Annotated in this window: 47 protein-coding genes (1 of these 47 running past the window's edge); 17 read left to right on the top strand and 30 right to left on the bottom strand. The window is 43.1% G+C overall.

The features are described from left to right. A protein-coding gene (locus ACEQZT_RS15760) for a T9SS type A sorting domain-containing protein (protein WP_370090427.1) crosses the window boundary here: on the top strand, nt 1–2,945 show its end. The gene continues 7,564 nt to the left of window position 1, outside the view; only the last 2,945 of its 10,509 coding nucleotides appear in the window; the start codon falls outside the window, past its left edge; it ends in the stop codon at nt 2,943–2,945. A 97-nt stretch (nt 2,946–3,042) separates the two neighbouring features. Here ACEQZT_RS15760 and ACEQZT_RS15755 read toward each other — a convergent pair whose 3' ends face one another. Then, nucleotides 3,043–5,985 carry a leucine--tRNA ligase gene (locus ACEQZT_RS15755; protein WP_370090426.1) on the bottom strand — a complete coding sequence of 981 codons (2,943 nt, stop codon included), beginning with the start codon at nt 5,983–5,985 and terminating at the stop codon, nt 3,043–3,045. A 222-nt stretch (nt 5,986–6,207) separates the two neighbouring features. On the opposite strand from ACEQZT_RS15755, the gene ACEQZT_RS15750 reads away from it, so the two are divergent. Next, a complete protein-coding gene (locus ACEQZT_RS15750; protein ID WP_370090425.1) occupies nt 6,208–6,966 on the top strand; it encodes a hypothetical protein in 759 nt (252 codons plus the stop codon). 73 nt (nt 6,967–7,039) lie between these two features. Here ACEQZT_RS15750 and ACEQZT_RS15745 read toward each other — a convergent pair whose 3' ends face one another. Further along, complete coding sequence (locus ACEQZT_RS15745) at nt 7,040–9,538, bottom strand: hypothetical protein (RefSeq protein ID WP_370090424.1); 2,499 nt, start codon at nt 9,536–9,538, stop codon at nt 7,040–7,042. A gap of 262 nt (nt 9,539–9,800) precedes the next feature. On the opposite strand from ACEQZT_RS15745, the gene ACEQZT_RS15740 reads away from it, so the two are divergent. Beyond that, entirely contained in the window at nt 9,801–12,221 is a 2,421-nt protein-coding gene (locus ACEQZT_RS15740) for an ABC transporter permease (RefSeq protein ID WP_370090423.1), read from the top strand. On the opposite strand, the gene ACEQZT_RS15735 is transcribed toward ACEQZT_RS15740, so the two are convergent. Together ACEQZT_RS15735 and ACEQZT_RS15730 are read right to left on the bottom strand one after the other, a co-directional pair. Continuing rightward, nucleotides 12,222–12,668, bottom strand: a complete 447-nt coding sequence (locus ACEQZT_RS15735) for a peroxiredoxin (protein WP_370090422.1) — start codon at nt 12,666–12,668, stop codon at nt 12,222–12,224. Beyond that, nucleotides 12,652–14,853: an RND family transporter gene (locus tag ACEQZT_RS15730; protein WP_370090420.1), complete on the bottom strand. Its 2,202-nt coding sequence runs from the start codon at nt 14,851–14,853 to the stop codon at nt 12,652–12,654. The genes ACEQZT_RS15735 and ACEQZT_RS15730 overlap by 17 nt, the downstream gene beginning before the upstream one ends. A gap of 106 nt (nt 14,854–14,959) precedes the next feature. On the opposite strand from ACEQZT_RS15730, the gene ACEQZT_RS15725 reads away from it, so the two are divergent. Genes ACEQZT_RS15725 through ACEQZT_RS15710 form a run of 4 tightly spaced genes read left to right on the top strand, consistent with a single transcriptional unit; the run spans nt 14,960 to nt 19,216 of the window. Continuing rightward, on the top strand, nt 14,960–15,754 hold the full coding sequence (locus tag ACEQZT_RS15725; RefSeq protein ID WP_370090419.1) for a thymidylate synthase: 795 nt from the start codon (nt 14,960–14,962) through the stop codon (nt 15,752–15,754). A gap of 42 nt (nt 15,755–15,796) precedes the next feature. After that, complete coding sequence (sdaAB, locus tag ACEQZT_RS15720; protein WP_370090418.1) at nt 15,797–16,474, top strand: L-serine ammonia-lyase, iron-sulfur-dependent subunit beta; 678 nt, start codon at nt 15,797–15,799, stop codon at nt 16,472–16,474. Between the two features lies 1 nt (nt 16,475). Further along, complete coding sequence (locus tag ACEQZT_RS15715) at nt 16,476–17,828, top strand: TolC family protein (protein WP_370090417.1); 1,353 nt, start codon at nt 16,476–16,478, stop codon at nt 17,826–17,828. Between the two features lie 32 nt (nt 17,829–17,860). After that, nucleotides 17,861–19,216, top strand: coding sequence for an efflux RND transporter periplasmic adaptor subunit (locus ACEQZT_RS15710; RefSeq protein ID WP_370090416.1), 1,356 nt, complete (start codon nt 17,861–17,863; stop codon nt 19,214–19,216). 53 nt (nt 19,217–19,269) lie between these two features. Here ACEQZT_RS15710 and ACEQZT_RS15705 read toward each other — a convergent pair whose 3' ends face one another. Then, nucleotides 19,270–19,830 (bottom strand): hypothetical protein, encoded by a 561-nt coding sequence (locus ACEQZT_RS15705; RefSeq protein WP_370090415.1) that lies wholly within the window; start codon nt 19,828–19,830, stop codon nt 19,270–19,272. A gap of 101 nt (nt 19,831–19,931) precedes the next feature. Here ACEQZT_RS15705 and ACEQZT_RS15700 point away from each other — a divergent pair, with 101 nt between their 5' ends. Continuing rightward, the gene (locus tag ACEQZT_RS15700) at nt 19,932–21,854 is read left to right on the top strand and encodes an OmpA family protein (protein ID WP_370090414.1); all 1,923 of its coding nucleotides are present in this window, start codon (nt 19,932–19,934) and stop codon (nt 21,852–21,854) included. On the opposite strand, the gene ACEQZT_RS15695 is transcribed toward ACEQZT_RS15700, so the two are convergent. After that, nucleotides 21,851–22,216 (bottom strand): DUF5615 family PIN-like protein, encoded by a 366-nt coding sequence (locus ACEQZT_RS15695; protein ID WP_370090413.1) that lies wholly within the window; start codon nt 22,214–22,216, stop codon nt 21,851–21,853. The genes ACEQZT_RS15700 and ACEQZT_RS15695 overlap by 4 nt on opposite strands. Before the next feature lie 126 nt (nt 22,217–22,342). On the opposite strand from ACEQZT_RS15695, the gene ACEQZT_RS15690 reads away from it, so the two are divergent. Then, complete coding sequence (locus ACEQZT_RS15690) at nt 22,343–23,887, top strand: Ig-like domain-containing protein (RefSeq protein WP_370090412.1); 1,545 nt, start codon at nt 22,343–22,345, stop codon at nt 23,885–23,887. 52 nt (nt 23,888–23,939) lie between these two features. Here the strand turns inward: ACEQZT_RS15690 and ACEQZT_RS15685 are convergent, their stop codons facing one another. From ACEQZT_RS15685 to accC, 3 genes are read right to left on the bottom strand one after another with little or no spacing between them, the layout of a single operon-like run. Beyond that, nucleotides 23,940–24,509 carry a nucleoside triphosphate pyrophosphatase gene (locus ACEQZT_RS15685; RefSeq protein ID WP_370090411.1) on the bottom strand — a complete coding sequence of 190 codons (570 nt, stop codon included), beginning with the start codon at nt 24,507–24,509 and terminating at the stop codon, nt 23,940–23,942. Beyond that, nucleotides 24,493–25,797, bottom strand: a complete 1,305-nt coding sequence (locus ACEQZT_RS15680) for a DUF1015 domain-containing protein (protein WP_370090410.1) — start codon at nt 25,795–25,797, stop codon at nt 24,493–24,495. Before ACEQZT_RS15680 ends, ACEQZT_RS15685 begins: the two co-directional genes overlap by 17 nt. Next, a complete protein-coding gene (gene accC / locus ACEQZT_RS15675) occupies nt 25,797–27,290 on the bottom strand; it encodes an acetyl-CoA carboxylase biotin carboxylase subunit (protein ID WP_370090428.1) in 1,494 nt (497 codons plus the stop codon). Before accC ends, ACEQZT_RS15680 begins: the two co-directional genes overlap by 1 nt. Nucleotides 27,291–27,388: 98 nt before the next feature. On the opposite strand from accC, the gene ACEQZT_RS15670 reads away from it, so the two are divergent. Then, on the top strand, nt 27,389–28,651 hold the full coding sequence (locus ACEQZT_RS15670) for an aminotransferase class I/II-fold pyridoxal phosphate-dependent enzyme (protein WP_370090409.1): 1,263 nt from the start codon (nt 27,389–27,391) through the stop codon (nt 28,649–28,651). An 89-nt stretch (nt 28,652–28,740) separates the two neighbouring features. Beyond that, nucleotides 28,741–28,917: a histone H1 gene (locus ACEQZT_RS15665; RefSeq protein WP_370090408.1), complete on the top strand. Its 177-nt coding sequence runs from the start codon at nt 28,741–28,743 to the stop codon at nt 28,915–28,917. 328 nt (nt 28,918–29,245) lie between these two features. Here ACEQZT_RS15665 and ACEQZT_RS15660 read toward each other — a convergent pair whose 3' ends face one another. From ACEQZT_RS15660 to ACEQZT_RS15635, 6 genes are all read right to left on the bottom strand, one after another. Next, on the bottom strand, nt 29,246–30,613 hold the full coding sequence (locus ACEQZT_RS15660; RefSeq protein ID WP_370090407.1) for a T9SS type A sorting domain-containing protein: 1,368 nt from the start codon (nt 30,611–30,613) through the stop codon (nt 29,246–29,248). Nucleotides 30,614–30,679: 66 nt separating this feature from the next. Beyond that, nucleotides 30,680–31,132, bottom strand: a complete 453-nt coding sequence (locus ACEQZT_RS15655; RefSeq protein WP_370090406.1) for a hypothetical protein — start codon at nt 31,130–31,132, stop codon at nt 30,680–30,682. Further along, on the bottom strand, nt 31,132–31,557 hold the full coding sequence (locus ACEQZT_RS15650) for an ester cyclase (protein WP_370090405.1): 426 nt from the start codon (nt 31,555–31,557) through the stop codon (nt 31,132–31,134). The genes ACEQZT_RS15655 and ACEQZT_RS15650 overlap by 1 nt, the downstream gene beginning before the upstream one ends. A gap of 20 nt (nt 31,558–31,577) precedes the next feature. After that, nucleotides 31,578–32,060 (bottom strand): RidA family protein, encoded by a 483-nt coding sequence (locus tag ACEQZT_RS15645; protein ID WP_370090404.1) that lies wholly within the window; start codon nt 32,058–32,060, stop codon nt 31,578–31,580. After that, the gene (locus ACEQZT_RS15640; RefSeq protein WP_370090403.1) at nt 32,057–32,854 is read right to left on the bottom strand and encodes an MBL fold metallo-hydrolase; all 798 of its coding nucleotides are present in this window, start codon (nt 32,852–32,854) and stop codon (nt 32,057–32,059) included. The genes ACEQZT_RS15645 and ACEQZT_RS15640 overlap by 4 nt, the downstream gene beginning before the upstream one ends. A gap of 62 nt (nt 32,855–32,916) precedes the next feature. Further along, nucleotides 32,917–33,792, bottom strand: coding sequence for a helix-turn-helix transcriptional regulator (locus ACEQZT_RS15635; protein ID WP_370090402.1), 876 nt, complete (start codon nt 33,790–33,792; stop codon nt 32,917–32,919). 500 nt (nt 33,793–34,292) lie between these two features. On the opposite strand from ACEQZT_RS15635, the gene ACEQZT_RS15630 reads away from it, so the two are divergent. Further along, complete coding sequence (locus tag ACEQZT_RS15630; RefSeq protein ID WP_370090401.1) at nt 34,293–35,189, top strand: hypothetical protein; 897 nt, start codon at nt 34,293–34,295, stop codon at nt 35,187–35,189. Nucleotides 35,190–35,270: 81 nt separating this feature from the next. Here ACEQZT_RS15630 and ACEQZT_RS15625 read toward each other — a convergent pair whose 3' ends face one another. The 10 genes from ACEQZT_RS15625 to ACEQZT_RS15580 all read right to left on the bottom strand — a co-directional run bounded on the left by ACEQZT_RS15625 (nt 35,271) and on the right by ACEQZT_RS15580 (nt 47,173). Beyond that, on the bottom strand, nt 35,271–35,912 hold the full coding sequence (locus ACEQZT_RS15625; protein WP_370090400.1) for a hypothetical protein: 642 nt from the start codon (nt 35,910–35,912) through the stop codon (nt 35,271–35,273). A 412-nt stretch (nt 35,913–36,324) separates the two neighbouring features. Further along, nucleotides 36,325–37,182 (bottom strand): hypothetical protein, encoded by an 858-nt coding sequence (locus ACEQZT_RS15620; RefSeq protein WP_370090399.1) that lies wholly within the window; start codon nt 37,180–37,182, stop codon nt 36,325–36,327. A gap of 25 nt (nt 37,183–37,207) precedes the next feature. Next, on the bottom strand, nt 37,208–37,651 hold the full coding sequence (locus tag ACEQZT_RS15615; RefSeq protein ID WP_370090398.1) for a DUF559 domain-containing protein: 444 nt from the start codon (nt 37,649–37,651) through the stop codon (nt 37,208–37,210). 21 nt (nt 37,652–37,672) lie between these two features. Beyond that, nucleotides 37,673–38,584 (bottom strand): HTH domain-containing protein, encoded by a 912-nt coding sequence (locus tag ACEQZT_RS15610; RefSeq protein ID WP_370090397.1) that lies wholly within the window; start codon nt 38,582–38,584, stop codon nt 37,673–37,675. After that, a complete protein-coding gene (locus tag ACEQZT_RS15605; protein WP_370090396.1) occupies nt 38,581–38,823 on the bottom strand; it encodes a hypothetical protein in 243 nt (80 codons plus the stop codon). The genes ACEQZT_RS15610 and ACEQZT_RS15605 overlap by 4 nt, the downstream gene beginning before the upstream one ends. Before the next feature lie 174 nt (nt 38,824–38,997). Continuing rightward, complete coding sequence (locus ACEQZT_RS15600; RefSeq protein ID WP_370090395.1) at nt 38,998–43,236, bottom strand: Eco57I restriction-modification methylase domain-containing protein; 4,239 nt, start codon at nt 43,234–43,236, stop codon at nt 38,998–39,000. A gap of 151 nt (nt 43,237–43,387) precedes the next feature. Next, the gene (locus ACEQZT_RS15595) at nt 43,388–44,380 is read right to left on the bottom strand and encodes an ABC transporter permease (RefSeq protein WP_370090394.1); all 993 of its coding nucleotides are present in this window, start codon (nt 44,378–44,380) and stop codon (nt 43,388–43,390) included. 17 nt (nt 44,381–44,397) lie between these two features. Further along, complete coding sequence (locus ACEQZT_RS15590) at nt 44,398–45,339, bottom strand: ABC transporter ATP-binding protein (RefSeq protein ID WP_370090393.1); 942 nt, start codon at nt 45,337–45,339, stop codon at nt 44,398–44,400. Nucleotides 45,340–45,347: 8 nt separating this feature from the next. Further along, a complete protein-coding gene (locus tag ACEQZT_RS15585; RefSeq protein WP_370090392.1) occupies nt 45,348–46,193 on the bottom strand; it encodes an NEW3 domain-containing protein in 846 nt (281 codons plus the stop codon). A 206-nt stretch (nt 46,194–46,399) separates the two neighbouring features. After that, nucleotides 46,400–47,173 (bottom strand): LuxR C-terminal-related transcriptional regulator, encoded by a 774-nt coding sequence (locus ACEQZT_RS15580; protein WP_370090391.1) that lies wholly within the window; start codon nt 47,171–47,173, stop codon nt 46,400–46,402. A 136-nt stretch (nt 47,174–47,309) separates the two neighbouring features. Here ACEQZT_RS15580 and ACEQZT_RS15575 point away from each other — a divergent pair, with 136 nt between their 5' ends. Beyond that, complete coding sequence (locus tag ACEQZT_RS15575) at nt 47,310–48,095, top strand: FISUMP domain-containing protein (RefSeq protein ID WP_370090390.1); 786 nt, start codon at nt 47,310–47,312, stop codon at nt 48,093–48,095. Nucleotides 48,096–48,128: 33 nt separating this feature from the next. Here ACEQZT_RS15575 and dapA read toward each other — a convergent pair whose 3' ends face one another. From dapA to ligA, 3 genes are all read right to left on the bottom strand, one after another. After that, nucleotides 48,129–49,001, bottom strand: a complete 873-nt coding sequence (gene dapA / locus ACEQZT_RS15570) for a 4-hydroxy-tetrahydrodipicolinate synthase (RefSeq protein WP_370090389.1) — start codon at nt 48,999–49,001, stop codon at nt 48,129–48,131. 1,014 nt (nt 49,002–50,015) lie between these two features. Then, nucleotides 50,016–50,495, bottom strand: coding sequence for a hypothetical protein (locus tag ACEQZT_RS15565; protein WP_370090387.1), 480 nt, complete (start codon nt 50,493–50,495; stop codon nt 50,016–50,018). Continuing rightward, nucleotides 50,488–52,569: an NAD-dependent DNA ligase LigA gene (gene ligA, locus ACEQZT_RS15560; RefSeq protein ID WP_370090386.1), complete on the bottom strand. Its 2,082-nt coding sequence runs from the start codon at nt 52,567–52,569 to the stop codon at nt 50,488–50,490. Before ligA ends, ACEQZT_RS15565 begins: the two co-directional genes overlap by 8 nt. A 52-nt stretch (nt 52,570–52,621) precedes the next feature. Here ligA and ACEQZT_RS15555 point away from each other — a divergent pair, with 52 nt between their 5' ends. The 3 genes from ACEQZT_RS15555 to ACEQZT_RS15545 are packed head-to-tail and all read left to right on the top strand — an operon-like array spanning nt 52,622 to nt 55,529. After that, the gene (locus ACEQZT_RS15555) at nt 52,622–53,305 is read left to right on the top strand and encodes a TetR/AcrR family transcriptional regulator (RefSeq protein WP_370090385.1); all 684 of its coding nucleotides are present in this window, start codon (nt 52,622–52,624) and stop codon (nt 53,303–53,305) included. A gap of 20 nt (nt 53,306–53,325) precedes the next feature. Then, nucleotides 53,326–54,777 (top strand): CCA tRNA nucleotidyltransferase, encoded by a 1,452-nt coding sequence (locus ACEQZT_RS15550; protein ID WP_370090384.1) that lies wholly within the window; start codon nt 53,326–53,328, stop codon nt 54,775–54,777. 32 nt (nt 54,778–54,809) lie between these two features. Continuing rightward, complete coding sequence (locus ACEQZT_RS15545) at nt 54,810–55,529, top strand: tetratricopeptide repeat protein (RefSeq protein WP_370090383.1); 720 nt, start codon at nt 54,810–54,812, stop codon at nt 55,527–55,529. Here the strand turns inward: ACEQZT_RS15545 and ACEQZT_RS15540 are convergent. Beyond that, a complete protein-coding gene (locus ACEQZT_RS15540; protein ID WP_370090382.1) occupies nt 55,526–55,984 on the bottom strand; it encodes an SRPBCC family protein in 459 nt (152 codons plus the stop codon). The two genes, ACEQZT_RS15545 and ACEQZT_RS15540, sit on opposite strands and share 4 nt — an antisense overlap. Before the next feature lie 30 nt (nt 55,985–56,014). Then, the gene (locus ACEQZT_RS15535; protein ID WP_370090381.1) at nt 56,015–57,235 is read right to left on the bottom strand and encodes a cation:proton antiporter; all 1,221 of its coding nucleotides are present in this window, start codon (nt 57,233–57,235) and stop codon (nt 56,015–56,017) included. A 105-nt stretch (nt 57,236–57,340) separates the two neighbouring features. On the opposite strand from ACEQZT_RS15535, the gene msrA reads away from it, so the two are divergent. Continuing rightward, nucleotides 57,341–57,671 (top strand): peptide-methionine (S)-S-oxide reductase MsrA (msrA, locus tag ACEQZT_RS15530; RefSeq protein WP_370090380.1); only part of this gene is annotated, 331 nt, incomplete at its 3' end.

Here is a 57,671-nt window from a genome sequence, read left to right as displayed (position 1 = left end):
ATCATTTAGGAAATACATTAAGTGACTTATTCTGTCGCGATGATGATCCTTTGGGAGATATGTCTGGCAATTTAACCATCGAGTTGGAAGTTAATAGCGTCACTGCCAATACTAGTAGAATAAGTTCATTCACTATTGATTCATACACAGAGACAAATTTTTTAATCAATGGTCCAATTGATGGTACAATTTCAGGTTCGAATAGTTTTCCAACAGTAAACCTAATCACATTGCACGATGGGGTAACAGGTTCGCAAGCAGTTGGAGGAGATCCTACAGTTCATGTTGTCTCCTTTACTTACTCGGATGAGTCTACTCTTTGTGAATCTATTGTAAGTAAAGCTTTTTATATCTACCCTGATCCGGATATCTCTATTACATTCAATGGAACAAATGCTGATATGCTGGAATTCTGTTATGATGATCCGGATATAGTAACAACAGGAGTAAGATATGATGATGACATAATTCAATATGTTGCTTCAAACTCAGGTACTTTTCAACTTAATGGAAATCCGCTATCATCTAGTAATGGAGTAGCAGCTATTGACCCTTCAGATCCAGCAGTCCATGGAAGTGATCCATTTGCAACTCAGTCAAGTCATATTATAAGCTACACTTATACAGATGCATTTGGGTGTATCAATACAGTCGACAGAACTATTTTAATAAATCCATTACCACAAATTGCGGATAATGAAATAAAGTCTGCCAGTACATGTGCTGAAACAGATATTAAGCTTTTTGTTGAAATGATCCCAAATAGTTTAGGGCAAGGAAAAGATGCATATAATTTCATTTGGAGAGTTGGAACAACAGAAGTTCAAAACCTTGACGGAACTGCAGGTGGAGATACATTGGTCTATAATTTAGGAACGCTAAATTCTGCCCAGTTCAGTGTTGATGTGACATACATTGGAGACGGTAATCCTAATGATTATGCTACCATGTGTCAATCATCTATAATTGGCCAAACAATAACAGTAGGTGAAGCACCTTCTCCATCAATCGTTTGGGTTGGTACAACTGCCAATAATCCTGATGGTACTGACTTCAGAATTACTGAGGATAATGCGGGCTTGCCTGACGGGGACGTGAACTATGTAGAGTTCTTTGTGAATGGTGTTTCTCAATTTGTAACTACTACTCCAACATTTCCATTAAATTATAACTACAATCCAGGTTCTCCTGGTTACAGCTTTAATACTGCAGGTAGCTACCCTGTGAGAGTAATAATGAGAACTACTGCTGGATGTGAGGTGGATACTGAAGTAGAATACGGAATCAGAAATATTGAAATCATCGATCACCTCGCTGGTTTGACCTCATATACTGAGAGTTTTGAATCAGGTGCTGGCGGTTGGACGGTAGAAACGCTTTCGCTGGATGGAAAGGATAATAGTCTTTTGACCTCATGGGAAATAGGCAGCAGTGTTCCTGGTTCGGCAAACTTTGATGGTTCTAATGCAGTCTATACAAATGGATATCAGCCATCAGAGCAGTCCTTTGTCTACTCTCCATCGTTTGATTTGTCGGCATTTAGTGCACCAACTATTAGCTTCCTGAGATATGAGGATTTCGAAACATTCCGAGATGGAGTGGTATTACAAATGTCCACAGATGATGGTAGAACATGGGTGAATGTTGGCAGCTTTGATGACAGCCAACCGGAAGGATTAAAGTCAACTCCAAACTGGTATAACAGAGAGGCAATTACAAGTGCGCCGGGAACTGTTTCCCCAGGTCCATTATCTACGGCTAATAACGGTCAGGGAATTGGGTGGGCATTAAATAACGATTGGGACGAAGCGATTGCGCCATTAGCAATACCAGTTGGTGAGGAACAGTACGTGAGATTTAGATTTGCGCTCGCAGCTCAGGCTACACCTAAGACAACTAATGGATTTGCGTTTGATTTAGTGCAGATTTATGATCGGGAGCAGGTTGTTCTCTTGGAGCAATTCTCTTCTACACTTGACGCGTCTAGTAAGACGATAAATAACATAATTGATAATGCCCCAATTTTCAATGGCAATGATGTGGTACGAATAAATTATTTCACTGATTTTGCTAATAGTGGCGCCAATAGGGATCAACTAAATCAACGAAACACTTCAGCTCCAGGAGCTAAAAGTTCGTTCTACGGAATTGAGGATATTCCTAGTATGGCCATCGCTGGTGAGGCAGAGCGAATAACTAATGCTTCTCAGCTGAGTGGAAGTATATCAGCACAGTTGACAAATGCGAAGCTTGTTAATCCTGGTTTTGATATAGCAATAAATGCTTCCATAGATGCTGAGAACAATCTGACGGTTGGGGCGGACTTTACAGCAATTTCTGAGATTGCTAATACCAATACCAAATTGGGATTGTTCATTGCTATACTTGAGCCTCAGATAATAGTCGATGGCGTTGATGTTCAACCTATTGGATTGTATCAGGTGAATGATACCATTACCAATGTGCTTCGCAAAATGTTGCCAAGTGCTGCCGGACAATTTGAGCAAGGTGCGATTGCGGTCAATGATGTCTTGAGTATTGCGAATATCACATGGCCAGTGTCTAACATGTATGTAATGGATACGTTGACTGTGGTTGCATACGTGCAAAACCTGACAACCAAGCAAGTACTGCAGTCTGATGTGATGGGTCTTAGTAATCCAAATACGGAGTTAGCTCTGGGTGTGGATGAACTGGCAGACTTCTCCCTATATCCAAACCCAGCAGACAAGCAAGTTACTGTGGAGTTTGTGGATGGTATCACCCAAGATACCGAATGGGTGATTTATGATCAGGCTGGTAGGGAAGTGCTGAAAGGTGATATTGCGAAGGGTACACGAACCATGACGGTACGAACTGCTGAGATGCCTTCCGGTATGTACTTCATCCATCTGTATGCGGAGGATCGTAAGCGACAAGCTAAACGAATCATGATTGTCCACTAGGACAACTATAGAATAGAAAAAGAAAAGCCCCTGATGATTTCATCAGGGGCTTTTTTGTGATTTAGGATGTCGTCTTCGACAGGATCAGACTGACATGTTAAACGACAATATTTACTATCTTCTTGGGCACCACGATCACTTTGCGAGGGTCTTTGCCATCCATCCATTTTTGAATGGTTTCGTTGGCTAAGGCGCCTGCCTCTACTTCTTCTTTGCTGGCATCAGCAGGGAAGCTGATCTTTGCTCGCATTTTTCCATTGACGGAAACAGGATACTCGATGGAATCTTCTACCAGGTACTGCTCTTCGAATTTCGGATAGGAGGCATCTACTACGGAAGTTTGGTTTCCTAGTTTGTGCCAAAGTTCCTCAGCAATGTGTGGCGCAAAAGGAGAGAGAATTACTGTCATTGGTTCCAAAATCGCCCGCTTATTGCACTTTAAAGAAGAAAGCTCATTTACGGCGATCATGAATGTACTGACAGAAGTATTCAATGAAAGTCGATCAACATCTTCAGAGACTTTCTTGATTGTGCCGTGAAGTACCTTCAGTTCATCTTTTGTAGGTTGCTCATCAGAAACTTTGAAAGTATCTTCTTCGTGAAAAAGCGACCAGAATTTTCGTAAGAACTTATAGACACCTTCAATGCCATTGGTATTCCATGGCTTGCTTTGCTCGATAGGTCCAAGGAACATTTCATACATACGCAGGGTGTCCGCACCATACTTCGATACCAGGTCATCCGGGTTCACCACATTAAACTTGGACTTGGACATTTTTTCTACTTCCCATCCGCATTTGTATGAATCAGAGAGTACAAATTTTACAATCGAGTCTTTTTTTCCTCTAGTAAACTCACTAATTATCAACTCATCATCCTTAACAATACTTACATCAACGTGCAGTTTTTGAACTAAATATTCTCTGTTGAGGTCAACAGGTGCAATTCGTATTCCAATATCCTTTAATTCTTTAGTGACTCTATTAATTTGATTAATGAATTCTGCTTTCAAAGAGTTACCTGCTTTGAAAATACCATTATCATCAAATGCGTCATAAAACTCTTTGCTGATGTAAATTTCTACTACTTTTTCAGGTTTCTCTTTATTACCCCATTCACTTGGATAGCTTATAGCGTCTGGAATGAATCGATAAACGAAATTTGACCTTCCCTGAATCATCCCCTGATTAATCAGCTTCTTAGCAAACTCATCTACCTCGATGATTCCTAAATCGTACAAGAACTTCGTCCAGAAGCGGGAGTAGAGTAGGTGACCGGTTGCATGCTCACTTCCACCCATGTAGAAGTCTACATCCTTCCAGTAATCTCTGGCTTTCTTGCTGCAGAACTCGCCATCGTTGTGTGCATCCATGTAGCGAAAGAAATACCAGCTGCTGCCAGCCCAGCCGGGCATAGTAGATAGCTCGTATGGCTGTCCATTGTGGCTCCAATCTTTGGCTCTGCCCAGTGGCGGGTCACCATCTTCGGTAGGGAGATACTCATCAACCTTTGGAAGATTTAATGGCAATTCTTCATCTGGTACCAGCTTAGGAATCTCATCTTCATAGTAGACCGGGATTGGTTCTCCCCAATACCTTTGACGACCAAAAATGGCATCTCTTAGCTTGTAATTCACTTTTCTCACCCCAATTCCACGCTTCTCTACTTCCTGAATTCCCCGTTCTATCGCATTGGCAGGAGAAAGTCCGTTGAGAAAATCGGAGTTGATGATCTTTCCCTCTTTGGTTGGATCTGCCTCTGTTTCTGTCAGTACCTGAGCATCATTGATGATTGGGATAGGTAGATCAAATTTCTTTGCAAAATCAAAGTCTCGTTGATCACCACTTGGTACCGCCATCACAGCTCCGGTACCGTATCCGGCCAGTACATAGTCAGCGATATATACTGGAATCTTATCACCCGAAAACGGGTGAATGGCGTAGCTTCCGGTAAATACGCCGGTGACGTTTTTCGCATCGCTCATGCGTTCACGCTCCGAACGATTCTTCGCGACTTCTACGTATTCTACCACAGCTTGCTTTTGCTCATCGGTAGTGATAGTAGGAACTAATTCACTTTCAGGAGCAAGAACCATAAACGACACTCCAAAAATGGTGTCTATACGTGTGGTAAACACCCTGATTTTTTCATCATGTCCATCAATGTCAAAGTCAATTTCTGCCCCGTAGGATTTCCCAATCCAGTTTCGTTGCATCTCTTTGATAGGTTCCGGCCAGTCAATTTTATCCAGTCCGGAAAGTAACCGATCTGCATAGGCAGTGATTCGCATGCTCCACTGCGGCATTTTCTTTTTGATAACCGGATGACCACCTCTCTCTGAAAATCCATCCTTCACCTCATCGTTAGACAATACAGTTCCTAAAGCTGGGCACCAGTTTACAGTGGTTTCCGCTTGATACGTTAGCCTGTATTTTAAAAGAAAGAGCTGCTGTTCCTTTTCTGAATAGCCATTCCATTCGTCTGCGGAAATGATTGGAGTGTCAGCGTCGCACGCTGCATTAATGTTTTTATTTCCTTCTTTCTCCAGCTTAGCAACTAGCGTATCTATATGCTCAGCTTTATCCGTATCATTGTTATACCAGCTGTTGTAGATTAGTTTAAAAATCCACTGTGTCCACTTGTAAAATTTAGGATCACTTGTACGCAATTCGCGAGACCAGTCATACGAAAAGCCAAGTGCCATCAGCTGCTCTTTGTATCTGGCAATGTTTTCATCTGTAGTGATGGCAGGATGCTGCCCGGTCTGAATCGCATATTGCTCTGCCGGAAGACCAAAGCTGTCAAATCCCATAGGGTGAAGGACATTGAACCCATTGAGGCGCTTAAATCTCGAAACAATATCCGAGGCAATATATCCCAGCGGATGGCCTACATGCAAGCCTGCACCGGATGGGTAGGGAAACATGTCTAAGACATAATATTTTGGTTTATCGGATTCATTTGGCACCTCATATACTTTCTGATCTCTCCAGTATTGCTGCCATTTTTTTTCGATCTCCTGAAAATTGTAATCCGCCATTCGTTTGTGAAATTTTAAAGCTGGCAAAGGTAAAAGATGCAAAGAAGAAATGAGCATAAATATGCTAGGTCGAATATATACCTTGTAATGTGTAGGACTATATTTATGCGAATTCCATTTGTCCTATTGAAAATTAACTACACACATGAAATAGGTTTACAAATGAGGAAACCATTGAATGAATATGCTGTCTTTATCTCAAACACACTCAAATAAGAAGGAATGAAGAATATTTTGACTTTAGCTATTGTTTTGTTTGCTGTTCAAGCTTCATATGGACAGGAAAGTGATACTACCAAAACTGAGCAAAAACCTGTAAAAACGGACACAGTACCATCACCAACTCCACAGCCAGCAGTAAAAACGGATGACACACCAAAGATTATATATTATCAAAGTACAGAGCCCGAGAAAAGGAGGGAAAGACGGCAGGATATAAAAACCTTAAGTGGCTCGATGAGTCATAGTGGTGGATTTGGAGCGCTTTCATTTAGAAGCACCAAGTTTAGAGATGAGTCTTTAGTGATGGGAGGATTGCGTGGTGGCTGGATTATAAATCGTACCCTCGGAATTGGAATTGAAGGACATGGCATCATCCCAACTGCAAAGTTTGATGATATAGAAGCCGGACAAGAAGTAAACATCCTGGGAGGTTATGGAGGAATGTTTCTGGAGCTGATTTTCTTCTCCAATGAGGTAGTGCATATCACATTTCCCGTTTCAGGAGGAGCGGGGTGGCTTGGCTATCATTTGACCAATGTAGATAATACCATGCCAGGTCCAATAGATAATGAGGTGGATAGTGATGTGTTTTGGTATGTTGAGCCGGGAGCGGACTTGGAGTTTAATATCAGCCGAAACTTCCGGTTGGCCATGGGAGTGAGTAAGCGTTTTACACAGGATCTGGAGCTTGTCAATACCGAGGCAGATGCTTTCGACAAGTTGAATTACTTCATCACGCTCAAGATAGGTGGATTCTAAAACACAATAGTCTGATACTAAAAAAAGCCCCTTCCGTTTCAGGTTGGGGCTTTTTAGTGGCAATTAAGCAAATTTAATTGCGGTTGATTCGCTTAAGAGGCGCAAGTTTTTGCTCATAGGTCATAGCGTTCCATTGTGACTTGTAATCAGCAGATGAACTTCGTCCTCTTACTCCTGTTTTTACTTTTAAATAAAGCATAGGTCGATAGGACTCATCCTTACTATTTTTTGAACTTACAATATCCAACTCATACTGTGTGGCATCATCTGCCATCAAAAGAACTAGTCCTTTATTGCTGTCTTTGCTGGTAGCCCACTGCTTAATTTCATTGCGATTTAAAAGGAGCGGAATATAACCATCGAAGGTAATGTTGTAAGGAAGCCTGAACATGTCCGAATATGCATTTGCATCAGCGTCTGTAGAGTTATCCGTTACACCGGGAAGCTGCCAGTTTTGAGTTGCATTCGCAGCTGTCCAGGAAACACGTGTGACATCAAACAGTGGGGCCTCTGGTGTTAAAGTTTTTACACCAATATAATTGTCTCTACTTTCACCATCAATTCGGCTAGAGCGGCCTCTTAGATAAAGAATTGCTTCTACTATTTCAAATTCAGCTCCTACTGCCTCGGTAACTCTTGCATCAACTTCCGGGAAGTAAATAAGACCATGAAAATCTCCTTCAGGTTTTCTATCCACACTAAAGGTTTCTGTTGATTCTGTACCCTGCTTGTCAGAAATAGCTACATCAACTACTCCGCTATATCCGTCAAAACCTTCCTGGAAATAAAACTCGTAGATATTGTCTGAGTTTCCGTCTGCTCCATCCGAGCCGTTGCAAACATGAACAGTTGCAAGAATCACATCTACACCATCCACGATATCTCCATCATTGTTCATGTCGTACCCAAATCTTAATCTTCTTCCACCCGCAGTTCCGCAACTTGTGGATGCTGTGTTCTCTACGAATACACTCTGCCCGTCACTACCATCACTACCATCTGCACCATTACATACATAGTAGGTTCCTACCTCTTCTCCCGTATCGATTGAATTATTACCGTTTACGTCTAGCCCTACCTGAAAGGCCAAACCACCATTTGCGCAGTTGGCACCTGGGTTTTCAGTGGAAGTAACTATGATTGTATTCGAGCCATTCGAGCCATCACTTCCATCAGCCCCATTAAGACCATTGCAAACACTATAGCTTGTTAGGATTTGATCACCACCATCAGCAAGGTCACCATCATTGTTATTGTCATAGCCAAAGGTGAGGGTAGTTCCTCCATTTGCACAGGCTGCTCCAGCTGGAGATGAAGTAACTATTACACTTTTGCCATCAGCACCATCAGCACCGTTTGATCCATTTTGACCATTGCATACATAAATTGGACTCCCTATGATTTCACCTGCGTCGAGGTTGCCATTTCTATTGGTGTCCAGACCAATGTCTATTCTTATTCCACCATTTGAGCAATTTGCACCAGCGCTCTCATTAGTTGTTCTGATTAGTGAGTTGAGACCATCACTGCCATCGGCACCATCGTTTCCGTCTGCTCCATCAGCTCCATCAGCTCCGTTACATACGTAATAGGTGTAATCAACTTCATCGTTTTGTAGAGTGCCATCAGTAGTCACATCATCCATTCCGATTTCAATCTTCAGCCCACCAGATATACAATTGTCACCTGGATCTTCAGTTGTGACTCTAGTGATGCTTGAAATACCATTTGTGCCATCAGATCCGTCTGAGCCATTGTTTCCGTCAGCACCATTACACACATAGTTTTCGGAAACCACCTCTTCATTATCCAACGTTCCATTCCGGTTGGTATCTAAACCTAATTCTACTTTTAATCCACCGTTGGAACAATTTGGTCCGGGACTTTCAGTGGTCACATTTGAAAGGGTGTTGAATCCATTCGATCCATTGGTACCATTCGATCCATCCGTTCCATTGCATATAGAATAGGTGGATTGTACTTCTCCTGCATCAAGACTGCCGTTGGAATTAGTGTCAAGCCCAACTTCTATTAGGATGCCGCCATTTGGGCAGGAATCATCTGGAGTAACACGGATCAAGCTGGTGAGCCCGTCAGAACCAGATCCTGCCCCGTCATTTCCATCTAATCCATTGCAAACAAAGAAAGAGGTTTGAACTTCGTTATTATCTAGTGTGTTGTTGCCGTTTTGGTCAGCACCAATCTCCACAAGGGTGCCACCAGTTTCACAATTTTCTCCTGGTTCCTCAGGTGATGTGCGTGCAACCAAAGTAGGAGCACCAACTCCGTCAGTACCGCTTGCTCCGTTACAAATAAAACTGGTTGATGAAATTTCTTCTTCATCAAGAATGCCATTTTCGTTGGCGTCTTGTCCTACGGATATTTTAACTCCGCCCGTGGAGCAATTTTCTCCGGCTGCTTCATTTTGGATGTCAACCAAAGCGTTGAATCCATTGACTCCATCTACACCATTGGTAGGTTCTGTAGGATCCTCTGAACAGCTTATAAAAATCAAAAGGGATAGCATCAAGAACGTACTTGTCCTCAATGATTTCAGGGTGATTGAATACATAGTGGTAGTGCTAATTTTTAAAAGAATAGTGCAATTTAGTGAAATGTAATATTATTACGATTTAATAGAATTATTTAATGTTCTGTAATGTTTTCGATGAACACTCATTTGTTCACTACTGAACGATTGATAATTATTGGCATCCAATTAAGTTGTTGATTTATAAACGTTTAAATACTTTGGCATCTTTTGTGGAGCATAGACATCCGAAAACCTGATATCCATAACGATGCTAACACCTATTAAACTCTTTATTCGTTCTTTGAAACGAAATAAGCTCTTCTCTCTAATCAATATCCTGGGGCTAACGGTGGGATTTTTCTCATCCATACTTATTTACCTCTACGTTCAGGACGAGCTTAATTACGACACCTTTCATGAGAACGGTGATCAAATCTATCGGATCAATCAAACGTTTATCTGGGGCGAAGATAACCCCAACCTGTTTTCGAGTACCGGGCCTGGAGTAGGATACGCCATCGCTGAGGATATTCCAGATGCCAAGCATGTGGTGCGTGTACATACGCCCAACATGATGCCGGTTCGTTTCAAGGTAGGCGAGGAAGAGCGTTTTTTCAATGATGAATATGTGCTTGCGGTGGATTCTAATTTTTTTGAGGTCTTTTCCTACCCTTTAATTAAGGGAGATATTCACACAGCATTGGAGCGTCCAAACACCATGGTCCTTACGGAAGAGATTGCTAAGAAATACTTTGGGAACGATGATCCGATCGGCAAATTTATTGATTTAAGTGGTGGTCCTGCTAAGCAGACGTTTGAGGTTACAGGAGTTGTCAATCGTTCATCTTTCAAATCCTATATTGATTTCGATATGCTCATATCGCTTAACAGCATAGATCGCATTAAGCGAAGCAATTGGAATTGGATGTGGACCATGTTTGAGACGTTTATCCTTTTGGAGGAAACATCAGATCCTGATCAGGTTCAGGCAAAACTGAACCAACTGCCACGTAAACATGCGGTGAAGACACTTGAAGTAATGGGATATACATATGATGAATACATTGAGGCTGGCAAAGAATGGAATTTGTATTTGCAACCCTTCACGGATATCTATCTGCACTCTGATGGTATATACAATCGATTGAGTAGCGTTGGGGATATCAAAATTGTGATCGCTCTTATGGGGTCAGCAATTTTCCTGGTCATACTTTCATGTATCAATTTTATCAATTTAAGTACAGCTCAGTTTACCTCAAAAGCACAGGACGTGGCGTTGAGGAAGGTTCTGGGTGGGACAAAGCTCTCATTTATACAACGCTATTTTGGGGAATCGTTCGTTTATTGCCTGCTCGCAGCGGGAGTAGCCATTGGTACGCTTAGTTATGCGATACCACTGATCAATCAATCCATAGGAACTTCCCTGTCTTTTGCTTCAGCTAATCAACCCATGCTGATCCTTTTCATTCTCTTCATGGTCGTATCCGTAAGCGTGCTTTCAGGTATTTATCCGTTTGTTTTCTTCAATTCATTTCAACCGATTTCTGCTATGAAGGGAGAAATGCGTTCAGGTATTAAAGGCTTGAAAATCAGGAATGGCATGTTGGTAACACAATATGTACTTTCATTCCTTTTGATAATCAGTACTATAACCATCTACAAACAACTGGATCATTTCATGAATGCTGATCTGGGTTTTGAAAAGGATAATCTATTAGTCATAGAAAATGCTCATTGGACAGGTGCGGCGGAAGAATTCGCGAATGAACTCTCCAAGCTTGAGGGTGTAGCAGGGACAGCCCTCTGCGATGCAGTTCCACTTCTGATTTCGAATGGTGATCAATTTGTGCCGGACGAACCTAATGCAGGATCAGTTCCTTTGAATTACGCCTTAGGAGATGAGAATTATACCGACCTGCTAGAAGTTGAATTTCTTGTTGGTCGAAGTTTTGATCCTGGTTTCTCCGATGATGTAAACGGCATTATTTTGAATGAGACCGCAGCAGCCACCATTGGCTGGGAGGTAAATGAAAGTATTCTCAATAAAAAAATCACCAACTGGAGTGGTACCTATCATGTCATAGGTGTTACTAAAGATTTTAATTTCTGGACGTTGCATGCACCCATCGAACCATTTGCAATCTTTCATTCTGAATCAAACGCTCAAGGAGAGAGGCCACTGACTCGTGTGATGTTAAAGTCTCGAGCTACGGTTGCAGATTTTGAAAAGTTGAAGGTGGATATACAAAGTAAATGGACAGAATTTGCACCCGGTAGGCCCTTTGAGCATACTGTACTCAGTGATTATTTTGAAAGCTCGTACCAAACAGAACAACGATTTGGTAGTGTACTATCTTTTTTCTCCTTACTTACAATCATCATTGCTTCGCTTGGGCTATTTGGAATTGTTGTATTTTCAGTGGAGCAAAAGCTAAAAGAAATTGGCGTGAGAAAGGTCCTAGGAGCCTCCATAGCCAGTATCGTATTGCTATTCTCTAAAAGCTATGTGAAGTTACTCTTAATTGCATTTTGTATAGCAGCACCCATTGGTTACTACTTTATGAATATCTGGCTCTCAGATTTTGAGTATCGGATCAACATGGGTATTGATATTTATCTTATAGCTCTGGCAGGGTTGCTTTTTATTTCACTTTCCATTTCTGTATTTCAAACTGCAAAGGCTTCATTGTTGAATCCTGCTGATGTATTGAAAGATGAGTGATTAAAGTGACTGAACTACTTTCAGAGCTTCTTCTATGTGTTTGCTAGCATTGAAGTCGGCTCTGAAAGTATGCTTAATGATGCCTTCTTTGTCTACAATGAACGTCACCCGCCCTGGTAGAAGACCAAGGATACTCGGCAGACCAAATGCTTTGCGGGCTTCTTTTTTAGCATCACTCAATAAGATGAAGGGTAAGTTTCGCTTATCAGCAACCTTCTTATGTGAATCAGTGCTGTCAGCACTGATGCCTATTATTTCTGCATTTAAATCGAGGAAGGCTTCATAATTATCCCTGAACCCACAGGCTTGGGCCGTACAAACGCGGGTATTGTTTTTTGGATAAAAGTAGATAACCAGGGGCTTACCTATAAATGAATGTAAAGTCACAGTTTTGCCATCCTGATCTTCTAGTGAAATGTCTGGTAGTTTATCACCTTTTTTGAGCATCTTTTTTAAATGTGATTAGTAGTAGGGGGAGTAAACTCAAGTCAATAATGAGGGCTATCAATAGCGAAAGACTTACGAAAAGTCCAAGGTAAAAGGTTGCTCCAAAATTGGAAAAGAGATAAAGTGAGAAACCAGTCGACATAATTATTGAGGTGATCAGCATGGCGCTACCTGCATGCTTAAAGGTCTGTTTTATTCGTTCGATTGGATCTGCATTTTCGTTTTTAAGGTAATAGCTCATCATATGAATCGTGTCATCCACGGCAATTCCGAAGGCAATAGTGAAGATGATGGAGGTGGTCATCTTTAATGAAATACCAAGCCAGCCCAGAATGCCTGCAACCATGAGCAATGGAATTAAGTTTGGGATGAGACTTATGACAAGTAGCTTCCAGGATTTGAAATAAAGGCCAAGAATAACTCCAATAATTCCGATTGCTGTAAGTAGCCCTTTCATCAGGTTGTAGGAGAGTAGCTCATGACTTTTATCGATCAGATAGGTGGTGCCGGTTATCCGATAGGATATGATTTCTTTGTTGATTATCGTATCTAAACTCATGAGCATTTTCTTATTTCGAATGTCTGTTTCATACGAGCCAAGTTCAGGAAAGAATCCGATCAGACGCCCCACTTTGCCATCCTCTGTCACTAGCTTATCCAATCGTTTCGGGTCGATCCGGTTTTTTAACCTCAACACCTGGGCATATCGTCGTTCACTTTCAGGGTATTTGAAGTTTTCGTTGAGGCCGCCATTGTTGACCATGTTCAGGTACTTGATAATGGTAGCAGGTGACTGCACTTTTGCAATGGGGTAATCTTGCAATAAATAATCCTCAATCTTCACGATCTCATCCATTACTTCCTTTTCCCATATGGAGCGAGAAGTGTCAATTACTTCTACACGCACTTCATAGGGCTTTGAGCCGCCCAACTGATTGTCGGCATACTCAAAATCTTGTCTGACCTGAGAATCCTTTGGTAAGTCATCGAGTAGAAAGGAGTTGATTTTTAGTTTGCCGATACCTGGAATTGAAATCAATAAGATTAGCACGGAACTTATAATGACAAACCTTTTGTGCCCAATCAACCACCCCAGCCAGCCTTTTGGAACTTCTAGAATTCGCTGATCTGCAGAATACTTAGTGACCGAAGCAACCAGCAAGCCAAACGTGAAGGTGATGACGAAGGCAATCAAGATTCCAAGCGCTGCAAATAAGCCGAGCAATTGAACTGGTTCTGTATTGATCCATAGCAAGCTTAGAAATCCGATGGCCGTTGTTACAGAAGTTAATAAAGTTGGAATCCAAACAATTTTGAGTGCCTCTTTAATTCTCTCCTTGGGATTGTGTCCTCCTGATTTTTTTAATGCATTCATCAGATGCACAGCATCAGACATGGACACAAAGAATAGAATCGGAGGGAGCAGTGAGCTTAGTAAATTGATTTTCAGTCCAAGCATACCCATTGTCCCGAAGAGCCAGACAATGGAGAGCAAGCTGATCAAAAAGGGAAGTAGAGCAGATTTTAGATTTCTAAAAATTAAAAGCAGCAGACCAAAGCTGAGAACAAGAGAACCCAACAGAAACTTTCCAAAATCATTTTGGATGTAAGAAATAAAAACACCCGCTGCGCTTAGTTTCCCTACCAGGCGCATATTCTCGATTCCATATTTGTCTGCCTTTGCCTGTATTGCGGTGATCAGTCGCTCACTTCTTGGCTGATCTCCAAAGTGAGCATGATTCAGGTAGATGCTCAATGCCTTGCCATTTTTGCTGAAGGCCGCTCGGTAAAATGGATTACCAAAAATTCTGGCACTATCCTGAGCTAATTGATATGGTGAAGTCTCCTCGCTGTGTATGAGAGGAAAGATGACTAGACCCGTTGGGCTTTTGATTACGTGCTGAAGGGAAAGTGGTGAGTACACATGGTCAACGTCTTCAATTCCTGACAAAGACTTTTCGAAATCACTCGCTCTTTTCAGGAAGTCCGAATCAAACAGCCCCGAAGGCTTTTCGATGATAATATGCAGGTAGTCATTGTCGTAACCAAACTGTTCGGTGTGCTCAGCATACGCTCTGCTATCTGGGTGATTGTTGGGGAAAAACTTCTCGAATTCAAAGTCAAAAGCGAGATATTGAAGATTCCAGCCCAGTATAGCCGTGATGGCTACCAGTAAGCAGGTCATTATCACCTTTCCCTTTAGGGTAATCAACCGCTCGACATATTTATCTAATCGTGGGTTCAGGGTTTCTTCGTTTAAAAGTTAATTTTGTTACCAAACTACGAACAGAATGCAACAATACCTGAACCTAATGCAACATATCCTCGACAATGGGTCGGAGAAGGGTGACCGTACAGGTACTGGAACAAAAAGTGTGTTTGGGTATCAGATGCGGTTCGATTTGAGTCAAGGATTTCCTTGCGTCACTACTAAAAAACTACACCTCAGATCGATCATCCACGAGTTGCTTTGGTTTCTTCAGGGAGATCAAAATATTAAATATTTAAAGGAGAATGGTGTTTCCATATGGGACGAGTGGGCTGATGAGGATGGAAATCTTGGCCCTGTGTATGGCGTGCAATGGAGAAGCTGGGAAACACCTGATGGGAGAAAGATCGATCAGATCAAAAAACTAATTGACGGTATCAAGAATAATCCTGATAGCAGGAGGCACATTGTGAGTGCCTGGAATGTTGCCGATGTGGATGATATGGCTTTACCTCCATGTCATACCTTGTTTCAGTTTTATGTGGCAGATGGTAAGCTAAGCTGTCAATTGTATCAACGCAGTGCGGATGTCTTTTTGGGCGTTCCTTTCAACATTGCATCATACGCTTTGTTTACTATGATGGTGGCTCAGGTATGTGATCTGGAGCCGGGCGATTTTGTACATACGTTTGGAGATGCTCATTTGTATTCCAATCACATCGAGCAAGCTCACTTGCAGCTCTCAAGAGAGCCGCGTGAGCTTCCTACAATGAAAATCAACCCGGAGGTTAAGGATATCTTCAAATTCAAGTTTGAAGACTTTGAGTTAGTAAATTATGATCCGCACCCGCACATTAAAGGCGCTGTTGCGGTGTAACATTTTGAAGGTGGTAATAGTCAACTAATCAGTTAGTCAAACATGGCAGAAAGCAGCGGAATATTTGATATGATTGGCCCGGTTATGATTGGCCCATCCAGCTCGCATACAGCAGGTGTTGTTCGCATAGGTCGTGTGACTAATAAGATATTGGGAGGGGTACCTGATCACGCAGATATTATCTTTTATAACTCATTTGCCAGAACATACGAGGGGCATGGTAGCAATAGGGCGATTCTGGCGGGACTCATGGATTACCGAACGGATGATAAGCGGATTAAGGATGCACTTGCATTGACAGAAGAGGCTGGGTTAGAATATAAGTTTAGATCCATAGGGAGTGCGTCTACCTTTCATCCAAACTCTGTAAGAGTAAATGCAAGAAAGGATGATAAGAGTGTCGAAATTCTGGGAGAAAGTAGGGGAGGTGGAGTTATCAGAATCAAGGAGGTCAATGGATTTGACGCAAACTTTACTGCGAGTCTTCACACCCTGATCATAGAGGCAGATGACGTAAAGGGCAGTATTGCATTCTTTACTGAAGTATTGTCGCAAGACGAATGCAACATTGCCACGATGACCGTATCTCGAAAAGGACGAAATGATTTAGCATGTCTTATTCTGGAAATGGACTCAGGAATAGACGATATAACATTAGAATATTTAAAGAAGAGGAAGTGGGTGCATAAGGTCATCTACATACCGGACATTGATAAGTAAAATGAAAAAACTAGGACTAATCACCACACTGATTTTATTGGGTTTTGCTTCAATCGGTCAGGAAAAGCGTGCGCTTTCACTGGAAGAATGTATCGAAATAGCCGTTAAGAACAACTTGAACGTAAAGAGAAGCGAACTGAACATGCAGAGCGCTCAGGTAAATTTGGAGCAATCCAAAGCTAGTAGATACCCTTCCCTGAACGCAAGTGGAAACTATGGCTTTAACTGGGGTAGAGGAATTGACCCTACCACCAACCAATTTATTGATCAGCGAATAAACTTTAACAGCATTGGCGCTTCTTCGAGTTTGCCTTTGATTCAAGGACTTCAAATTACCAATGGAATAAAGCAGGATAAGCTAAGCATGGAGGCCTCACGAAAGGATCTCGAAAAGGCTGAAAACGATATCTCGTTAAATACAGCCCAGTTCTACCTGAATGTAATATTTAATAAGGAGTTGCTTGATAATGCTACATTCCAATTAGAATCTAGCAGACAGCAACTCGATCGTACAAGTAAACTGGTAGAATCTGGTGCGCTTCCTTTGGCTAATAAGTTGCAATTGGAAAGTCAGGTAGCCACGAATGAGGTAAACCTTATTAATGCACAAAACAATTTGGATTTAGCATTGCTTGCCTTGAAACAGGCATTGCTGTTACCTCCGGGTCAAGAGATAGATGTAATCATTCCTGATGTCACTATCGATCAGGCAGAAATTGAAAATACGAGTATCACAGAACTTTATAATGAGGCATTGGCAAATATGCCAGAGATCCAGAGTTCGGCTTTGAGAGTAGAAAGTGCAGATGTTGGGGTAGATGTGGCAAAAGGAGGAATGTACCCTACGATAACACTGTCAGGAAGCTTGGATACGAGATATTCGGATGCAGCTCAGCAGTTTGATCCTGTGTCTGGTGAATTTGAAACTATTCCTCTTTCTACGCAATATGACAACAACCTAAGTAGAGGATTATCTGCCAACCTTAGAATTCCAATTTTCAACGGCTTTAGTACCAGGAGCAATATCCAACGATCAAAAATTGCTTTGCAGCAGGCAGAAATTAATGAGAAAGAGCAGCAAAACTTACTTTATCAAACCATAGAGTCATCATACAGAAATGCTGTTGCTGCTGCTAAAACATTCACTGCATCTCAAAAGCAGGTAGCCTCACTGGAGGAAACACTGAGAGCGGTAGAAAATCAGTACAACAACGGAGCAGCAAACTTTACGGACTACCAGGTAGCTTCCAATAACTTATTTCAGGCTCGCACTGATCTGTCTCGTGCTAAGTACGATTTCATTTTCAAACAAAAAGTACTTGAATTCTATCAGGGCAAACCATTAACATTCTAAACCGATCACCAATTATATATATCTAAAAAATCATGGCTAAGAAGAAAAAATCAAACAATAAAATCCTTTACATCCTCGGGGGAGTGGTTGTAGTACTTATACTTTTTGCGGTTATCGGTAAGTCTCAGGGATGGGTAGGACAGAAGAAAAAGATCGAAGTAGAGGTGGCGAAAGCTGAGAAGAGCACGATCATCGAAAAGGTAAGTGCATCCGGTCAGGTGCAGCCAGTAGTAGAGGTTCAGTTAAGCCCTGAAGTTTCCGGTGAGATCATCGAGTTGAGAATAGAAGAGGGTGACTCTGTTAGCAAAGGTGATTTCCTGCTAAGAATTCGTCCGGACAACTTTGAGTCTGCCTTAGATAGGGCAGAAGCTGGGCTCAATCAACAGGAAGCAAATCTGGCTCAAGCCAAATCTGCACAAGCTAGATCTCTGGCCAGCTTTGAGCGAGCAAAGCAAGATTTCAACAGACAGAAGACGCTGTATGAGCAAAAGGTAATCTCTGAAGCAGATTATCAGCAGGCAGAGGCCAATTTCAAAATAGCAGAGCAGGATTACGAGTCTGCCAAGCAGAGTGTAATTGCTGCTGAATTCATTCTAAAAAGTTCCAGAGCTAACGTGGCGGATGCAAAGGAAAATCTTAGACTGACAACTCTAAGAGCCCCAATGAGCGGAATTGTCTCCAAACTTCCAGTTGAGCTTGGAGAGACCGTTCTTGGTACATCGCAATTTCAGGGAACAGAGGTAATGAGAATAGCTGATCTTTCGAAAATGGAAGTGCAGGTAGATGTGAATGAGAATGACATTATTCGAATTTCGGTAGGTGATACTGCCATCATCGATGTGGATTCATATTCTTATATGGATAAAACATTCAAGGGGGTTGTAACGCATATTGCTAATACGGCCAATGATAAAATATCTGCCGATGCTGTGACTGAATTCGGTGTGCGCATTCAAATCTTAAATAAGTCTTATGAGGATTTGGTAAAGGAGAAAGGAATCAAGTATCCTTTCAGACCGGGTATGACTGCTAGTGTGGATATCATCACTGAGGTAAAGAAAGATATTTTGACCGTACCATTGGCAGCTGTCACCACCAGATCAGAAACGGATAAAAAAGAAGGTGAAGAAGATTCGTCTGCGTCTGATCAACTGGCTGATGAAGATGTGAAGGAAGTTGTCTTTGTGGTGAAGGATGGTAAAGCTGTAAAAACTGAGGTACAGACTGGAATAAGTGACTTTGACCGAATTGAAATTTTGTCAGGAGTCGAAGAAGGAACCGAGGTTATTTCCGGACCATTCCTTGCTGTTTCTAAGCGTTTGAAAGATGGAGATGATGTAGAGGCGAAAGGCAAGACTGGTGAAAAGAAGAAAACCGAAGAAGAATAGATCTTAAGCAGGTTATAATATCAAAGCCCACCTTTCGGTGGGCTTTTTGTTTTCTATTCCATCTCCATAGCGCTTTCCACCGCATCAGTGATTTCCTGCATTTTTTGCTTTGTATACCTACCCTCGGTAGCATAGACTATTTTCCCTTCTGGATTAAGTACATAAAAATATGGTAGATCCTTGCCGTCAAAATTCAATGCTTCTTTATACTCCTTAAGTGTGCCTTTATAGAAAAGCACATTTGGCTGTAAGCGCTTATCTATGGTTTTTTTCAGTTTGTTCATCACCTTTTGATAGGCAGGACGCTTTGCGCCCGTAAACATTGGCACAAAATACGTATTGACATCAAATGAAAAATCAAAAGGGCCCGGATTGGGATTTTTATAAATGAATTGATTGTATACAGGTTCAAACCAACCTTTAAGGTAGTCTTCCGCTTGTTTTGAATAAGCTAATCCAACAAGGCTATATTTCCCCTGGATGTCTTGAGGAAGATTCACAAACTCATTGGTCAAGGTCTCGGCTTCCATATCTGGAAACTGACTTCCAACTTGTGCCTGACAAAGTGCACAGGATAAAATCAAAGAAATTGTAAGTACTATTGTCTTCTTCATAGGGTTACTTTTAATGTCATTAAAATACTTATGGTAAACGAAAGAAACTGTTTTCTGTCATTATTTTTCTAATTTCATCCTTGTATCAACCAAAAAGAACCATGCAATTACGTAAAATCAGCTACTCACTTTTTTTAGTTCTCATCACTTTTGTGGCCTTAGGACAAGCACATCGAGATGCCTACAATCAAGGCATGCAAGCTATAAAGTTTGGCAAGTATGACCTGGCGATTGAAAAATTTCAGGAAGCAGTAAAGCTAAATCCACAGTATGCAGATGCCTGGTTCTATCTGGGCAAGACATACGATTATTTAAACAGGGTGGAAGAGACGATCATGGCTTATCGAAACCTTGAGCAGGTAGATTCGGATTATAACATTGCCATTTACTATGATATTGCTAAGTCTTACATCGAATTAGACAACCTGAGGAGTGCCCGGATTTATATCAAGCGATACCTTGAAAGAGCGCCAAAAGGCCCAAAATCAGAAAAACTGATCCACCTGGCAATAAACCGCCTCAATTATGTTGACATCAGTGCTGAGCTAAGGGAAATGGAACCAAACACGTCAGAACCTACTCCGATTGCGGCTTTAAACAGTATCTCTGGTGATTATATGCCTCAGGTAAACCCGACAGGAACACGACTCTACTTTACCAGTGTGCGTCAGGGCGGCTTTGATTTTAAAGATGAAAACAGTGCAGAATTAGATTTTGGGGAGGATATCTACTATTCAAACCTGATTGGTGATCAGTGGAGTGAACCACAGCTTCTTCCACAACCTATCAATTCGATGGCAAATGATTTTGGATCCTCTTTTACAGGAGATGGCCAGACGATGGTTTATGTTCGATGCGACGAAAAAGGAGCAATCGGAAGTTGTGATTTGTACATCACACAGCTGAACGGAAATACCTGGAGCGAGCCTCAAAATATGGGCAATGTGGTGAATACCGAAGAATGGGAAAGTCAGCCTACAATCAATTCCGATGGAAACAGGATCATTTTCACATCCATTCGTCAGGGTGGATATGGAGCCTCTGATCTGTATATGATTGAAAAAAATCATCTTGGGCTTTGGGGTATCCCTCAAAACCTTGGAAGTATTGTAAACACTCCATTGAGTGAAAACAGTCCGTTCCTTGCAGCTGATGGAAAAACGCTTTATTTCTCTTCTACCGGACACCCAGGAATGGGCGGAGCAGACATCTTCTATACCGTATTTGAAAATGGAAAATGGTCAGTACCAAAGAACCTTGGTAAGCCCATCAACTCGAAAGGTAATGATACTAACTTCAGTATCTCAGCATCAGGAAATGCTTATTTGGCATCCTCCAGACTTGATGAAAACAATTTTGACATCTTCAAGGCAGAGCTTCCAGACGAGCTAAAGCCTAAGCCAACAATTGTAGTACAAGGTATTGTATCTAATTCTGAGGATAGCAAACCATTGAGCGCATTGGTATTGATAGAAGATCTTAACTCAGGTGAGTTGATTGCGACCAATAAGAGTAATGAAGCTACTGGAGAATACTTGGTTGTGCTGCCTGCCGGTCGTGACTATAGTGTGTCTGCCAACGCAGAAGGATTCTTCTTCTATTCGCAGAGTTTTGAGTTGCCAAAGGATACAACCTATGCGGAGATTACAAACAACATTGATCTTGAGCCGATCAGAAAAGGAACAAAGGTTGTTTTGAATAATATCTTTTTTGAGGTAGGAAAAGCCGAGCTTAAGCCAATTAGTTATGTAGAGTTAAATAAGGCAGTGACCTTAATGAAGAATAACAGAACCATGAAGATTGAAGTAGGTGGTCATACAGATAGTCAGGGAGCTGATGCGAACAACCTAAGCCTATCGCAAAGAAGAGCTCAATCAGTAGTAGAATATATGGTTTTGGCAGGAGTGGAGCGAGAGCGATTAATCGCTAAAGGTTATGGAGAAACTGTTCCAATAGCTGATAATAGTACCTCAGAGGGGAGAGCTAAAAACCGACGAACTGAGTTCGTGATAGTAGAGTTCTAATCTGAAAATGGAAACCTGATTTCGTTGTTGTTTACTTCAATGAAGTCATGAATATCAAATAGAGCTGAAACTTGTGGAATCACTTCTTTCATTCTGGAGAGAAGTGATTCTTTTGTTTTCAGCCCATAAATAAACATCATCTTTTCAGGCACTTTTCTGCTCACATAACTCTTCACAAAATCATCGTCCTTCGTGACTATGACATACCCTTTTTGAATGGATAGCCGCCTCAGTTGATCATCGATCACACGCTGATCCTTCTTTGCTTTCATTTCATTGATGTGGTAGGCATTTAAACCTCCTTCTCTGAAAAGGTTTGTTAATTCTGGAGTCAGGTTCTCATCAATGATGAATTTCATCATACTATTTAGAGTTATTGATTGCCATGATTCATTTCTGCTAGTTTTTGATTCATATCTGACACTCATGCCATCGTAGTGTGCCTTTCTTTATGGCAATCAAATAATTAATACCGTCAAGAAAAAATCATGAAATCAAAAATCAAAATTTTAGTGCTCGCCATATCATCTTCTCTGATGACAATGCTGATTAGTTGTGGAGATGATGGAGATGCCAGCTCAACTTCCAATATAAATATTTCTACCAGTACTCCAACAGATATTACCAGCACCACTGCCACTCTGGGTGGAAATGTGACAGGAGAGGGTGTATTTTCTGCAGGTATTGTGTTTAGTCAAACAAACAATCCGAGTATTGAGAATGCGACTTCTATCTTATCAACCACCACTTCAGGATCTTACACGGTTTCGGTAACAGGTCTATCATCCAATGGCACCTATTTTGTCAAGGCTTTTGCACTTACAGAAGATGGAGAGGCAGTATACGGTGATTTGAAAAGCTTCACTACGGAGGAGGTGGATACTACGGCTCCAACTTTGGTATCAATGAGCCCAAACGGTACGGAGACAGCTGTTTCTATCAACACATCGATAATTTATACTTTTAGTGAGCCTATGGATGTAAACACGTTCATAGCTCCAGGTGGATCGGCACCAAATAATGTGTTTTTAAGCGGAGGCCTTTATGGAAATGATGTGCCTTTCACTATCTCAGCGAGCGGCAATGATATTATTCTCACGCCTTTAGAAGAGCTGGACGGGGGTGAGTTGCTATACAGTTATGGATTGTTTGCTGATGATATAACTGATTTGGCTGGTAATAGTCTGGATATTGAAGCAGGAGAAGGGAATGGCCTATTCACAACAGAAAACACCCCATTAACCATTACCAGCATTTTACCATCACTTAATGAAACTGGGGTAGATTTAGACGCGAATATTGTCGTTACTTTTTCGAATACACTCGACCCCAATTTCGTTAGTTCAGAAGCTTTTACCTTATTTTCAAATAAATCTGGCCAGCTCAGCGGAACTGTTACAGTATCTGGCAATAAGGTCACATTCGATCCATCAGGAGAATTAGATGATTTTATGACCTATCACAATTTTTATGTGGAAGGGTATGGTTCTTTGCAAATTCGAGATGTGAATGGAAATTATTTCCCTGAGGAAGGAGCTTATTCTTTTTCAACAGAGGCTTTTTCGGAGAATTACTATTACGAATTTGATGGAAACTACGGATACGCAGCTGACAATTTAGACATTACTTATAATGGAGGAACCTCATATACTGTTAATGTTTCTTCAGGCTCAAACTATACATCAATGTCCTGGAGATTTGTGAAGGCCATTTATAACGGTCAGGATGTCTATACCATAACCAACAAATTGATTGACAATAATGGACATGAGATTTATATTGAAGCAGCAGCTCCTGACGATGGAAATAAAATTTTGACATCAGCAAGACCTTCATCTACTACGTGGTACACGGGTCAATTTTGGACGGTAGAGTGGAGTGGTAATAATAGCAATGGTTTTCTTTTAAAAGCAGTGGTGCCAAATGCTTATTTAAGCAGTATCGATTTAGATATCAATGCAACAATTGCCTCACCATATCCCTATGAGCACGAGTGGTTGGTGACCCGAAGAGCTGCATACAGTGGTGACTAGAAGCTAAAGCCTATTTTTATCTGTTAAAAGCCCCGAAAGGGGCTTTTATATTTTAAAATTCAGAGCAGAGAGTTTTGTATACCTGATCCACAGGCAAGCCAACCACATTGTAATATGATCCTTTGATCCACTCAACTCCGATCAACCCAATCCAATCCTGAATGCCGTAGCTCCCTGCTTTATCCAAAGGAGGGGCAATTTCAATGTAGTGGTCGATCTCATCTTCGGTCAACTCATGGAAATGTACCTCTGTAACACTTGAGAAGGAAATGTGCTTTTCTTCATTGCTGATGCAAACACCTGAGATTACCTGGTGGATTTTTCCGGAAAGGATCTTAAGTACTTGCCTGGCCTCTTTTTCATCCTTTGGTTTGCCCAAAATACGATTCGCAAAAATCACCACCGTATCAGCTGTGATGATGATACCCTCTTTAAAAGCTTCGCGATGCGCCTTGTTTTTTTCAATGGCCAAGTATTCAGCCACATGTTCGACCACCAGATCTTCGGGAAAGACCTCTTCAAAATCTATTGTTTTTACCTCGAATTTCAATCCAACTTCTGTTAGCAGCTGCTTTCTGCGAGGGGAGTTTGAGGCTAAAATGAGATTATTGAAATGCTTCATCAAAAAAGGAATTGAATTCGTCTGCTTTTATGGATCCAAACAGAAATCCGCATATTACTTTGGGATAAAAGTACGTGCTCTTCTGAGGTAACGTGTATCCACTGTAGCATACTTCCTTAACGGTCTCAATCGAGATTTCTTTTGTGATAATCGCACACTGAGCCTCATTTTTAATTACAGACTGCAGGCATTTTGTGAAGTTCCGTTCAAAAGTAAGGTTCTTGCTTCCCCGTTGATCTTTGCCTTTGATGCCCAGACATTTCTCAAAAACAAAGTAGTGCATCACAGTCAGATCCAGCTGCTTGATGGTGTCTGGAAAATCCCATGAAATCGTATTTATCTTTTCTGGTTTTAGTCTGATTTTATATGCCTCATCTCCAATGAGAAGTCCAAAAGCCCATTGCTTGCCCAGAATCACTTCATTGACATCCGTTGCTTCTTCGATTGGTTTGATATAGAAGTACTCGTCCAGCTTCTTCAGTAATTCTTTTTTCGAAAAATTCTCAAGTCCATGAACCATGCGGTGGGTGGGGAGGATTCTCAAATCATCTGATTCAGTATTGGTAAAATACATCAGGTGGAAGTTGTAGCCTTCATCTCCCGTATGATTTGGGTTCTTTTGCGCCTGCTCCTTTTGATACAAAAGTGAGCCTTCATACCTATGATGCCCATCTGCAAGGATGATTTGCTTATCGGCGATGATGTCCATGATTCTGCGAATGATCTTCACATCATGGATGATTCCAAAAACATCCCTCACACCTTGATAATCCTCTGTTTCATACAAAGGATCTACCATTGCTTCATCAAGGTATTCTTCGATTTCATGAGTTGGATCGGTGTAGAGGCCATGTGTAGGGCTTACGTTGAGTTGTGTACGGTCCAGTATGTCCATTCGGTCATTCACAGAGAAAGGCATGGTATTTTCATGCCTTAGGAGCACTTTTTCATCCCAATCATAGACACGAAGGTTTGCTACAAATCCCTTTCTTATCCGTTCACGATCTGAGCCTGGAAGTGTGAAGTATTGATAGTACACATAGATGGCAGGTAGTTCATCTTGAATAATGATTCCATCCTTTTTCCAGTTTATCAGCCTCTTAGCTGCTCCATGAATGGAATCTTCCCCGCGAGGTACAGATAAGTGAATGCTATTGAACTCTTCCTCATATAGTGCCTCTCGCTGACTCTCTGAGACGACATCAAATAGCGGTGAAACCAGCTTGTCGATGTTTTTGATCTGCTCAGAGTTATATCTCCAAGCTCTTAAGGGTCTAATTTCTGCCATCAATTACGTGCTCGTTCTTTCCACCTACTTTTTGTTTCAGTAGCTTTTGATGCTGAAACCTTCTTTACGGAATTGTTGACCAGTTCATTTGCAATAAGTGCAGCAATTTCCATGGTCTCCTGATCTGGCTGTTTTTTGAGCGTTTCCGGATTGTAATGTGACTCTACAAACTTGGTTGTAAAAGAGCCGTCAATGAACTCTTTGTGCGTGAGAACGAAATCACAGAACGGAAGAGTGGTCTTCACTCCGGTTATTTGATACTCAGCAATGGCCCGTCTCATTCGTTGGATGGCTTCCGTACGATCTTTGCCGTAAGTGATGAGTTTAGCAATCATCGGGTCATAGTAAATCGATACATCCTGACCTTGTTCATATCCGTCATCTACTCGCACACCTGCTCCTTGCGGTCTTATGTAAGTCTTTAGCTTTCCTGTATCAGGGAGGAAATTATTTTCAGGATCTTCTGCATATACCCGTACTTCCAAGCTATGCCCGTTTATAGAAAGATCGTCTTGAGTAAAACTTAGTTTCTCGCCATTGGCTATTGCTATTTGTTCTTTTACAAGGTCAATACCCGTAATAAGTTCAGTAACTGGATGTTCTACCTGCAATCGCGTGTTCATCTCTAGAAAATAGAAGTCCATGTTTTCATCAGCAATGAACTCCACCGTACCAGCCCCATAATAGTTGCAGGATTTTGCCACATTCACAGCCGCTTCACCAATCTGCTTTCTTCTTTCAGGAGTAAGTAGGGCAGAAGGAGCCTCTTCCACTACTTTTTGGTGTCTTCGCTGAATGCTGCACTCACGTTCAAACAGGTGGATGATGTTGCCATGCTGATCTCCTAAAACCTGAACTTCGATGTGCTTGGGTGAGGAAATGAACTTTTCAATAAAGACCTCATCATTACCGAATGAGTTTCTGGCTTCACTCATTGCCCGATCCATCTGCTCTTCAAAATCTTTCGGATCGTTGACGATACGCATTCCTTTGCCACCACCTCCAGCACTGGCCTTGATCATCACGGGATAGCCAATATCGTTGGCTACTTTTTTGGCTTTTGTCACATCATTAATGGGTTCATCCATTCCCGGAACAAGAGGCACGTTGAATTTCTGAACTGTTTGCTTAGAAGTAAGCTTATCACCCATCACCCGAATGGCTTCCGGTGATGGTCCTATGAATATGAGCCCCTCTTTTTTTACACGCTCTGCGAAAGAAGCATTTTCCGAAAGGAAGCCATAGCCCGGATGGATCGCGTCAGCACCCGTTTGTTTGCAAGCTTCAATGATTTTATCCTGTACAAGGTAAGACTCAGATGCTGCTGCCGGACCAATGTTAACCGCTTCATCAGCAAACGAGGCATGAGGAAGCAACTTATCGGCTTCACTATATACTGCTACTGTCTTGATGCCCAGCTCTTTGGCGGATCTCATTACCCTGATGGCGATTTCACCTCTGTTGGCTACTAATATTTTCTTTATAGACATAATTTCAATCGTTAGCGCAAGTTTATTGAAAAGGCGACATTCATTATATGCGCATTCCTGCTAAATTTGCAACTTGTTTGAAAAAAGGAGAACACAAGTAAATGGATTTATTTGAGAAATTACTCAGTGACAAGGGAGCGTTAGGTCAATACTCCTACTTAGATCAGGATTTAAACTATTATTTCTTTCCAAAACTAGAAGGCGAGATACAGCCACGAATGAAGTTTAAAGGGAAGGAAGTACTTGCCTGGAGTTTGAATAACTACCTGGGACTAGCGAACCATCCTGACATTAGAAAGGCTGATACTGAAGCAACTGAGCAATGGGGATTGGGCTATCCAATGGGTGCCCGAATGATGACTGGAAACTCAGACTACCATGATCAACTGGAGCAAGAGCTTGCAGATTTTGTGAGCAAGCCTGCTGGTATGCTTTTGAACTACGGTTATCAGGGAATCATGTCTGTGATCGACGCTTTGGTGGATAGAAAGGACGTGGTGGTGTACGATGCTGAGTGTCACGCTTGTATTATTGATGCATTGAGAATGCACATCGGTAAGCGTTTTGTTTTCCCTCACAATGACATTGAAAACTGCGAAAAGCAACTGAAAAGAGCTGAAAAACTTGCAAATGAGCAAGGAGGTGGTGTTTTGGTCATTACTGAAGGTGTATTCGGGATGAGTGGAAACACTGGTAAGCTTGATAAGATCGTTGCTCTAAAGGATAAGTATGATTTTCGTCTTTTAGTAGATGATGCACACGGATTTGGCACCATGGGTAAAACAGGAGCAGGTACGGGTGAGCACTACGATTGTCAGGATGGGATTGATATCTACTTCTCGACGTTTGCTAAGTCTATGGCCAGCATTGGGGCTTTTATAGCAGGAGACAAAAACATCATCGATCACTTAAGATACAAGGTTAGATCTCAAATTTTCGCTAAATCATTGCCTATGCCACTAGTAGTGGGGGGATTGAAGCGATTGGATATGCTGAGAACCATGCCTGAGCTTCGTGAGAAGCTGTGGACGATTGTGAATGCATTGCAAAACGGGTTTAAGGAGCGTGGCTTCAATATTGGGACGACAGATTCTCCTGTAACACCTGTAGTAATGAACGGAGATGTAATGGAGGCATGTAATATGGTGGTAGACCTGAGAGAAAACTATCATATTTTCTGCTCTATGATTGTGTATCCGGTGATTCCTAAAGGTATGGTGATCTTGCGAATCATTCCTACAGCTATGCACACCTTAGAGGATGTGGATCAAACACTTAAGGCTTTTGAGGAGATCAAAGGAAAGCTGGATGGTGGTGTCTACAAGGAGGCAGGAGTGGAAGGAGCCATGCTTGCAAAATCTTAAAATTTCTCTAAAAAAACTGTTTATTTACGATTTTGGGCTATATTGCCTCAACTTTAAAAATTTATCGATAACCTTAATTACCTTATAACATGAAAAGATTTGAACAACTAAAGTCAATGGTTGAATCTCTAGAAGCAGATTTCGAAAAGTTCTACGATAAAAACAACAATGCCGCCGGTACTCGAGTAAGAAAAGGTATGCAAGATATGAAGAACCTTGCTCAAGAAATCAGACTAGAAGTTCAAGAAATCAAGAACAAAGGATAATCGATCACTAATCGAACCGATAAAGAAATTAGGGAGCCATTCGGCTCCCTTTTTTTGTTTTTAAACTATCTTGAAAGATCGTGAAAGTAGTGGTCAAAGTAATAGTAAGCTACCTCTTCAAGATTGGAGTAGTGTTCTCATTTATTCTCGGAGTATCCATTTTATTTATCTTTTTATCAGGCAATAGGGTTGATGATCTTGTGATCGATTTGATAAAAGTCCTTGGACTAACTGTAGTGTTTTACCTATTGAAGTCAAAAATTCTTAAATAGAAATACTCATTGAAGTATTTGGATAATGCTTTTGAGGTGTGACAAAGCCCGAGAGACTATCTTCTCACTATCCAATCCACCCAAACTTTCCCATCTATGGTTGCATGAAGAATATATAACCCAGGCTGAATGTTGGGGCGGATTTCTACCAGACTCGTATCGGTTGCATTTGCTTTGTATACCAGCGATCCTTTCATATCATACAATGCCACTTCAACGATTCTGGACTTCTGCGACAGCTCGATATTGAGTAATTCATGGAACGGATTGGGAAATACTTTAGGTTTAAGAGATTCACCTTCACCATTCCCAAGAGGTATTTCCTCTAAATCAGTATAATAAATGGTTCGATCTAACTCCTGCACCACAAACACGCGGTTGTTCGATGTTTCGGCAAAAGTGGTTTGGGTGAAATTGGGGATGTCACCCATGAAGATAGGAGCGACCTGTTGCTTCTCGAAGGTAGCATCTCTGTGGCCAGAATGGTGAAAGATGCCCGATAGATTATAGGATTGACCAATTCGGGAAGCAAAAGCACTACCATTGGAAGGGAAGAATAGCTGGTGTGCCTCCAGGTAAAACCAATCATAGCCAAAAGGCACGATGCGGACATGCTGCCACTCAGCTCCATTCACCGCTCCCTGAAAACTGTTTTTAAGGTTGACAGAGGTTGCCACGGTACCTGACGTTCCCGACAGGCCAAGCACCAGATTGTCATACCGATCAATAGCCATGCTGGTCACGTACACAATAGAGGTGGTTCCAATGTCATTCGCACCCCAGTCAAAAGATAAAGAAGGGAGCTTACTCCAGGTATGACCCTGATCCTGAGAATACAGGATGGCCCCATCTTTTGAGTTGTATTCGTTGAGGGAGGCATAGATTCTCCCTTTACTATCCTGAACCACATGCGCGATGTAGTGATCCAGGTTTAGCCCCAGATTTACTTTTTGCCAGCTTTTGCCATCATCGATACTTTTGAAAAGCCCTTTACCACGAAAAACACCTGCTTCATTTTTCTCTTCAAAATGACCGGTAGACATGAGCAATGTCCCATCGGGCAAAATAAGTAAGTCAGTTATCTCTGTTTCCTGATCGAAATAGGAACTCTCCCAGGTGAACCCCCTGTCAGGAGACGTATAAATGGTTTTGTCTGCCGCTATCGCAAATAGCTTATTTTGTCTTTGAGCAAGCAAAACAATCGGGATATCTGATGGCAGGAGGGAAGACCATGTTTTTCCAAGGTCATTGGATACAAACAGCCCGCGATCCGTACCTGCATATAGCTGATCCAGCTCATCCACCATGATGGTAAAGTAGGTAGTTTCATCTTCCGGAGTGCCCTCTATTGGTTTCCAGAAGTCCGTCATTTGCTGTCCTGCCAGGCCCAGTGGCAAGAAGATCAGCGGCCAAATCCATTTCAATAAGTGTAAAAAGAAGAACGTGTCTTAATACGAAAATGTCCAGGGGTGAGATTCACCCCCGAACGGTCAACCATCTAAAGATAAATCTTCAATCCAGTGGTATGCCTGATCCGGGTCGGTAAAGTATTGCTCCCGATCCGTGGCATACAGCTCCTGATACTTGTCTATTTTGGAGGCATCCTGATGAACATGCGCAGCGCCTACACAGCTAATCCCTCGTGTGTTTGTCAGTTCCAGGTCATTCGCCTCTTCAAACATATCCAGATAACCTATGCGCCATCCATAGTGAGATAAGGTCGTTGGGATGATGGAGCGGTAGTACTTGTGTGCCTCTACGCTATCAGCTTTAAAGCCAAACAGATTGACAAACATTTTGAATTTGCTGTTGTCGGCTATTTGGTTCAATGCGTCTTTGAGGCAGTTTTCCCATATCTGTATCTCACAAATGCCTACATCTCCACTCAATTTGGTGAGAAGCATCTTTCCGTCTTCCCACCAAATGCTGCTCAGATTATCCATCAGTTGGTAAGCTCTTTATACAACTCAAATGCACTTCGTTCAACCCAGCATTGGCTAAGGCGTTCACCTCTTACTTCCCAGATGGCAATACCCGTAAAGCTGACATGCTCGCCATTGCCGGGCAGTCCGAAAATGCCATGATTATCTCCGGAGCACACCCAGCGGGAAACCACCAGCGTTTCAGCTGGATTAGAAAAAATATCCTGACTGATGGTTGAGGCATTTCTGAGTTTTGATTGAAAGTCCGTAACCCAGCGTTTAAAGCTCTCTCGCCCTTCTATCACCACTCCACCAGTGGTAATGATGTAGTCTTCGGTCATCAGCTCGTCTATTGCATCGAGATCGTGCGTTGGTCCCCAGACCCTGCCCAGAAACTCTAATACCAGTTTCTCAGCTTTATTTTTTGATTGCATGGATGCTTCCATATGTCTTTAGAATTAGTTGTTTAGAGAAAAAACCAAAAAGGCTTTCGATTGATTGTAGCAGTGGCCGTGAGTCCCACAGAAAAATTGCGCGGCAAAGAATGAACGCCCAGAATGGAGCGCGAATGCTCTCCTTTTCCTCCCAGCACCTCCATAAAGATGTCAGAAGCTCCGTTTGCTACATACGGTCCTTCATCCCAGTAGTCGGTGCTCTGGTAGTAGATATCCAGGTGATTCATTCCTTCCAACTGGTTGAAGGTCAGGTGCTTGTTGATTTGTGCTAGCACATTCATAGCGCAGAGCTGCATGGCATCATATCCTTCCTGCGCATTGAGTGTGGCGCCCAGCCTCCCCTGGTACAAAAAATCGCCATCCTTTATCGGAAACTGGATGGCGATGTGCGCCGTGTTTCCTCTGATGTTAAAAGATGAATAGTTTCCTCCGGGCGTAGAAGGAGTTGGCAGCTTTAGCCCGGCTTCCATAGCTGAATGTTCGATTGGTGTCATTGAATTAGTCTTTCAAATATGAGTTTCTTACCGTCTTCCGGAATGAGCAATCGGTCGCTTACATTCCACTTTCTCGCAGAGAGCCTGAGCTGCTCTCTGCTCACTGTTTCGTGATCCAGGGCGCCTATATGTGTGGCAACTACCAGGCTCTCAGGAGCATACTCGCAGAGCGTGATTACCTGCTGGTCGTCCATCACCAATGGATTGCTGTCGGATGTAAAGGCCGGAGCAAACACCGGATGTTCACTGAAAAATTGGTTACCACCTGCAGGGCAGACAATCACCTTTGGATCATATTGGTCGATGACCTGCATCACCTCCGAGTACCAGATGGTGTCCCCACACCAGTACAGGGTATCTTCCCGAGTGTGCTGGAAAACAAATCCGGATACAGCACCCATCAGCGGTAGGATTTCTCCAGAGCCATGCTGACAATCGGTGCGGGTGAGTGTGGTGTTTCCAATTTCCACATGGTCATCTACAGTGATAACCTCGCTAAAGCCCATTTGCTTAATGAGTTCAGTATCTGCAGGCTGGCAGTAAACGGGCAAGTCTTTTGGTAATACCTGCTGTGCTTCCTCATCAAAGTGATCGGGGTGCAGGTGCGAGACAATAACGGCATCAACACTTTCCAGGATTTCGGTGATCGAAAGCGGGAGGTCAACTACCGGGTTTTTGCTTTTACCGGAGAATGACATCTGGCTGAAGGCCGACGCAAAGTACGGATCAATCAGATACGTTTTTCCGCCGTAGGTGAGCTTGAGCGTGGCATTTCGGATCAGTTGAATATTCATGGTACTATGTTTTTTTTGGCAAAGCTATCGGCACATGCCAGCATTGATCCTATTCAAAATTGCTAATTCAACTGGTAGCGATGCTCGCGGATTAGCGGGTACAATGAGTTGGTCTCCTGCAGGCCTATTTTGTAGGCTATGTCCGTGTGTGTCATGGTACCATTGCGGATGTATTCCAGTGCTTTGTGGATCCGTATCTGCTGGATCAGCTTGTGTGGAGTGAATCCAAATGCTTCCCGGAACACACGGATGAAGTGAAATTTAGACATGGACACTTCACGACTTAGCGCCTCGATGGTGAGCTCCGGATCGTTGTATTTACTGAAGATGATGTCCTTGCCCATAGCCACACGTTTGAAAAGTTCTTTGCGTGTGCTCATGCGCTGTGATACAATGCTTTTTGCCGCTAATTGATCTCGCTCGATGATCTGTGTCAGGACATCTAGCAATTGCAACTGGTAATCTTCTGATGATGAAGAGGCGAAGTTGAGAAACTTTTTTCGATAGAATGGCCTGTTGAAGTGGATGTGGTTGGTAAATGCATAATCGATTTGATTCTGCGGGTCATCGAGTAGGTTTTCGTCGGTAAGTAGGATGGAACTGATCATGTCCTGATAGGTGTCCAGGCTGAGGTGTACGTTTAGCATGTGGAGAGGTGTCTGCTCGTCGATCCGGTACTCAAACGCTTCGTATGGGTTCACAATGAAGAGGGTATCCTCACAGAATCTGAGTGCTTTACGGTTAGTTTCCACATGCACGTGCCCTTCATTGATCACGGTAAAGATGGTGAAGGCACTCTCCGGAATTTCTTTTTCCAATTTTTTATAATGTGCATTGACCAGCACATCCGGCCAGCTGATTTCTAAGTAAGGGGAGGCAGGCTTATTCCTCAACCTGGTGAGGGTTTCCTGCGGGGGGCATTGATCAACGATGAGCATGAGGTGACCTTATTTTCGGATAAACGTCAGGTGTAGATTTTTGGTTCTTTCTGCTGCGCTTCCCCTTGTCATGCTGAGTTTATCGAAGGAGGCATTTCGTTGGCTCTTCATTGTCACCCTGAGTGCGGATCCCCATTGTCATGCTGAGTTTATCGAAGCATTAGACAATGGTTAGTCATCGCATTACCCAACGCATTCATTTCGACAGGGCTCAATGTGACACCAACGCACAATCAATTGTCACCCTGAGTGTGAGGAACGAGCGTATCGAAGGGTAGACAATAGTGCATAACCCACCACTACATTTCGACGGGGCTCAATGTGACATCAGGTGCTCTTTGTGATAGCTACTTGAGCTAATGAAAATATGAATAATTCTACTTTATGTCAAACAACTTCTTTATTTAGTCCTACCGTCAATTGAAATTACCCCTTAGTGGGTATTGAATTGGTAGCAGCAGCTAACTTAGCTTTGATCCATTATCAGACAATTTACACCAATGAAAAAGCTACTCACACTATTGATGATTGCCGCCATGGCGATCAATCTGCATGCTCAAGATGACATTAAAGGAAGAGAGGTATATCGAGTTAAACTTATATCCGAACCTTATTTTAAAGTAAATGATACCGTCAGGGTGAATCTACCCAAGGGCTCTACTATCAGTGTAACACTGCTGGATGGGACCACTACTTCTATGATTTTGGAAAAGGATTCTATGGTACTAAGGACAAAGCCAAGAAAAGTACCTGTGAGTGATTACATAGATTATACCTATAAAGTGGGCGAGATCAAACATAGTGATGATAAGCCCGGCCTTTTGATTCTGAATCCATGGAACTGGGACACCATTCAATTAGCACCCAAATCTCGAGAGGATGATATTAAGCGCTTAAAAGATCTTAACACCGAACATTACATCGACATTAAGTCCAATGAAGCAGTGGGTATGTGGAACAATAGCTGGGATTATGGTGCGCTAACCATTCCGTTTGCCATCCGTCCCGCACTAAATGACACTACGAAAGCATCAGTGACTACTGATCTGAATGCTGCCTTTTTTATCCGCAGATCGTGGAACTATCAAACCTTTAAGAACAGAAGAATCAAAGCTAAGTCGAGCTCGAAGGGCGTGTCTATGGGACTGGTAGTCGGGTTTGGTCAGGTGACCCTTACTCCTCAAAACACAGACCTTGATGATAACCCCCTGACAGCCAACCGGGATGGGATGTCGATTTTTGCAGGGCCTGCCATAGCCTTCAATCTCTTTGGCGCGCAGTTGGCTGTGGCATATGCCTGGGATTTTGGGATTGGCGCTGACTCAAGAAAATGGAACTATCACAAAGAGGGCTTTGTGGGCTTAGGCTTAGGGATAGGTCTTGGTGCATTCAATTAGATATTTCGGAATTACCATAAAAAAGCCCCATATCGGGGCTTTTTATTTCCTGTCACGAAGTTTAAATGGCTGTTGGCAACCCTAGTCATCCACAATCGTTCTGGCGGCCATATATCCGTTGAAAAAGGAGCTGTTTGATCGCTTGAAGCGCTTCATTACTTTATCCAGTTTTTGCAGCGCAGCGTCAGCATCAGCTATCATCTCCTCCAGGGTCTGGGTAGCCTGCCGGGATGCTACCTGATAGGAGCGGGGCATCCCTCGCTTATCCTGATAGCTACCAAAGCTGAGCTTGGCGTCATCAATCTGGTCTTGTGTGAGCCCATAATCAGCCATGGCTGCCACGTTGGCCTCCAACAGGGCAATCACATTCTTTACTTTGGTTTCAAAGGCTTCATTGGTGAGACGGAGATAGTCCGTCTTGGAGTTTTCAGCCTGGGCTCGCAGCTCCGCATTGTCCGTATCGTCTGCGTATGCTTCCAGTATATCATCCAGAATGTCCATCTTTTCAGCTATTGTGACTTTAAGAGATTGCAGATTGCTACCAATAAATACCCTGGCGGCATCCTGATCCTGAGCTGCCGTCTTCAGTCCATCTATCGCCTGAGATAGCTGATTCTTGTACGTAGTGACGATAGGGATGGCGCTCCATACCGCTGTGTTCGCATCCAGATAATTGTGAGTGGTTTCCATCATTTCCACTTTGTTGATTTGTCGCTGATTCATTTAATTAAGTCATTAAGCATTATACATAAAACAGGTATCTAAAATAAACCGATGGGATTGTTAGTACAACAAAACGGTATGATGTAATGAAAAAATACCCAAAAGTGGGTAGAGCCAGCTATGCGATCCTGCCACATGCCTTTGCGATGATGTAAGTATGCTTTGCTTTGATGTAAGCGACCTTTGCTACGATGTAAGTGACCTTTGCTTTAGTGTAAGTGACCTTTGCTTTGATGTAAATGGTCTTTGCTGTGCTGCATGGTGTATTTGCTTTAATGCAGACGGCCTTTGCTGTGCTGCAAGTGCTTTCTGCTACGATGTAAGACCTTATTGCTTTAGGGTAAGGGGGGTTATTGAAAGGCGTTTGATTGCAGGAATAATGTGTTGTGGTAAAAATAGGCCAATACAAATGCTAATCATTTTCATTAAAGTAACCCTCTACCACTTTGACCACTTCAATATTGATGTTGGCAAACTTTTCTGATATTAAGTCTAGTTTATGATGTGGTATTGAGTCCAAAATTTGGGCTTCAAGTAGAGCAACCTGATATTCAGTAAAGTCTTGCTTCAATGAATCGAATTTTTCAGAGCCTAAGAATGGAGATAAACTAAAAAGTGCAGACCGTGCTTCAGATAATTCGATGATGACATCATTGGCAGAGTCCTGCATTATACCTTTATGTAAGGAATTACTGAATTTCGTTGCGAAGCGATCATAAATTGGTAGAATAAGCTCTCTCTTTAGTTTCATTTCTTCAAATTCAAGGCTTTTGTAGCTTGATTTGTATGAAACATTGACAGAATAAAAAGCTACAAAGAGAGAAAGTAAAGGGATAAATAAAAGAGAAACTAACCTAAGGTAATAATCTCTTTTTTCTCTCACTTTCCCATAATATCCCTTTATATACTCGAGTCCCCAATTCAATATTTCAGGTGATACAGGTGTAGATTCAACAGCATTCCTGAAACGATTTCTAAATACATCAGAGAGGGTGAGGTTATTGATTACCTCCGTTGCATTTTTATTCTGAGCAATCCATTTGGGTCTTAGTTGTTCTGAAATCATCATACTTTTCCATTCCTGTAAATGATTCTTTGGAATTTGCTCTTGAAATAGTTCTGGAAATTTTTTGATGATCTTTTTTATATCAGATTCAATCGATCCTTCTAATCGATATTCAATGCTTTGATAAGTCATTTGAGGGGGATCATCGTTACAACTCAGTACCCAAATGGCAGTGGCTAATTTCTCTTCTTGTGATTTTTTCATTAAACTTTGTTTAAGTATTAGTTCATCACCAAAACCCTTTTCTGTCTCGCGAGGCTTTCAAGATATCAACAAGAAAATCAGCTGTTTCCTCCAGGATATCATCATTTCTCGTGAGCTGGTTAGGAATTCTAAATGTCATATAACCTTTCATAAAGGAGTAGTAGGTTCTTTTCAGATCAGACATAGCTTGTTTGGCACTGGTGTTATGATGACTGCCATCCACTTCAATGTTAACCTTGGCCTCAGGTATAGCTATATCAATGGTCTTGAAGCCATCAAACTTTTCAAGTTCTGCGGGGACACCTCGCTGCTTTAGCGCGAAGTATAGACGCAATGTCTCATAGGTTGTTTGACCCTCCATTTGGCGCACCCAGTCCTGATCACTTCGGCAAAGAGGTACACCAAAAGAGTTCACTGAATAGTCATGTACATTTTTAGGCAGATAGACCTGGCATTGAATGCAGTTCATAGTTTGGATGTGTTCATTGGGTTAAGGATTAAACTTCTTCACCAAATCCTCAATCTCCCATAGCTTATCATATCGGTCTTCCCGGATGTCTTTGCTGTTCAGGTCTTTCATGGTCTGTTCCAGAAAGTCATTGAAGTCTTTATTGCCGCATAGCTTAGACATCATAGGAAGGTCTGTTTCATCATTTATGTCCGCATCTATGAGCACCTCTGACAGTTCCGGCACTTTGGTATCCAATTGGATAAGCCCGATCCCGAATGAATTGGATAATCTGGATATTTCTTTTTGAAATTCAACATCGTTGGGTATTTCAGCAGCCACCAGATAGCCATGATGTGCCCAAGATGAATTGGAAACCGCCTGAAAAAACGATTCCCTGAGATTGGAAAATGATAAACTTTTTTTGATCTCAAAAGAATAGTACTCCAATGCATGACCACCTAACTGAGTACTTACTTCATAAGCTTTTGTCTTCCATACACTTTCAGGAAAGGCACAGGCAACCATGTCAGGGTGTTCCCATTGACGATAGCGGGTTTTCTTGGATTTACTGTGATTGATGGTTTTTGGGTAGGCGATGAGGATAGTTCGGACAAACCAGGCTAATAAGGGATGTAGGTCTGCTTCCTTGTATCCAAGTTCTTTTTCCTTATTATCTGGGTCACTGGAGAAGTCCCAGGCATCTTTTGGGTATTCTTTTCCTTTGATAAGAAAGCGCACCGGACGTACATCATCTACATAGCCAATTGCATCATGCTCTTTGAGCTTGGTTCGAGTGTAGAGCTGCGAGGCAAGGGTAGAAGCAGGGGTTTTGCCTTCACTGTCAAGTTTGGAAGCATAGCCTTTTTCCTCAGCCATTTTCCAGATTTGAGAGCTGGATAGTGGATATTCCGCTCCTTCGAGTACTTTTTGGGCTAGTTCTAGGAAGGTCATCTCAATCTTACTTTATCAGGTTCAATGTATTCAAACAGGTGGGCGTACTGCTTGCCTGATTCCGTATTCGGATGGGTGCGCAGACGTATTTGCTCGGGTGGTGCTATCTCTCCGTTCTTTTGAAAGTAGAGCTTGCGCTCAGCTATCTCTTTGCTGATCTCCTGTATGCTGGCCGTGCGATCTTCTCTGGATAGGAGGATCACGGCTATGGCTTCATGGAGGGTGAGTAGGTTGTTCATTTTACACTATTTTCTATGATGTCAATTTATTCGCTTTCACGCTGATGATTTGGGGAGGATTTCTAACACCTCCCGCCCTTCGGGCACCCTCCTCAAGGAGGGAATTGTCTCCTGATTTTTTGATCTGGGAATTCCTCCCTTCAGGGGGGGTGAGGGGGGTGTTCTTCATATCCATCATTTCACACTGTTTTCAATAATCTCTATCTCCTCCTCATTAAGCCCATACAGCGCATACACCAGCTGATCGATCTTAGCTTCCTCCTTGCTGGTATCTGCCTTGGGGTCTTTTTTCTTCGCTTCCAGGATGGAGGTGACGAGGGTTTCTATTTCCGTGCGCTGGGTGTCTGATGGGGTAGCGATGGGTATTTGGCTGAAATATTTCCAGATTAGTTGATAACCATTTTGAATAGCTGTGCAATACTTTGAAATTAACCACCATCCCATTTTTGAATTCAGTATTCCAAGAAGAGATAAATCTTCCGTTGGTATAATCCACATCGAATCATTGCAATACAAACCCTCAGTATCATAAATGAAGCATGGTTTCACTTGAAACTTTTGATACATTATTTTGGGTTTCTCGAATAAATCATAATAATCACAAGCCCTGAGTTCCCAATAATAATCACCCTTATCTGTTCTTTTTTTGGCTCGCTCTGCAAAGGGTTGCAAAAGCTTATACAGTGATGGTAATGTTTTTGAAAACCATATTTCGGGATCTTCTTGACCTCTTTGAACGTTACTATGACCCTTTTCAATTTTTATTAAACTGTTTTTCGGAGAGACAGGACTGTAAGGTTGAACTTCTCTTCCTAATAAGAAAGGGTGAGTCAATTTAAGTTCTTCTCTACTTAAATTTTTCGTATTTAATTGACTTGTATTGTGAACAAATGCTTCACTCAACCCTGTTAATATCCCTCTTTTAGCTTCTCCTTTTATTATACTTCCAAGTGATTTTTTACTTTCTTTTACCTTGGTTAGTAGGTCTTGCTCTTCTGGATTTGAAATAATCCAAGTTTCAGCAGAAAGGAAATCTTGGGAGATAAGATTTGACGAAGAATAACACCACTCATTGAAATAGTCTTTTATAGATAAGTCTGGCACCTTTAAAGATTTGAAATCTCTAACCGGTTCAGATTTTCCAGAACGAAGAATTAATGGATATGTAGTAGCCTCATCAAAAACCTGCAAGTCCCCAAAATCTACAATTTCTTCTAGTTGATGCTTCAAAAGAAATTTTCTAGCAGGTTCTCCGTACCCTGCCTGCATAAATTTATTAGGCATGATGAAGGTGAACTGACCATTTTCTTTTAGGATTTGAAATCCTTTTTCAATAAAGAAAATGTATAAGTCAGAGGCTCCTGTGAATAGTTTATAGTTCGTTTTTAGATACGGTTTTTGATCCTTTATTTCCTCCTGCCGGATATACGGCGGATTTCCAATACACACATCAAAGCCCACATAGTCGCCCTGGTCGTCCAGCACCTCGGGAAACTCAAACCGCCATTCAAAGGCGTTTTGGTAGATGGTGTCATTGAGCTGGTCTTCGCGCTCCTGCTCGTGCTTGGCCAGCAGCTTTTTTAGTCTGGCTATCTCCAGATCTTTCTTTTTGGTGTCCATAGGCTCCCCAAAGAGGTCGATATTGCTTTCCAGCAGGGTGATCTTGCCACGGGTGTCGGCAATCTTTTTCACCAGCGGGTCACGGTTTAGCACCGAGCTGCGAAACTGTTCTTTGATCTTTTTGATGAAGGCCTGCAGCTCCGCCTTGGCGGTCTTGTCGTTGGTCTCCTTGTAGGCCGCTACCGCATCCCGGTAGGTCTGTATGCTAAACTGCTGCTTTTTGAACACCTCGCTCAGATCTTCGTCCAGCCCAAAGCGACTGATGAGGGAGTTGCCTGTTTTGATGTTGATATCGATGTTGGGCAGGGTTTCGAGACCACCACCGACTCCTCCTTTTGAAGGAGGGGAGCTTGGAGTACTTTGATTCTGAGCGTTCCCCTCCTTATTAAGGAGGGGTGGCCGCAGGCCGGGGTGGTCACTACTTACATCACCTGGTGCCGCTGGCAGGGTAGCTATTCTTTCGCTCCAACCAAATTCATTTCTTATTTCTTGCAATACTGCCTCTGGTTGATCAAATACCCAATGGTTTTCGATTCTGATGACTTTTATACCGAATTGTTCGATAAAGGCATCACGCTCCATATCGTATTCCATCTGGCTAAGGCTCAAATGACCATCTCCATCCAACTCTACGGCCAGCTTTTCAGAGGGGCAATAAAAATCAAGGATATATTTCCCAACAGAGTGTTGTCTCCTGAATTTTCTTCCATCCAGTTGGCTTTTTTGGAGCATCTTCCACAATGTGGCCTCTGCAGGAGTTAGATTGGATCGAAGTTGCCTTCTAAATGATTTTAATTCAGGAAGGTTCATGATTTTACTTGAACCACCCCCAGCCCCTCCTTTTGAAGGAGGGGAGTTTTCCCGATAATAGGCATGTTTCAGCAGCTCTATCCATAGCCTCAGGCGGCAGATCTTCACCGAATTAGGATTGATGTCCACCCCAAACAGGCAGTTTTCAATCAAGGTCTGCTTTTCATGAAAGAGTGTTTCCTGTACACGCTGGCTTTCGGCATTGCCGGGCGTGTACTCGAAGAGGTCACCATCATCGTCCTGGATGTGCAGCTCATCATTCTCAATGGTGATCTGGTATTCTTTCAGTCGCTTACCGTCCCGGTCTTGCAGTATTTTCAGCTCGTGCTTGATCACAATTAGCTCATTGAGCGCTGAGACCAGGAAGTGGCCCGAACCCACTGCCGGGTCTATCACATGTAGTGAATTGATGATGTCGTTTGCTTCTTTGCGATCTTCGATCTTGTCATAGAGATCGTCCAGCGTTTCGCATTTCCAGCCTTTTACTTCATTAAACTTTTGCACCACTGCCCGCCTCAGTGTCTCCCTGCACATGTACATGGTGATGAACCCGGGTGTAAAAAACGAGCCGTCTTTATAGCCATTGATCTTCTCAAAGATCAGCCCAAGCACAGAGGCGTTGATCAGGCTTTTCTTTTCACGAATCACCTGCTCTTTCCCTTCCGATGAGAAGTCATACGCATCCAGAAAGCGGAACAGGTATGTTAATGTCTTTGGTGCATCTTTCTCTTTTCCCAGCACACTACCCGGTCGGAGTGGAAGCGAGGTGTTGTCCAGATTGGAGATTAGGATGGTCTGTTCTTCCAATTCCGTCCGCTCAAAGAGTGAGCTGTTGAGGTAGGGCACTTTGGTATAAGCCTCCTTCACACTGGAGTGGCGCAGATGTGTTTGCACAGCCAGCACATCAAAGAAGAGTTTGTTTAGCTCATCCCAATCGGGGATACGTTCGCTGCTGAGAAATTTATATTCGGCATCTCCATCATGGTAGCTGACCAGCTGGGCTTCCAGCAACTTTAGAAACAGGATACGGTTGATCCACGTGATGCAAAGCTCCAAAGCGATCTGGTAGCGTTGCTCTTCATTTGTAGCTCCGTATTGGTTCAGGTTTTCAACCCTCGTGAGGTTTACATCACGTTCTATTGCATGGATGGCATTTTCCACCAGAGAGCCTTCATTTCGCTTATCCTCCGCCTTCCGGTTGATGACCTTTTTGCTCTTGCCTTCTTCTTCCAGCCCGATGAGGTGCAGAAGCTCATTGTAAAAGGCGCGGTTGAGCGTGTTGCTATCGTTGGCAAATGGTTTCTTAAGAAGATGTTCAGGTGAGAGAAACTTATACAGGTTTACCTGTTTACGTTCGCTGGCTTTTAGGTAATTACGAAGGTCGAAATGAGTAAAGGGTAGCTCTGCCTGTATTTCTTTGATAAACGGGCTGGCGATATCCTTGTAAAAGCTGTTGGTCTTTTCGCTATCCGTTTGTCCGGTATTCCATTCTTTGTATTTCTTTCTGAATGCGGTGTTTTGGTAGATCAGATTATAGAAATCCACCGCATCGAACACATACCATTGATAGAAGTCTGTGATGATGAGGTGCTTTAGCTCATTATTCTCGTGATCTACCCGTTCACGCATGTAGTATAGCATAAGCTCATGCATGCTGCGATTGTCCAAAGACTTTTCAGTCACCATGTCTGAGCTGTTAGGCTTCTTGGTTTCCACCAAAACCCCGGCACTGGTCTGATCAGTCTTGCCATTGAAAATGACGAAATCTGCCCGCCCTTTGGTGTTTATCGCAAACTCATTTTTGTAGTACACCTCGTTGAGCAGATCCCTCAGCGGGGTTTTGTAATGCTCCTCGGATTCATCTGTTTCTAAAGCCTTCAGGTATTTATTCAGGCTTGTAATGAACACATCCATTTCAGCCTTGTCGACAGGCACCTTTTTGTAGGCGGGGTTAAGAACGTTGGCGAGTTTGCGTAGGAACATTTAGAAGGTTAGTAATTAACGCTTGAATATAAAAAGAATGGGGGAAATATGAATGTCCCGGATTTATTCCGGGACCTTGCGCGCAGATCCCCGGCACAAGTCCGGGACTGTTAATAACGTGGAGGATTGCTATTTTCTAATTCAAGGACTCTTAACTTCTAATCTCCCTGCGCATAAACTTATAGTAGGCAAACGCGAAGCAGACCACTGTTGCAGCGATGAGTCCACTTACCTGTGGCCACACAATCATCAGGCTGTCTTTAAATGGAAGAAGAGTAGGCAGAGCACCGGCCATCTGATCCATGGTCACGGGCCCTAAGCTACGCACGCTTGGCACCAGCAGGGTGGTGGTGGCATCTGTGTAGAGCTGGCTGGGTGCCAGACGCATCAGTGTGAAGATGTGGTCATATATCTTGAGGATCTCTGTCTGCGAGCCAGACTGGGGAATCATCGCTTTTACGGCCAGGTTTAGGATGATCTCATAAAACACCGTAAAGAACAACCATATGCCAATGGCAGTGAGTGCAGAGGTGGCAGGCTGCCGAAACAGAATGGAGAACAAGATGGCGAGTGCCAGCCAAAATCCGATATAGCATATGCTGATGGCTGTATGTGCAAATATCCTCAAGACTTCTTCCACTTCAATGAAGACGCCAGTGAGGATCGTTCCGGTACCAATCATCAGAAGGGTGAGGGAGAACAGCAGTATCCCAATGAGAATTAATACACTGGTGAATTTTGACAGGAGGAGATTGTCCCGATAGATCGGCTGTGCCATGATTCGATTGAGGGTGCCGTTTTGCTTCTCGGAGTTGATGGCATCAAAACCAAGACTGATACCAACCAGTGGACCCAGGAAGCTAAGAAACACGTGGAAGGGAGGCAGGCTACCAGCGGTGGATGTCAACAGCTTCAGGTATAAAAACAGTTCTCCCGGATCTTTAGATGCAGCCACGATGGACTTTAAGTTGCTCATGGAGACGAGCATGGCGCCCCAGTAGGTGAGGAGAATCAGAATGAGTAAAACAATGAACCTCCAGCTGCGAATATGTCCGGCTATTTCCTTTCTCACCATCACCCAAAAGGCGTTGTGAAATGCTTTCTGATCAGAAACGAGTGCCGGTGTGTTGGTTGATTTTTCCATAAATACCCTGTTGCCGATTATTTAAAATATGATTGATAGATGTCCTCCAGTCCATATTCCCTTTTCTGAATACCCGTAACATCATACCCTTTGTTCACAAAGAACCGGGCGATTTCCGGTGTGATGTCCTCACTCAGAGAGATATCTACCGTGTGACTGTTGACGGTCGCATTTTTAACAGCTTCCAGCTTTAGGATTTCTTTTTCATCTTTCCATGGATGTGGTATTTCTTTCCGAAGTGACACCACTACTTTGTAAGCATCATCTCCACTTAGATTCCTGGATAAGGATTGAATGTCGCCCTGAGCCAGCATCTTACCTTTGACGAATATTCCTACCCGGTCGCATACCTGCTGCACCTGTTGTAGGTGATGCGATGACAACAGCACAGTGAGTCCTTTTTGTCTGCTCAGCTTCACAATCAGGTTGAGGAAGTCCTTGACTCCAATCGGGTCAATGCCCAGGGTTGGCTCATCAAGGATGATCACCTCCGGTTGTTTGATGAGTACCTCTGCCAGTCCCAGTCGCTGCTTCATTCCACGGGAGAAGGCGGAGGTTTTCTTTTGAACGACCTGTTCATCCAACCCCACCAGTTTTATAGTCTCATGGCATAGCTGTTCCAGCTGAGCTTGGGGGATTCCATTGAGCTCCCCGATATACATCAGGTTTTGCCAGGCCGTCATGTTGTCGTAAAAGCCCACACTATCTGGCATATAGCCAACCTTCCTTTTTACGGCAATCGGATCATGAGTGGCGTTATGTCCGCACACCTGGGCCGTACCTTCGTCAGGCTCTGTCAGCCCCAGCATCATGAGGATGGTGGTGGTTTTACCTGCACCATTTGGTCCCAGCAACCCAAATACTTCCCCTTTTTTGATGGTCAGATCTAGTTGATCTACTGCCTTAAGTGAGCCATAGCTTTTGGTCAGGCCCCTCAATTCAATAATATCTCTGTCCATAGCAACTTTTATCTCCGTCCAAACTTGCGAATGAGGAAAAAGACAATGCCAATAGCCACAACGATTACCAGAAGGCCAACCCACCCAGCCAAAACCGAGGTTTTAACAGTGACCCGAAAGTCGGCACTGCCATTGGTTTCTGCATTATTTACTTTAAAGGTGCTGATGTAGTCTCCTGGTAATGTTTTCTCAGGGACCTTCAGGGAAACCGATACATCTACAGATTCACCTGGCTCTAATGATTCTATCGACTCTGGTGAAAAGGTACCCTGCCATTTGGAGGGAGCCCGGGATGTGAGGTTAAGTTTATTCAGTGGTAAAGAACCGGAGTTTTTTACTTTCAGCGTGATTTGCATGGTTTCTCCTTCCACTACATCACCACTTAGGCGCCCGGTGGGAGTGGTCAGTTGCACCTCATACGATCCTTTGACCACCGCCTCTAAAATGAAACTCAAGGTATCCGACTCAGATGCAGCTGAGACTGGAATCTCATAAGTTCCGGGTTGGCAATTATATACCGGTATAAGCTCAATGCTTATGTTCTCTGTTTTATCCCCTTCAAGGAGGATGGAGGTGACGTTGCTACCTCGTGTTTTAAAGGACGTCCGCCAGCCTGCAGGCACTTCTGCTTTCAAGTCATACCTCTGTTCTTCAGATCTGTTGTTTTTCAATGTGGCATTGTACCTGAACGTCTCATTGGCAGCCTTCTCAATATTGAAAAGGTTTGCATTAAACTGAGCGGGTGGATTTTGCGACCAACCAATTGCCGGCCATAGGAGGGCGCAGCTTAGTACAACAAGTGATAAGCGTTTAACGCTATTGCGTTTCTTCAAATTAGGTTTCAACACTAACATAGTATACGAATTAAAAAAGCTATTTATTCAATGACATTTTTATCCGCTATCTAAATGCTTGCGGCCGATTATCGTGCTAATCGTGGCGCAATTTTAAATACTTAAAATAAATGTGTGCAATGGCCGTTTGTAAGCGTTAACAAAAGTTAACACCTCTTAACATTTAGAAGGATTATGGCCTCTTAATGGACGTGTGGATAGTCCCTTTAAATAATGCCTCTTCTGATGTAGTCACTAATAATGGCTGTCATGTTAGGCTTGCCTTCTTTTTTCAGGATGTTTGCCCGGTGTGTTTTTACCGTGTGTGCAGAGATAAAGAGCCGATCGGCTATTTCCTCATTGGATAACCCAAAGGACACCAGCTTCAGGATATTGGCTTCCTGCTTAGTAATGTTTGGATAGGTCTCCTTATCTGCTATGAAGTTTGGATTACTCGTGCTGATGTTTAGAAAACTTTTTCCACCTGCTAGGTGAATAAAGGATATGGTGTTTTTAGGTACCGAAGCGATATGTTCGATATCTGCTTCTATCCCCAGCACATGACCGATAGACTGGCTGGGAGTAAGGTTTAGCGCCACGGCCTGATGCAATACATTTCTATATCCACCACTAGCTGTTTTCATTCGGTAGGTATAGCTGACCTTGTAGGAGGTTATATCGCTTGGAGATAAAAAGTCAAACAAAAACTCGCCAGCCACCTTTTCACAACTTTGGACATGAGGTATATCGTCTGGGTGGATAGGTTCGAGCCACTGAGCCACAGAAAATGTTTCACTGGAGAGCCCCGTGAGTCTGTTATAATCATGGCTGACCATTTCCATTTTGAACTTTGGAAAGTTCATTAAATAGTAATAATAACTTCCGGGTGAAAAGTATCCTGCTATTTGGTCTAAAACAGATAAATCAGGTGTTGTTACGGGATCATTGCCCTCATCGCTAAACTGCTTCCAAAAAGACAGAACCTGCTCTTTCTCCTTCATCGAACGTCACAATTAAAAAGTCTGCGTATTGATCTACTTAAATCAAGATTTTGATAAAAATAACAGTTAGGGGATGTTCAAATATACTCCTAAATGGGTATTTGATGGCGAGTGTGTGAATTCTATACTTGCCCGTATGAAATACAAATTATTCGCATTACTACTATTGTCTTTACTTTTTGTAAAATGTTCCGAGTCAGATGAGCCATCTGCTGATGATGTTGATGAGATTACCGGAGATGAGGTCCTGCCGCTGGAGGATGTAATTATTGGTCAGCAGACATGGGCAAACCGTGACCTGACTGATACGGTCTTTAGGAATGGAGACGTGATCCTCAAAGCTACCAATGCCTTAGAATGGCAAAGTGCAGGCTCGGCTGGAATTCCGGCCTGGTGCTATCAGAACTTTAATGATGCCAATGCCAGCAAAGGTGTATACTACAACTGGCATGCGGTAGACGATAGCCGTGGGCTGGCACCAATGGGTTGGAGGATTCCATCCAGAGAGGAATGGGAAACACTGGGTGCCTATATTTTGGAACAACACCCCGTTACTCCCGGAGTTAGTTTTGAATTTCATCCTGGCGCTCAAGCATTGATGAGCGAAAGCGGGTGGCCAAATGAGGTGCTTAATTTTGAATGTTCAGAACCAGGAGCCACTGTTGAGGTAGGAAATGGCACAGATGATTATGGCTTTGCAGCCGTGCCTGGACCTAGAATTTTGCTAGATGGAACGGTTTATTATGATAAGCTCATAGACTGTAATGAACATAGAGCCGCGTATGTAAGCTGGTGGTCTTCTTCTTTGAGGTCAAGTGGTGAGTATGCGGACATAGTTTCTGTTACTCCATTAAGTATTCCCAGTCCTACTTCAAGAAACTCTGCATTGGGTACTGGATTGAAGGTGCGATGCATTAGATAAGTTAGGGAATTGAGTGAGATCGCAAAGAACAATTTACCCTTTAAAATACCTCTTCCACTTCTCTACCATTGCATCAGATGCATCGTAGAGGGGTGGCTTTACCGTTCGTGAGCAGATGCCACGGGCTTCCAGTCCTGCTTTAAGTGAGCTGGGGTTGCCTTCTTCGGAGAGCATGTCGTATACAACACACAGATCGTCATTGAGCTTATCAGCAGCAGCATAGTCGCCTTTGAGGGCGGTGTTCACCATCGTGGTATATGCTGCAGGCATCAGGTTGCCAATTACCGAAATCACTCCTTCGCCACCCATCTTTATGATGTCATACGCCAGGCCATCATCACCGGAGATGAGCATGAAGTCGTCCGGTCTATTATCAGCAATCTCTTGGCACTGATCCAGGTCGCCGGAGGCTTCTTTGATTCCAAGGATGTTCTTATGCTTTGCCAGCTCCAGTGTGGTGGCTGCTTCCATATTAGAAGCTGTCCGTGAGGGTACATTATACAGAATGATCGGGTGGGGGAAGGCGTCACCCAGCATCTGGTAGTGCCTCACTATGCCCTCTTGTGACGGCTTGTTGTAATACGGGCTCGCAGAGAGGATAGCGGCCAGTGGGTAATCCTTCAGATCCTTTGCCTTCTCAATCAGGTCAAAGGTGTTGTTACCTCCCAGTCCAAATACTACGGGCTTGCTTCCTTTCAGGTGGTCGAGTACAAACTGCAGGATCTCCAGCTTTTCCTTCCAGGAAAACACAGGGGACTCGCCTGTCGTGCCCTGCACAACGATATAGTCGGCATTGCCAGCTATGATGTGGTCGAGTAGCTTTTTGAGTGACGGGTAGTCTACGGTATAGTCTGCGTTCATGGGGGTGGCTAGCGCCACGCCGGTACCTTTTAGTTCTGCTTTCATTGGTTTGCAAATGTAAGGATGGGAGGAGATAGTTCATGTGTTTGTAAATGCTCTTTTTATGTAAGGGCGTGTCATCCTTTTAAGTAAGTGCGTGTCATCCTGAGGTTCTCGAAGGATCTAGGTTTAAGGGAGGGTTTTTCTAAACACTCAGGCCGGAGGGGCCCTTCATTTTCCTGGTAAATTTGTAACCGCTCATCGCCGCGGGGCTCAATACTTTTTCCCAGATGAAAAAGTATTCAAAAAAATCACGACAAAATCAATCCAGCTGACCCACTAACCCAACACGTGATTTTGCCGGGTTTCGCCGTGCCGGCGATTGGTGGTGCATTTGTAGTCTCTAGCGCGTGTCATCCTGAGGGACTCGAAGGATCTGGGATGAGGGAGGGTTTTTCTAAACCTCAAAGGCCGGGAGGATAACACTTTTTTGATGTTTCCCCTCCGGCCGGGGAGGCCCTTCATTTTTGGCTTGACCCAAAAACGAAGCAAAAAGGTCAAACTAAAACCAAATCCCGGCCATCTCTCACGGCCAACCCCGTGGTTTTAGTGGGTTTCGCCGTGCCGGCGATTGGGAGGGTGAAGCCAATTCCCCCTTTGAAGGGGGGTGTAGAGGGGTGTGGGAAGGAGGGGGATGTTTCTACCATTTTTATTCTTTTCTTATGAATGTGTGTGTCATCCTGAGGTTATCCAAAGCCCATCGCTGTACCCAGATCCTTCACTGCGTTCAGGATGACACGTTGATGAGTTTAATAAAAAACTTCTGCTATTGTCTACCCTTTCCTTCGCTTTCACTCAGGGCAGGCTTGAATTCAGGGTGACAAACTAAGGAGTGCAATTGTCTACCCTTCGATAAACTCAGGTGACAAACTGAGGAAGTGCAATTGTCTACCCTTCGATACGCTCGTTCCTCGCACTCAGGGTGACAAAGGGTAGATAGCTTCGATTCCCGGCCATGTGCTGGGATTTTCATTTACGATAAGCTTGTTGGAAGGTCCCGGAATAAATCCGGAAACGAGTTTATATCATCTTCAAGTACCTCGCCATATTAGCGACAGCTTTAGGCTTGGTATCATCCATTTTGAGGGAGAGCTGAAGGAGGTCATAGTACTGCTCCGTCTCAAAGCCCACCTTACAGGTGGCTTTACTGAGGGCCAGCACATACTTATAGTTGATGTTGCCGGAGGTGTCCAGTGATAGGAGAAAGTCAAACGACTGATTGATGAAGAAGGAGAGGTTATCCTTTTTGATGGTGCCAGTGTTGGAGATGTCTTTCCTATGGAAAACCAGTACATTCTCAGAGGGCTTGTCTGCATAACCGATCTTGGCTACTTCCTTGCCGTCGTTTCGGAGCAGCTCTTCCAGCTTACCTACCGCCTCGGCGTTAAACTCATCGGCATTATAGAGTATCCCGATGTTGGAAGCCTCTGAATAGGTGCAGTGTTCCTTGCCGGCAATGGTTGGCTTGCCTTTGTGGTTAAGGAATAGGTTTTTAATCATTTTGTAAAAGTTCTCTAAATGATGATTCGTCCAAAATAGTAATTCCCAACGAATCAGCTTTCTCTTTCTTTGCCGGCCCCATGTTTTCCCCGGCCACCAGGTAGTTGGTTTTGGATGAAATGCTGCTTGCCACTTTGCCGCCCTGCTGCTTGATCAGGTTCTTCAGTTCATCCCTTCCAAATGTCTCAAACACCCCGGAGACCACAAATGTGAGTCCTTTAAAGGTGTCTCCTGATCCTTCTTTTTCTTCCACCTCCATAGAAAGCCCCGAAGCTTTCAGCTCTTCAATCATCCGCTTGCTTTCTTCATCCTGGAAATAGCTAACGACACTCTCGGCGATACGATCACCGATTTCATGCACGTTTACGATTTCTTCGAAGCTTGCACTCATTAGACGATCAATAGTGACAAAATGTTGAGCTAGTTTTTCAGCGACGGTCTTGCCCACATAACGAATCCCCAATCCAAATAGCACCCGCTCAAAGGGAATCTCTTTCGACTTTTCAATGGAGGCAATGATGTTCCTTGCCGACTTTTCCTTGATCGAGCGCTTGGTTACTTCACCCGTCTCTTCGTCATGCTCTTCAAACTGCAGGTCGTTGATGTCTTCAAACTTCAGCGCATACAATCCTGCCAGGTCTTTTATCAGGCCTCTCTGCAGGAAACCTGCGATGGTTCGTGGGCCCAGCGACTCGATGTTCATCGCATTACGACTAATAAAGTGCTCGATCCGTCCCAGAACCTGCGGCGGGCAGGTGTCTTTGTTGGGGCAGTAGTGAGAGGCTTCACCTTCTTTTCGGATCAATGGAGTGCCACACTCCGGACATTCGCTGATGTAGGCCACCGGGGTGGCACTGTCCGGTCGGTTGCCCTTGTTCACACTCGTGATCTTAGGGATGATCTCACCGCCCTTTTCTACATTCACACTATCCCCAATGCGTACATCCAGCCGCTCAATTTCGTTGGCGTTGTGTAGCGAGGCTCGCTTCACTGTGGTGCCAGCAAGTAGAACCGGCTCCAGCTCTGCCACCGGGGTGATGGCACCTGTACGTCCTACCTGATAAGTGATGTCGTTGAGTGTGGTGACAGCAGACTCAGCTTTGAACTTATAAGAAATGGCCCAGCGAGGATTCTTAGCAGTAAACCCAAGCTCAGACTGGTGAGCAATGCTGTTAACCTTGATCACGATTCCATCCGTTTCTACGGTCAGCTTATGGCGCTCCTGATCCCAGTGATTGATGTACTCAAACACCTCGTCTATTGTGACACACTTTCGATAGGTCTGCGACACCTGAAACCCCACTTTCTCTAAAAAGCGAATAGATTCTTCATGCGTATCGAAGGTGTTGTCATCATCCAGGTAGGAGTAGAGGTAGCAATCCAGCTTTCGGGCAGCCACCGTTGCTGAGTCCTGCATCTTCAGGGTGCCGGAGGTTGTGTTCCGGGCATTTGCGTATTGAGTGAGTAGGGTTTTGCCTTCGGCCTCCCTGGTTTCGTTTTCTTTTTTTACCTGCTCATTGAGCTCTATGAAGTATTCCTTGGGCATAAACACCTCACCACGTACCTCAAAGGATGATGGAAAGTCATTACCCTGCACTTTTAGTGGAATGGATCGAATGGTTTTTACATTGGTGGTGATATCGTCACCTTTGGTACCATCCCCACGCGTAATGCCTCTTTCCAGTACGCCATTTTCATATCGTAAGCTAATAGCTACCCCATCAAACTTCAGCTCACATATGTACTCATAATCGTCCGTTCCAAGACCTTTTTTCACCCTTCCGTCAAAATCAATAAGCTCCTCTTTGGAGTAGGTATTGCCTAAGGAAAGCATGGGATACTTATGAGGGACGGTTTCAAAATCCTTGGTGATTTCACCACCCACGCGAGAGGTGGGCGAGTAGGAAAGCTTGAACTCAGGAAACTCCTGCTCCAGCTTTTCCAGCTCCTTTAGTTTTGTATCAAACTCAAAGTCTGAAATTTCGGGCTGGCTCTGCTGATAGTAGAGGTAATTGTGGTGATTTAACTCTTCGGTCAGTGTTTCGATTCGCTTTTTGGCTTCCTCTTTGTTCATCGAAAACAAATCTATTTCATTCGGGGAGATTCCTAAATAATTTTTCTTGTGTATGAATGGAGTCCTGCTATTTTTGGCGCCAAATACCCAAAAGTTGTTAGACAATCGTGAACGCATATTAGCCTCTGCTTATGCTCACTTTTCAACGAAAGGCTACCATGGTACTACCATTAAGGACATAGCCAGTTCGCTGAAGATGAGTAAGAAGACGATCTATTTCCAATTCCGGCACAAAGAGGACCTGTTTGTGGAAGTAGGTAAAATGAAGCTTGCTTCTTTCGTCACTTTGTCTGAACAGATTATCTATTCAGATCGCAGCTTTGTGTTAAAACTGATTGACTATCTGGAAATGATGCATGAGCATGTAAGGCATCTAAGCTTGAAGGTTTTACACGATGTGTTTAATGATAATGGGAAGCTTTCAAAGATTGTCTATGATCATGTGAATTCGGCTGTATTTGACCGTTTTTCTTTGTTACTAAAACAAGGATATGATGAAAAGATGATTGACGATCGTGTTGATCCTGTTGTTTCGCTGCTGATGTATAAAGAGACCCTGATTTCATTTTTATTTGGCAAGACTGCTGATCACTCTGCGAAGATGGAAAAGGAATTTCATGTGTTTCTGTGCAAGCAGCTTCGAAGTTTCTTCAGAGGGTTACTTTCTCGAGAGGGTACCGCACAATTTGATGAGCATTTTGATAAACTCCCTCACTTGACAAAAGTATATGGCTGATTGAATCCTATCTTTGCTCAATGCCCGACAATTTCAACGAACATCTCCAGACAAACCCCATCTTTTCTCTTGTGTCAGCAGCAGGCAATGAGCTTGGAGTACCTGTGTATGTAGTGGGCGGATACGTGCGGGATCTGATCCTGCAGCGTGGTTCGAAAGACATAGATTTTGTGTGTGTCGGTAGTGGGGTTGATTTAGCAAAAAAAGTATCGAAAGAGCTGGGCGAGGATGCAAACCTTTCCGTGTTTAAAAACTTTGGCACGGCAGCTATTCACCATCAGGGCTTTGAATATGAGTTTGTTGGGGCTAGAAAAGAATCCTATCGAGAAGACTCCCGAAACCCGATCGTAGAAGATGGCACGCTGGAGGATGATCAAAACCGAAGAGATTTTACTATCAATGCGATGGCGATTAGTCTGAACAAGGATAGCTATGGTGAGTTGCTCGATCCTTTTGATGGCAAGGAGGACTTGCGCAATATGATCATGCGCACGCCGCTTGAGCCGGGCATCACCTTCTCAGACGATCCGCTACGTATGCTTAGAGCTATTCGTTTTGCCACCCAGCTACATTTTGACATTGAGCCGGATACCTTTCAAGGCATTGTGGATCATGTGGATCGCATCTCCATTATCTCACAGGAGCGGATCACCGATGAGCTTAATAAGATCATCCTGGCAGACAAGCCGTCTTATGGGTTTCAACTGCTTTTCCACTCAGGCTTGCTCAAACTGATCTTCCCCGAAATGGTAGACCTTCATGGAGTGGAGAAGATCAATGGGATGGGACATAAGGACAATTTCTATCATACACTCCAGGTGCTTGACAATATCTGTGAAATGACGGACAGCCTATGGTTGAGGTGGGCTGCCATCCTGCATGATATTGCTAAGCCTGCAACTCAGCGGTTCAATGAAAAAGTGGGGTGGACATTTCATGGTCATGAGGATCTGGGTGCGAAGTGGGTGCCACGTATATTTAAACGGATGAAGCTACCGTTGGATGAACGAATGAAGTATGTGCAGAAGCTTGTAAAGCTTCATCTTAGACCGATTGCTTTAGTTAATGACCGGGTGACGGACTCTGCGGTGAGGAGAATGCTCTTCGAAGCGGGCGAGGATGTGCAGGACTTGATGACACTTTGTAAGGCTGATGTGACGTCCAAAAACCCGGAGCGGGTAAAGAAGTATCATGGCAATTTCAAAAAAGTAGAGAAGAAGATAAAGGAGGTAGAGGAGCGCGATCATGTCATGAATTTCCATCCACCCATATCAGGGGAGCAAATCATCGAGGTGTTTGATATAAAACCTTCACGGGTGATTGGCGATATAAAGAATGAAATCAAAGATGCGATCCTGGACGGACGCATCAAGAATGATGAAAAGGAGGCGTTCAATTTGATGTTGAAATTGGGACAAAAGCATGGACTCAAAGCCAACGAAAAATTCATTTCGACCTCCAAAGACAAATAACTATGTTTGCACGCTGTTAGATTAACTACAATATGAAAAAAATACTCTTTTTACTTGGTGTTGTTACTGTTGGATTTGTGAATGGACAGAGTCAGGAAGTGGCTCCCGGTGACTCTATTCCTTGGGAGCTCAGAAAGCAGTCCTTCATCTACAATTCAGCCAAAATGTTTAATGATCCTGTGGTTGCCAGAACGGCACTTTACAGCTTGTTGGCTGAAAATCCTGGTAATGTGGCGCTTTATGATTCTTTGGCACTTCTGTATCTTCAGTATAACCAGAATGCCTCTGCAGCTATCGTAGCTCAGCAGTCTTTGAAGTTAAATCCGCAAAATCAGTTTGCTATGGAAATAGCAGCTTCAGGTTTTGATAACCTGGGAGTGAAGGACCGTGCCCTAAACAACTATGAAAAGTTATACCTGGCAAATAGTGATATAAACACACTTTATAAAGTGGCCTTTTTGCAGTTTGAATTGAAGCGATTTGCTGAATCGAATGCTTCCCTGGACATCATCATTGGGGATCCTCAGGCAGATGAGCGAACCATCCGATTCCCTACGACCGATGGCAAAGGACAGGAAGTGAAATTGAAAGTAGCAGCGCACAGAGTGAAAGCGATGATTATGGAAGAGCAGGGAGATATCGAGAGGGCTAAAGCAAAATACCTTGAAGTTTTAGAAATGCATCCTGGATATCAGATAGTGCAGCAGCAGCTTCGAGAAATGACAAAACCAAAGACGGAAGGGGGTAATTAACCCTCTTCTGCTTGTTTCTTCAAGAGCTCCAGCCAGTTAAGTAACTCATTGTAAACTTTCTGGTGATTTTCTACCAACACTACAAAGGCGCCTTGAAATGAGGCGCTGATTGTGGCAATCGTCTGGTTCTCGTCAGACTCCAGGGACCACACATAAATCCGCTTTACCATTTTGGCTTTACTTGTCCATGTAAGTGAAAAGGGCTTATTGACCTGCTGAATTTGTGATATGCCGTGTGTTCTGCCCTGCACCCAACTAAAGAAGGTGCCTTCTGCTACTTCTCCTTCAAGTGTTACTTTTTTAACATCGGGATTCCAGGTCGGCCATTTTTCCATGTCCGCTAAAATTTTCCACACCTTATCAATGTTGGCATTGATGACGGTAGAATGTGAGTCGCGGATTCCGGCGTTCTCATTGATCTGTCCCTTTTTGGCAAGTGCGTTTAGTTTGTTCATTAGCAGAAATAATAGGCTGTGACAGCTAAGTTATTCAACTTCGGAAATTTCTTGGTCATTTTTTTTATCCTTCTTTATCAAACCGGACGTCATTACCAGACTCGTTACAATGATTACGAACAGGAGAATGCCGGATTTGAAGCCTTCAAAAATGAATTCCTCGGGTATAGAATAAAACAAAAGAAGCGTAATCAACCCCCTTGGAGCGATAGTGATTGCCCGTTTGAAATTATCATGTTTATAAGGAAGGAATGAGACAATCCTGGAAGCATAGATTATAACCAGAATAGCTGCACTTATGATGGCTACCTTAACATCTAAAAGAGTAGTGAGAGCAATAGAAAAGCCGAAAATCACAAAGAAAAAAGTCCTAACCACAAAGGCTGACTCAATGGTTATCATCAAGAAAGTCTCCCGGATGTTTTCAATAGCCATTGGTCGGAGATACTTCCTAAGCCTTCCCACAAAAAAGAGCTTATAGTTATTAAGGATCAATCCAAACACCAGGATGATCAGGAGGGAAGAGAGGTGCATGAGTTTACCAATGCTGAAGAGCAAGAACAGCACAGCAATCATTAGGAACAGCTTAACCTTGGTTTCCAGGTTTTGAAACACATAGATGAGCAAATAGGAGAGGATCACTGATGTCACAATCGTCACCACCAGGCCAAAGGTGAAATCTCCCAATACCATCACACTGCTACTGGATTTGCCTAGTTCCACCAGGAAATAGAAAATCATAATCCCCAGGATGTCAGAGAAGGTGGACTCATAGATGTGAAACTCCTCATTCTTTTCGTCGAGGTTTGCAACACTTGGGATGACGATAGCACTACTTAAAATGGATAGTGGAGTGGCATAAATCAGGGCGGTAGACCAATCCATTGATTTGTAGGAAAAGATCAAGATGGTGGCTATTGCAAACATGCAGATAAGCAATCCTGACAGGGCTATCACAAAAGACTTTGAAATCAGCTTGAGTTTATCCTTGGCAATCTTTAATTCAAGGGCTGCCTCAAGCACAATCAAGATCAGTCCAAGGGTTCCCAATACCTCCAGAATCCTGATCCTACCGAATATTTCCAGTATTCGCTCCTTCTCGATTCCAAACAACCCGATAAGCTCACGGCCTATGATTCCAAGAAAGATCAGAAGCAAAACAGAAGGAATGTTAGACTTTTCTGATACACGATTGAAGAGGTAAGAAAATATGATGATGAGTGAGGCGGCTATGATTATATAGTACTCCATTTTATTCGATTAGTTGACTAAATTAATAATCTAAACCTTGTCAATAGAATTAGGAACTAAATGATTCCGTAAGAAGTTAGATTTGCCACTTTAATAATTTCAATCATGGAAAAAGCGACTTTTGGTTCCGGGTGTTTTTGGTGCACCGAGGCAATGTTTCAGCGATTAAAAGGGGTTTCTAATGTAAAGTCAGGGTATGCGGGTGGAACAAAGGAGAACCCAACTTACAAGGAAGTTTGTACAGGCACTACCGGCCATGCAGAAGTCATCCAGTTTGATTATGATCCGGAGATCATATCCTATGATGAATTGTTAGAAGTGTTCTGGAAAACACACGATCCTACTACGCTGAATCGGCAGGGAAATGATGTTGGAACACAGTATAGGTCAGTAATCTTCTATCACAACGATACTCAGAAAGCCTTAGCAGAAGCTT

The organism is Ekhidna sp., from assembly GCF_964218185.1.
In the GTDB taxonomy this organism is placed as follows: domain Bacteria; phylum Bacteroidota; class Bacteroidia; order Cytophagales; family Cyclobacteriaceae; genus Ekhidna.
The sequence above is the reverse complement of the archived record's forward strand: the minus strand, read 5'-3'. Positions and strand labels throughout refer to the sequence as shown.

Excerpts from the sequence above, each read along its gene's own strand:
- ACEQZT_RS15755 (WP_370090426.1), bottom strand. The coding sequence starts at position 5,985 with ATGGCGGATTACAATTTTCAGGAGATCGAAAAAAAATGGCAGCAATAC.
- ACEQZT_RS15750 (WP_370090425.1), top strand. The coding sequence starts at position 6,208 with ATGAAGAATATTTTGACTTTAGCTATTGTTTTGTTTGCTGTTCAAGCT.
- ACEQZT_RS15745 (WP_370090424.1), bottom strand. The coding sequence starts at position 9,538 with ATGTATTCAATCACCCTGAAATCATTGAGGACAAGTACGTTCTTGATG.
- ACEQZT_RS15735 (WP_370090422.1), bottom strand. The coding sequence starts at position 12,668 with ATGCTCAAAAAAGGTGATAAACTACCAGACATTTCACTAGAAGATCAG.
- ACEQZT_RS15730 (WP_370090420.1), bottom strand. The coding sequence starts at position 14,853 with ATGACCTGCTTACTGGTAGCCATCACGGCTATACTGGGCTGGAATCTT.
- ACEQZT_RS15725 (WP_370090419.1), top strand. The coding sequence starts at position 14,960 with ATGCAACAATACCTGAACCTAATGCAACATATCCTCGACAATGGGTCG.
- sdaAB (WP_370090418.1), top strand. The coding sequence starts at position 15,797 with ATGGCAGAAAGCAGCGGAATATTTGATATGATTGGCCCGGTTATGATT.
- ACEQZT_RS15715 (WP_370090417.1), top strand. The coding sequence starts at position 16,476 with ATGAAAAAACTAGGACTAATCACCACACTGATTTTATTGGGTTTTGCT.
- ACEQZT_RS15710 (WP_370090416.1), top strand. The coding sequence starts at position 17,861 with ATGGCTAAGAAGAAAAAATCAAACAATAAAATCCTTTACATCCTCGGG.
- ACEQZT_RS15705 (WP_370090415.1), bottom strand. The coding sequence starts at position 19,830 with ATGAAGAAGACAATAGTACTTACAATTTCTTTGATTTTATCCTGTGCA.
- ACEQZT_RS15700 (WP_370090414.1), top strand. The coding sequence starts at position 19,932 with ATGCAATTACGTAAAATCAGCTACTCACTTTTTTTAGTTCTCATCACT.
- ACEQZT_RS15695 (WP_370090413.1), bottom strand. The coding sequence starts at position 22,216 with ATGATGAAATTCATCATTGATGAGAACCTGACTCCAGAATTAACAAAC.
- ACEQZT_RS15690 (WP_370090412.1), top strand. The coding sequence starts at position 22,343 with ATGAAATCAAAAATCAAAATTTTAGTGCTCGCCATATCATCTTCTCTG.
- ACEQZT_RS15685 (WP_370090411.1), bottom strand. The coding sequence starts at position 24,509 with ATGAAGCATTTCAATAATCTCATTTTAGCCTCAAACTCCCCTCGCAGA.
- ACEQZT_RS15680 (WP_370090410.1), bottom strand. The coding sequence starts at position 25,797 with ATGGCAGAAATTAGACCCTTAAGAGCTTGGAGATATAACTCTGAGCAG.
- ACEQZT_RS15670 (WP_370090409.1), top strand. The coding sequence starts at position 27,389 with ATGGATTTATTTGAGAAATTACTCAGTGACAAGGGAGCGTTAGGTCAA.
- ACEQZT_RS15665 (WP_370090408.1), top strand. The coding sequence starts at position 28,741 with ATGAAAAGATTTGAACAACTAAAGTCAATGGTTGAATCTCTAGAAGCA.
- ACEQZT_RS15655 (WP_370090406.1), bottom strand. The coding sequence starts at position 31,132 with ATGGATAATCTGAGCAGCATTTGGTGGGAAGACGGAAAGATGCTTCTC.
- ACEQZT_RS15650 (WP_370090405.1), bottom strand. The coding sequence starts at position 31,557 with ATGGAAGCATCCATGCAATCAAAAAATAAAGCTGAGAAACTGGTATTA.
- ACEQZT_RS15645 (WP_370090404.1), bottom strand. The coding sequence starts at position 32,060 with ATGACACCAATCGAACATTCAGCTATGGAAGCCGGGCTAAAGCTGCCA.
- ACEQZT_RS15640 (WP_370090403.1), bottom strand. The coding sequence starts at position 32,854 with ATGAATATTCAACTGATCCGAAATGCCACGCTCAAGCTCACCTACGGC.
- ACEQZT_RS15635 (WP_370090402.1), bottom strand. The coding sequence starts at position 33,792 with ATGCTCATCGTTGATCAATGCCCCCCGCAGGAAACCCTCACCAGGTTG.
- ACEQZT_RS15630 (WP_370090401.1), top strand. The coding sequence starts at position 34,293 with ATGAAAAAGCTACTCACACTATTGATGATTGCCGCCATGGCGATCAAT.
- ACEQZT_RS15625 (WP_370090400.1), bottom strand. The coding sequence starts at position 35,912 with ATGAATCAGCGACAAATCAACAAAGTGGAAATGATGGAAACCACTCAC.
- ACEQZT_RS15620 (WP_370090399.1), bottom strand. The coding sequence starts at position 37,182 with ATGAAAAAATCACAAGAAGAGAAATTAGCCACTGCCATTTGGGTACTG.
- ACEQZT_RS15615 (WP_370090398.1), bottom strand. The coding sequence starts at position 37,651 with ATGAACTGCATTCAATGCCAGGTCTATCTGCCTAAAAATGTACATGAC.
- ACEQZT_RS15610 (WP_370090397.1), bottom strand. The coding sequence starts at position 38,584 with ATGACCTTCCTAGAACTAGCCCAAAAAGTACTCGAAGGAGCGGAATAT.
- ACEQZT_RS15605 (WP_370090396.1), bottom strand. The coding sequence starts at position 38,823 with ATGAACAACCTACTCACCCTCCATGAAGCCATAGCCGTGATCCTCCTA.
- ACEQZT_RS15600 (WP_370090395.1), bottom strand. The coding sequence starts at position 43,236 with ATGTTCCTACGCAAACTCGCCAACGTTCTTAACCCCGCCTACAAAAAG.
- ACEQZT_RS15595 (WP_370090394.1), bottom strand. The coding sequence starts at position 44,380 with ATGGAAAAATCAACCAACACACCGGCACTCGTTTCTGATCAGAAAGCA.
- ACEQZT_RS15590 (WP_370090393.1), bottom strand. The coding sequence starts at position 45,339 with ATGGACAGAGATATTATTGAATTGAGGGGCCTGACCAAAAGCTATGGC.
- ACEQZT_RS15585 (WP_370090392.1), bottom strand. The coding sequence starts at position 46,193 with ATGTTAGTGTTGAAACCTAATTTGAAGAAACGCAATAGCGTTAAACGC.
- ACEQZT_RS15580 (WP_370090391.1), bottom strand. The coding sequence starts at position 47,173 with ATGAAGGAGAAAGAGCAGGTTCTGTCTTTTTGGAAGCAGTTTAGCGAT.
- ACEQZT_RS15575 (WP_370090390.1), top strand. The coding sequence starts at position 47,310 with ATGAAATACAAATTATTCGCATTACTACTATTGTCTTTACTTTTTGTA.
- dapA (WP_370090389.1), bottom strand. The coding sequence starts at position 49,001 with ATGAAAGCAGAACTAAAAGGTACCGGCGTGGCGCTAGCCACCCCCATG.
- ACEQZT_RS15565 (WP_370090387.1), bottom strand. The coding sequence starts at position 50,495 with ATGATTAAAAACCTATTCCTTAACCACAAAGGCAAGCCAACCATTGCC.
- ligA (WP_370090386.1), bottom strand. The coding sequence starts at position 52,569 with ATGAACAAAGAGGAAGCCAAAAAGCGAATCGAAACACTGACCGAAGAG.
- ACEQZT_RS15555 (WP_370090385.1), top strand. The coding sequence starts at position 52,622 with ATGAATGGAGTCCTGCTATTTTTGGCGCCAAATACCCAAAAGTTGTTA.
- ACEQZT_RS15550 (WP_370090384.1), top strand. The coding sequence starts at position 53,326 with ATGCCCGACAATTTCAACGAACATCTCCAGACAAACCCCATCTTTTCT.
- ACEQZT_RS15545 (WP_370090383.1), top strand. The coding sequence starts at position 54,810 with ATGAAAAAAATACTCTTTTTACTTGGTGTTGTTACTGTTGGATTTGTG.
- ACEQZT_RS15540 (WP_370090382.1), bottom strand. The coding sequence starts at position 55,984 with ATGAACAAACTAAACGCACTTGCCAAAAAGGGACAGATCAATGAGAAC.
- ACEQZT_RS15535 (WP_370090381.1), bottom strand. The coding sequence starts at position 57,235 with ATGGAGTACTATATAATCATAGCCGCCTCACTCATCATCATATTTTCT.